Origin of the sequence: Butyricimonas hominis, from assembly GCF_014287455.1 — a bacterium.
GTDB classification, from domain to species: domain Bacteria; phylum Bacteroidota; class Bacteroidia; order Bacteroidales; family Marinifilaceae; genus Butyricimonas; species Butyricimonas muris.
This window is the reverse complement of the sequence record NZ_JACOOH010000005.1, coordinates 1-57,671: the sequence shown is the minus strand read 5'-3', so window position 1 is coordinate 57,671 and position 57,671 is coordinate 1. Positions and strand designations below refer to the sequence as shown.

Below are 57,671 nucleotides of genomic sequence, written 5' to 3'. Positions count from 1 at the left end.
TCGGATGGATGTTGTTCAAGGATATGTGGTTCTTCAAAATTTCGGCACTGACCACACTTTGTGATTTCAGTATCTCATTGTAGGCTTCCTCTGTCAGTCGTAAATATTCTCGTAAACGGTTATTTTCCCTTACGGATTTAATCTCGTTTTTCTTGCTGTTCCATTCTTCCGGTCGGCAATAAATTCCCGTACTGATGGCAGTCTGTTTGCCGTCAATGGTTATACGGCAGAGTATGGCGGTCGTACCGTCAGCCTTTACTTTGCTGCGGTTAATGTAGGGCAAAAGTGAAAATGTGCTTCGCATATCGTTTTCTGTATTAAAGGATTAAAGAACTAATTGAAAATCTTTGGTGGCTTCTATGAACTTGTCCATGTCCTCGAAAAGTTTTTTAGGGCTGACACGGGCATAGACCTGTGTTGTGGAAATATCGGAATGTCCCAGCATCCTGCTGATGGTTTCTATCGGCACACCAGCTTCAAGCGTAATCAGCGAGGCGAAGCTGTGCCTCGCCTGATGGTAGCACAAATCATCCTTGATGCCTGCCAGTGCCGCCAACGCTTTCATGTGTCGTCTGAGATTTGACCAATACAACAAAGGGAACAGGGTGTCCCTATCCTCACTATGATATTTTTCAATCAGCGCAATCGCTTCCGGTAACAGTTTCACACTGGCACGAAGTTCGTTTTTCTTTCTTCGATACTTCAACCACAAAGCACCGCCCTCATCAGTATATAGGTTCTCGTGGGTAATCGAGACAACATCCGCATAACAGACCCCGGTGTAGCACCCGAAGAGAAACATATCCCTTGCCAGTATATGGGATTTGCGGTAAGCGGGTATTTCCACATCACGGATTTTCTCAAACGATTCACGACTCAATGCCCGTGGTGTCGTTTCCGTCTTCTTTGGTAAGGTAAAATGCTGGAAGTGGATTCTGTCGGCATATCCCTCCTTATATGCCAGACGGCATATCTTCTTCAGGATGGCAAGATGATGGCGGACGGTATCAATCGCATAGCCTTTCTCTTCCGTGGCAAAAGACTGATAGTCGTGGATGAATTGTTCCGTCAGTTGTCCGAAAGCCAAATCCTTGACCTTGTACTTGCTCTCGATGAACTCCCCGAGCGTCAGACGCATATAGTGATAGCCGGGATAAGTCCCTTTCGCACGGTCTATGCCGATACGTGCCTTGATGTCGTCACAGACTGCATCTGTCATTTTCATGAGGGTCATCTGTGTTTCCATGCTTCCTTGAAAATGATTCTTCACATCGGTGGCATCAAAATCCACTTTACGGCTTACAAGGTTATCGAAGGCGTTGTTCACCGCCAACAGCAACTTCTCAATCTTGGCATTTGTTTCCACCGCTTCCTTGCTCTTGCCGTTCAGACGGCTTTCACGGGGATTCCACAGTTCCGGTGTGCAGGACAGCTTGCAACCGAACTGCGCCATTGTCCTGTTTACCGTGATGCGTCCCATAATGGGAGCTTTACCTGACTTGTCCGGTCCGCTCTTTTTGAGGTAAAGCAACACCTTGAATTTTTCTACTTTCATACGCTTATATTTTTTTAGTGCAAAGTTACTTGCCATATAAGCGCTCTTTGATACGCAAAACACTGTGTATGAGCGCAAACAAAACGGTGAGGTTTTCTTTTCATCGCTTTGTGTTACCTATTCCCGTTTCGGTAACTACCCGGCTAACGGTTTGGTAACTGAACAACCTCAATATTCCGTTGTCGTTTGCATTTTCCACATTTTGCAGAATACAGAAATACAGCTCATTTCAAACGACTTACGTTTAATCTTTACCTGTTCATTATTGCTTGCTTCGCCTTGTATATTCCACGGGTTCAGGCACACATACGCGACCCTTCAGCTTGCCGCAGGAACAGACCTTTATACCATTTCAAAGATGCTCACGCACAGCAATGTCGGCACGACACAGGTCTATGCCGATGTGGTGAACGACCTCAAGCGCAAGGCATCCGAACAGATTACACTCAAATGAAAACCGACACATATATAATATGAACAACATAACATTCGACCAACTGCCGCAGGCGGTCTCCATGCTGATTGAAAAGGTGGGACTGCTCACTGAACGTGTGGAGAAATTCCTGTGTGACGCACCCTCGCAGCATGGCGAGGCACACACCTTGCTTACTTTGAACGAGGTTGCAAAGCTACTCGGAAAATCCGCGTCAACCATCTATGCCATGACATCCGACAAACGTATTCCGTACCACAAGCGCGGTAACAAACTCTACTTCTTCGAGGATGAAGTCATCGCTTGGATCAAACAAGGAGGCACCTCGGGAGTAGCCAGCGAGAGCGAGATTGAAAGACGGCTTGAAGAACTGCGCAACGGCAAGAAGCGCAAGCCGGGAGCGTTGACGGACGGCAACAGCCGGATGTCCGCAGTAGCACCATAATGTCACAGACCATGAACAAGGAGATACAGAACATACACTACTGCACCATACTCTCAGCCGGACAATGGGATTTTCTTTTGGGAGGCAGGTTTTCCCCTCTCAGACAAAGGTGCCTCTACCGCCTGATGAACGGTGCTGTGCGGACAAGAACCGCTTATAAAATCAAGGGCATTGATATTGTGCTGGAGGTGGGACAGGTGGCAGCTTCCGATGTGGAGCTTGCGGAGTTTTTGGACTGCAACCGTAAGACGGTCGGCAAGCTAATCGACAGTTTCAACCGCCTCGGTATGCTGACCACCCGGACCAACAACCGCACTTCCGTTCATTCCCTGCATTTTCTCACTGGCTGGTATGTCGGAGGTGTCCTTGTCACCAATCCCCATTATGTCAGACCTTCGGCTAACGCTAAAGAACTGACGGGCGATGTGCGGACACCTGTTTCCGACACTCTGCCGTCAGGGGATGAACCGGGAGGCGCAGCCATTGACTGCCACACAAGAGGGAAGGAAACGGACACTCTGGCTACAGGTGCGGCATCCCTTTCTTCTTCCCTTCTTTTGTCAGGCAGTCCCAATCCGTCAGCCGATGTGCATGACGGAGGCTGCCACAATCCGCCGTCCGATATGTTCATGGCGTACACAACCGCTAATCGGCATATCACAGACAGCGGCGACATGGCATCCGGCAGCAACGGCGCAGGGAGCCACAGCGAGGCGCAGGACGGCACGGATGACGGCGAGGCTACTCCGGCATAGGCTCGGCAGGTCGGGAAGCGCAGGGCGCGTTTTTGAGCGGTAATCCGTTATCGTGGGGTGACTGACTGGGCTTGCCCAGATATAGCCCACTATAACTACACGCTTCGCTTCCGTAGTTGTGGGCTCTCCCGAGGGGCTGGGCTTTGCCCCGTCCCACTTATGGCTCTGCCCTAAGAACCCGGTCGGAGGCTGTCAGCCCCCAACTCCCCTGACCAAAGAGTGACCCTCTCTTTGGAAACTCCGCCCAGAGGTCTCGACCCCTGAGAACCCCGAGCAGGAAGTGACCCTCTCCCTGCACCCTCCGATTAAGGCTTCGCCCTAATGACCCTTTCCCTATTGTAAATCTGTAAACATCATCATGCCTATGGCACAGAAGACATCAATCAACATCAAGCCCTGCAACATCGGAAGCAGCGAGGCGCACAACAGGCGGACAGCGGAATACCTCGCCTATATCGGCAAGGAAAAGTTCTATGTCCGCACCGACCTCATGGCGGCAAACGAGACATGGGTGGCACCTGATTTCGGCGGCACTTCGCTGTCGGAACGCTACAATCAGATAGCCGCGATGGTAAAGGAAAAGACAGGTCGGGCGATGCAGACCAAAGATCGGGAGCGTGTGAACAAGAAGACCGGGAAGGTGACCGTCGTGCGCGGCAGTACTCCGCTCAAGGAGGGTGTAGTGGTAATCAAGGATGATACCACGCTGGAGCAGTTGCAGCATTTCTGCGAGGTGTGCAAGGAGCGGTGGGGAATCACAGCTTTGCAAATCTTCATCCACCGTGACGAGGGGCATTACGGCACTCCCGGAGATACCGCCACATGGAAGCCCAACCTTCACGCCCATATCGTATGGGACTGGATGAACCACGACATCGGGAAATCCTGCAAGCTGGACGAGAAAGCCATGAGCGACATGCAGACGCTCTTGGCTGAGTCTCTTGACATGGAAAGGGGCAGCTCAAAGGAGCAGACGGGAAAGGAGCATCTTGAACGCGCTGACTTCATTCTTGCCAAGCAGAAGCAGGAAGCCGAACAGGTAAAGGCGGAAAAGGAAGCAGCCGAAGCCGACAGGGATGCCGCGATCCGTGAAACGGACAATGCCAAATCCGAACATGAAAAACTCCAGATCGGGAACGAGGAGAAGCAGCGGCGCAGCGCGGAACTTGACAGCGAAATCGCCGAAAAGGAGGAACGCGCGAGAGAGGTTGACCGGGAGAACACGGACAGCATAAAGTCCGGCATCGCCAATCTTTTCGGCAAGGGCAAGTACGCAGCCATCGAGCAGGAGAACGAGAAGCTGAAAGCCGAGAACGAGCATATCAAAGAATCTTTCCCCGATGCCGTCAGGAAAGAGGTGGCGAAATGGACGAAGACATTGACCGAGGCGAAGCGTGCGGTCGAACTGGAGCGGGACAGTGCCATGGCAATCGCTGACACTTATGAATCCGAGAGGGACACGGCTCTGCGACAGCTTCAGGAGCAGAAGACCGGGGAGCAACACCGCATCAGCATGGCGGTGAGCCGGGCAACGGCGGAGAAGGACAAGACCATAAGACAGTTGCAAGGTGCGCTGAAATCGAGCCGGGATATTCTGAATATCATCGCCGACATTCTCTACAAGGCAAGCGAGGTGTTCAGGCGAGCCGTTGAAGCTATTATCCATTTCGCCACGGAGCGGCACAAGTCAATCTTCTCTCCCTCAGAAGCCGCCGACATCAAGAGCGTGATGCAGAGCTACGGAGAGACCACCGAGCAGCAGAAAGCGGTCGGCACATGGCTTTGTGACTATGCGGAACACCGACAGCCCTTTGATGAAATAAAACATCGCCATACACTCAATGAGGTTGGCGATGTTGCTGAAGGTCGGTATGATTGGAAGATTGAGAAAGGACGAGGAGGAATCAGTCTGTAATCCTGTTATAAATCTCCTTCGTTATATCAGGCATCTTTTTACAATCCATCGCTTAGTAAGATACGATGTAATCAACACGGGGATAATGAGGAGAGCCGCCCATCCTGTACAAATCATAATTATAAATTCGTTGTCTGTAATGTATTTGCCCTCATCCGCAGGTATGTTTCCCGGTCGCATATTTGCCGTAACAGGATTCCAGTCGAATAAGAATATTAATAACGGAACTATCAGTAGCAAGGCAGAAAAGAGATACAGATATCCAGCAAGTTTCAGCCAAGAGTTTCCTTTATACAGCACCCATGTTGGGATGCCGGATATAACAAAATATAGGCACAACGCAGGCAACAGCAATATCAGCACAGCCCCGTTGCACGATTCAAACTCGGTTCCATTGCATAAAAGTACGACTAACATTTGGCAAAACAATATGACGCCACAAATCAGCATCATTGCCTCAAACTTCCAAAATCGTTTATCGGTCAGTTTCATAGGCTATGTTCTTTAGCTGTTCTTCAGGATTCCAATTCGCAGGCTTTTTCTGTGGGTCAAACCATTTTGCTCCAGCTGCAATCCATTTATTGCGATATTCCTTTCGGGATTCAGGAGTATAATCCTCATTGCCCCATTCTACACCGCAACAAGGACAAATGTCGAATGTCGGTGTCTTTCCATCATCACCCCACGGATTGTAATTGCCAAGTGGATAGCCGCAAACAGGACAGAAATTATTTCCAGCATCTCTTTTATCAACTTCTTTCTGTGGAATAAGTCTGAACACAGCAGAAAGCGCGCTCACCATCATGGAGGGAACAAAAGATAAGACTGTCCAATACAATAAGATGAAAACTGATACTCCGGCTGCCGTAAATCCCGGAGACATACCGGACTGAACAATCTCGGCTCTCTGCTCGAAATACAACAAGTAATCAATCACGCAGACAACGACCAATATAATAGCAAAGGCTATAATACAACACACATAGATTAACAATCCAAGTTTCAAACAACTGCCTCGTTTAAATACCTTCCATGCTACAGCCTGTCCGATTAAGTAATTCGGTAGGCAAGTAATGAAGTAGAGCGTAAAAAAATCATCCAGTTCCATTGGCCCGGATTCAAAAAACCGAAGTAGGCCTACTGTTAGAAACGATGACAACAAAGCCATTGCCTCAAATATCCAAAATCGTTTATCGGTCAGTTTCATTCTATGATATAGGCTTCAGAAGTTAATACATCAACGATATGCTCTGTTGTCTTTATGGCATAGTGTTTCACATTGAGAGAAGAACCGTATAACATTCTCATGCCTGTTGCCATCACTTCATTCAAATATATAGAATTACTGACCTCGTATAATGGATGAGAAGTCACTCCGTCCATTACCTCAATAATTCTAAAATGTTCAAGAGTAACTCTATACGCAAATACATTCTTAAATCGGATTGTAACTGTCTTATTATTGTCAAATCGGTCAAGCGCAACAATAAGGTCGGAAGCATCATAGTCAATAGAATTAACTGAACACTCACAACCAATCACATTTATAGTATGATAAATTTCGTTTTTCATCGCTAACTTCTTTTCACTAATACAAACATCCCAAAGAGATACCACAATGGATGCTTTAGAATTTTATTCCAGATATGTTTATGACATTTTTTCATTATTGTTATATACAATTCGGCGACCAATCTTTACCGTATATTTCCACATCATAATAATATTCATTCCATTCTTCGTAGAAATCAATCACCAGCGAATTGGTTAAACTTAGGTCGTAAAACACAATCAGTCCGCTATGCTCATCCTCATATTGAAAATCGGCATTAAAGAAATCTATTCCATTCAAGACTACTCTGCCACATAGGTCGGAATGCTTGATTGCCATATAAACCGCATCGTCATATCTTCTCCCGATATGTAACAGAATCTGTTTCAATTCGGTTTTCTCCAAAAACGGAATCCGTTGGGATTTCCAAGCGACATTGCCCTGCTGAAACAATTCGCCGTTCTGTATAATTTCCGCAGATATTGTATCGGAGTCTTCCAAACTCAATATCTTGAAATTGTCACCGATAACAAGTTTGGACAGTTGTTCCTGATATTCGGGAAGATACTGCTTCCCTTTATTTTTTCTTAGTAGAAACTGTAATCTGTTTTCCATATAGGGTTCTCCGACTTTTTATTTTTTTGTTCTCTTCGTTCCAAAATCGTTTATCGGTCAGTTTCATATTTTCTCAATGATTAAATCTAATGAGCCATCTTCCAACGCATTGTATTCGTCCAAATGGATATGTGTGCCACAAGGCACTTCAGCCTGTGCCAAATTTAACAAATGATTTGCTAACGAAAGCAACCCCTCTCGATTAGCTGAGATAATGACCTCATTGTCATTTGTGGAAATTTTGATGGAATAACCATCGCTCCAGCAAAGCCGAAGTCCGGTGTTTACGTTATATTCAGGTACATCTATTTCCATATCGTTATATTATGATAATAAATCCAGTAGATTCTCCTTATACTTACTTCCTCCGGCTATATTGGTTACATGTTCAATACCCCATTTATTCTTTTCCGAAAAGATTGCAGACTGACTGTTTTGCTCCAATGCAAAAAGAAGGTCAAGATATGATTGCTGATCTGTGGCAATATAACTCATTATGCGCTCATCGTCAGCCCAGTCTATTTCTACTATTTCTCCGGTTTCTTTAAGAATGGCAAGAGGAAAAGCCTCCCGCCATCCAAAGTATATAAATCGGTCAGTTTCCCTCAAATCATCAGATTTGACAAAACTAAAAATCATAATTGTGAGCTTGGAAACATCATAATTATTAATCAGGTCTATGACGGCATCATTCGACTCTGTAATATGATGTCCTTTTTTATCGCCAATGTGCAACTCACCCAAATATATTTGAGCAAAGCCTTCAGGCATCATCGAAAGCTCACATTCGTTTGGAGTTATCGCTCTTATTGCGGTTACAAATTCTGCTGCTGTCATAAGATATTGTCAAAGATCACCACCACGGATTTTTATAGGTGGCACGGCTATCACCGCTTTCGGGTTCTACAACATCAAGGTCTTTCCACTGCAAGAAATCATCCCATTCCGGAGTAGAATATCTGGGATTGATAACAATTTCTCCGGCTCCTATATCAAAATCAAAGCGGAATGGCAGACGGTTATCTCCCCACATACAGCGTTTTACTGTCGCAGGATTCTTGTAGCTTTGCCATGTGCCGACATAGGAGCGGTTCATATATCCGTCGCCGTCCTGATCTGTGTTGTCTAACTTAATGACTTCCGGTGCATCATTCGTTACATATCCGTATGCTCCCATTATGCCGTGAAACACTCCGCTTCCATTTTGTGTAGAATCTTCCTTAAGCGAATAATCGGCGATAATTTTATAGTAGTCAGGAGAATCAGCGTCACGCTCAAAAACATGGTAGATTTTTTTGATTTTGACTTCTCCCGAAAAATCGCAGACATTCTTCTTCACCTTTGTTCGCCCCTTTACGGAGTATGTCACGTAATCAGTTTTTACCGCATCAGGATAGAAATAGACTTCTATCCGCTTGAAATCATTGCCAAGTATCCCGTTGACAGGAGCATCATAAGTGTAGTCACCCCAATAACTATATGTTTTTAGAAAGGTAGGCTCTAAACGCAGTTTACCATCAATGAATAGCTGAGTACAGTCCTCAAACAATTGCCCTTCAATCGGGGTCATATATGTTTCATATAAATCGCTATAATCAATTCGAGCAAGATCAAGCGCATTATTGTCTATCCAATAATACATTGCGCCAAGTGCGTCGCGCTCAATTTTAAGCGGACTTGTGTCTGTTTGCATAGAATTCCCCTGACTTTGCGCCCATAGGTTACAGGAGAGAGCAAAGCCAACACACAGAATCAATATCTTATAGAGTGTTGCCATACGCAAAGTTACAACGAATAATCGACATTCGATGTGACAAATGTCCCATCAGAGCATGAAAGTTCAAAACGAGATTATTGTCTGAGCCGCAAAATTAATACAATTCTCGCTAAAACCGTTACGTTACTATGCGTAAAGTGTTTGAAATAAGTGAAAAACTGAAATATTATCCTTTTATAGCTCGATTCTGCTATTGCATCCCCATTTCCCTGCCTTTCCCTTCTGTTTTGGCTGCTAAATAACGTAGTTTGTACCTCGCTTGTTTCTTGAATTGTATATAGCGTTGATTTTCAGCAGTGGTAAGCAATTCCTTGACAACTCCACATGAAACGCTATTCATGCTCATAAGCATAGAATGTGTCAAAAACACAGCCACTATTCATATTTGCAGAATTATACAAATCCATAAAGTGTTTCGTTTCAGTTTCATTGTGCCATTTTGTGCTTTTATCGTATTGGATTAAGAACTCAAGAACGGATATTGACAACTTCATATCCAGAAATTCTTTTGTAATTCTCTCATATGCATCTGTTTTAGAATTAGCCTTGACAAAGACATATACAAATCCACCTTTTACGGGATTCTCCTTATACTTGTATTCTATACTTGCCCAAAATACCTTCATATACTTTACTGAATTAGATTTTATATTGCTTATCAGTCAGTTTCCAGGACGCACGCCATGCCTTGACAACTCCATATAGCGTTAAATCCATTTCATGATGATTTCGAGAACTTCGTTGAGTTTGTTGCGCAATAGGCGTTAGATGTATTCGGCATAACAACAAACCGTAAATGCAACTACCAGATTATAGTATCATCCCATTCTTGAACATCACTTGAATATGTATAATCATAATTAATGTCCCCACCATATGGACTGCAAAATCGCAATTCAAAAGCTTTGTCATTCGCATCCAATAGAAACCACATACCCTTATATTCATAAAAATTATCACCAACTGGCTTCAATCCCAAGTCCGAAAGTGATTGGCACTGCATTTTATGGGTTTTATTGTATTCATCTATAAGCCTTACCACTTCATTACCAGCCTGCAATTTTTCATCGTGTAATTTACCCACGCCACTAAATTCAGAAAGACATATAACCCCGATTACCAATGTTACGGCATAGACCGCCCCTTCATATTTTACAATTTGCTTTTTTATCTTCTTGGCATAGCATTTGACAAATAATAAAGGTAACTGGGATATAGCAAGAAAAACCATTACACAAGCTACCGCAGCAAAGACACGATATAGCAAATAATTCTTCCAAGGGTGCAGATTGATGTTAAGAGCGGTAGCATCCGCATTTCCTCCCAGCCAGAAAAAGAGAGCTACAAATAAAAAGATTATCATAATCCCAAAAATCGCTCCTTTATATAGCCACAGACCATATTTTGGACATTTCACCATTAGCCCAAAAGAAAGAATTACTGCAAAAGCTAATATTAGCATTATCAATGTTACCATATCGCAAAGTTACACATTTTCGCTGACATACAGCGTATTCCCTTGAAATTTATTGTCTCTTTGCTTTCCACTCTAAATCATAAAAATATCTATCAACCGTTAAAATATAGTTAAATATTTCATCCAAAACACACTCCTTTTCTAATCCTTTCATTCCCTCATAGCAACTTTTTTCACTCCCTCTTTTCATTAACGGATAGTTGTACCGTTATTTTCTTATATAGCTGATTATCAGCAGTAAAAGTCATTGAAAATCAATTCCACATGAACTCGGTCGTGCGTCAGCTTCATGAACAGAACACCGATGTCGTTATGGTAGATACTGGTAACTCCTATGAAGGTCTATGCGAGTATCTGGGTGGTAAGTATATATCATACACAGAGGAAAAGCCTATCACGATGAATCCGTTCCGCATCAACCGGGAGGAGATGAACGTGGAGAAAACGGGCTTTCTGAAAAATCTTGTGCTGCTCATCTGGAAAGGGACGCAGGGAACGATTACCAAGACGGAAGACCGCCTGATAGAACACGTCATCACGGAATATTATGATGCCTACTTTAACGGTTTCGAGGGTTTCACGCCCCAGCAACGGGAGGACTTGCGCAAAAGCCTTGTCATCGACGACCGCAATCGCGGTGAACAAAAGGGCGAAAGCGAGCAGGAACGTGCCGCACGTATTGAGGACACCATCAACAAGATAGAAAGCAGGCGCATGAAACTGAAAGTAAAAGAGCTTTCGTTCAATTCTTTCTATGAATACTCCGTGCAACGCATTCCAGACATCTGTGATGAGAACCGCATTACGGGCATTGACATATCGACCTACCGCTACATGATGAAAGACTTTTACCGGGGCGGGAACCACGACAAGACACTGAACGAGAACATGGACAGTTCACTGTTCGATGAGACCTTCATCGTCTTTGAAATCGACAGTATAAAAGATGATCCTCTCCTTTTCCCTCTTGTTACGCTGATTATCATGGATGTATTCCTTCAGAAAATGCGTATCAAGAAGGGTCGCAAAGTCTTGGTCATCGAAGAGGCATGGAAAGCCATCGCCAGTCCGCTCATGGCGGAGTACATCAAGTTTATGTATAAGACAGCCCGTAAATTCTGGGCAAGTGTCGGCGTGGTAACGCAGGAGATACAGGATATTATCGGCAGCGAAATCGTAAAAGAGGCGATTATCAACAATTCGGACGTGGTGATGCTGCTTGATCAAAGCAAGTTCCGCGAAAGGTTCGACACCATCAAGGCAATCCTTGGCTTGACCGATGTGGACTGCAAGAAGATTTTTACAATCAACCGCCTTGAGAACAAGGAGGGACGCAGTTTCTTCCGGGAAGTTTTCATCCGTCGCGGCACGACCAGCGGCGTGTATGGCGTGGAAGAACCGCATGAGTGCTATATGACCTACACGACGGAACGGGCAGAGAAAGAGGCTCTGAAACTGTACAAGCAAGAGCTTGGATGTAGCCATCAGGAAGCTATCGAGGCGTATTGCCGCGATTGGGAAGCCAGTGGCATCGGCAAGTCGCTGCCGTTCGCTCAAAAAGTAAACGAGACCGGACATGTGCTCAATCTCTGTTCCGAGTGTGAATCCCAATAAATACGACTGATATGAAACGACTTCTCCTGATTTTGATAATCGTCTCGGTCTCACTCTGCCAGAGTGTACATGCACAGTATTACAGTGTAAACTACGACACACGCACCGTTGCGGCAATGGTAGCTGCTTTCGGCACGGAAGCCGTTGCTGAAGGATATTATCGGGAGCAGGTCGATGACATCCTGAAGCACTACACGGCGGCAGAGGTTGCCGCAGCCGGAATTTTCGCCTCCAAGTTTTTGGAGCATAAAGCCCTGACCGACCTCGGTATATGGAACAGCCGAACGGAAAACTATTATTACCGGCGCATCTACCGGATGGTCGCAGAGAAAATCATGCCTAAGATATGGGTCGTAGCGAAACAGATGCTTCACTCACCGCAGACGGCTATCTATTGGGGCAGCTACCTGATGAAGATCTGCGACGATACCAAAAGTCTGTGTATGCAATTCGAGAGCGTGGTGACAAACAGCACGCTGACCTTCTCGGACATCGCATTCCTCGAAATCAATCCGGATATCGCCCCCTTGCTGAAACTGTCGGAAGCCGGTAACATCGACTGGCAGCGGATAATGAACGACCTTGCCCATGTACCGAACCGTTTTACGCGCGAAAACCTGCAAAATGACCTTGACAACCTTTACAACATGGGGGTCGGTCTTGCGACTGCCGGCATCGCCAACATAGGTGACGCGCTATTGCCCCAAAGTGCCTTCCACGAACTGATGAACGGCAAACTCGGAGCCATCGTCTCCCTGTATGACCACTATGGTGGTTTGCTTGAGCAGGCGGAGAACGGCATCGGAGCCATGTTGCTCGATAAAATCGGAGGTACGGATAATGTCGCCGGACTGTTCGGCTTCGGGAACTATGACCTGGCCGGATGGATGAGCGACTACCTGAGCGAGGCCACAGGAAGCTATTACACACAGCGGTGGTATATCGCCCGGCGCGACCAAGGAAGCGTATCTCTGTGCGACTACTATCCTCCGACGGATGACAACAGCATCCTGAACGGAAGCGCATGGGTACGTTTCAACACGAGCGACCCGAATTTCTATCCCAATGCCTCGCAACGGGAACAGGTGCTTGCCAACTCGGAAAATCATGCCGGTTGGTCGAGAAACCGCGTGCTGCAGTTGAACAACCAAAACGATGGGTTCAGCTACAGTATCAACTATTGGATGAGTGCCTATATCATCAGCAAGAAAAACAAGCAGACCAAGAAAGCATACGCATACGAAATCCATGTGAGCAAGAGCTGGAACAAGGAAGAGGTCGTCTATGAAGATGTCTTCGATTCCTACTCTATGGACTTGAACACGTTTCGGGCGCAACTAAACGTGCGGCTTGCGGAGTTCAACGAGAATGAGGACGGCTATACCTATTATATATCCTCCGGTACGCGGAACTATTATCAGGCGACGGACGCTGCCAAACTGAAAGGATGCGAGAGCGTGACCATCAGCGTGACCTGTTCCGACGGAGTGACGCTCGGACAAGGCTCCACCCAGTACAAATGCCGCAAGTGCGGCAGTTCACTGAACGCTCACACCAAAGAGTGCGCCATGCAGACTTCGGTCACGGAAAACAACCTTGACCTCTCGGAGCTGGATGCGATGTTGAGTGAGGCGAATGCCAAAGTCTCCGCACTTGAAGCACAAATCAGGACTTTGGAGGACGAAAATACGGCTCTTCTGAAAAAAATCAGTACGGCAAGCATCGAGGATGCGGCGGTCTATCGCCAGCAATACAATGCGAACAAGACACAGATAGACGGCTTGAAAGGTGAGCTGGCGGAATGGAAGAAAAAACAATCCGACTACAGCCAGGCGAAAATAGAAGCCGCAGACGACAACAGCGTGGCGACGGATGATTATTACCGCATCCCGGCCATCATGCAAGACTGTAAGGCGGCATACAGCCTTACGTGGCAGGACGGCGGAGCATGGACCGGTTACTCGTATGTACGCAAAGCGACGATGCCGAATATAAACGGTATCATCACGTTCAGGGCAACAGTCTCGATAGCCCGTAAACCGAAATATTTTCTGGGGATCAAGATACACCGCGCCATCATACAGATACGGTGGGAGCTGACCTCGGAATATACCGACACACACGTCGCTGACGTACTGACCTTAGACCCGAATCTGTCCGATGCGGAGAAGAGCAAAATAGTGAACGACCGCATCGCGGAGATTGCACGTGAACACCCCTCGTGTAAGATAACGACAGAATATGCCCGTACCACACCTGCGGAGGAGACACCGACCGGAGATGTGTACCATCTGCTGTGGTCGAGTGACCGCCTCGAAATCGCAAGGGAGGTGGATTCACGTATCACGAAGATATATGCTGACCTTGTGTCCTTGGAGAAGATGATGCACTACAAACGGAGCATCCTCGATGTAATGAAGGATGTACTGCCCGGTCTGGATATGGATGCCGGACGCCGGCTGACACTTGTGGAAGAGTGCCATGACCGCTGGGTAGAGAACGCACGGACACTCCGAAACGGGGTTGAAAGAAAGGAGGATCGGCAATGAGACGGAATCTGATTATTACCCTCATGCTGTTTGTCCTGCTGCCCGGTATCGCTAAAGCGCAGTGGACTTTCGATGTGGTTTCCGTCGAAGCCTACATCAATGATCATAAGAAGCAACGCAGCCTGCTGCTTGCACGCAGCACTTTGGAGTACAGCAACAAACTGTTGCACGAGTACAGCCGGAAGGAAGTCGGAAACTATAAGGAACTGAACGTAGATCTCGACCGGTACACCCGTGCGTTCGACGTCATCGACGTGATGTACCAGTCGTTACGCACGGTGCTGAATGTAAAAAACACTTATACGGCAGTCAGCGACCGCATTGGTGATTACAAGGAATTACTGGATGACTTCAATGCGAAGATACTGAAACGAGGGCACATTGAATCCGCGGACACGCTGATTATTGCCATCAACGCAAGAGGGCTACGAGCGATTGCCGCAGAAGGAGAACAGCTATACAAGTCGGTCAGCGACCTCGTGCTGTATGCCACAGGTGCGGCAGCCTGTTCGACCAGTGACCTGCTGATGGTGCTGGAAGCGATCAACCGGTCGTTGGACAACATCGAGCGGCATCTGAACCGGGCGTATATCGAGACATGGCGGTACATACAGGTTCGTATCGGCTACTGGAAAGCAAAAGTATATCGCTCACGCACCAAGCAGGAGATTCTTGACGATGCCTTCGGGCGGTGGCGCGGAGCCGGAAGATTGGAACATTAACGATAAAAGGGAAAAGAATATGAACAGAAGATTTTTACTCATGGCGGTTGCTGTTGTTGCAACGTCGGCCGCACACGCGCAGTATGTGACGTACAACCACGATTCGTCAAAACAGAATCAGGTCACGGTCATGGAAACGGGCACAGGGACACTATCCCCCGACCTTTATTACTCCGTGCTTCACAACAAATACAAAAAGTCGGCGGCGGCCAAGAACAAACTCTCGTTCCGCACGCTCGCAGGTATCAATCTATACAATCAGACGGACGAAGCGGAATCCATCGACTCCGCTCTGGTCAAACGAGCGAAAATCGAGGCGTTGAATGTCGCAGACCGGCAAGTGGACATTGCATGGCTCGCCGAGGGCAGCAAAGTCAATGGAGAGATGGAGCGGTTCAAACGCAACATCGACCGAATCCTCCTGTCCGGCGGCACTCCGTCAGACAAAGAGCGGTGGACGGAATACTACCATGTATATCAGTCTGCCATCGACGCTACGAAAGATGCCTATATGCCCAATTCGCAACGCAAGAAGGAGTATCTGCGCATCTATGAGGATGTGGCGAGACAGAATGAAACGCTCGTGTTGTTCCTTGCCAAACGGCAGAATGCCGGTGTGACAAGTGCGCTGCTGAACGCAACGGACAACCGCACCCTGCATAAGGGCAGCATTGTCCATAATGCCATGAACCGGTGGCAGAAATCACGCCTTGCGGTACGAGGTGCGCAGTCGGACGGCAATGGGAACGGCGGAGGTGACAGCGACGGGGATGAGACGGTAAACAGAGGAAAATAAAAATACGGGTTATGGCAAACGGAGATATACTTTCGGATTTCGGCATCAACCTGTTGGAAGAGGAAATAGATGATGTCATTTTTCAGACCAATGAGTTCCTGACGGATGCGACCTTTACCGGCGCACAGGGGAGTTTTTGGTGGATTTTGCAGATGTGCATGGCTCTGGCGGCACTCTTCTCTATCGTTATGGCGGCAGGTATCGCCTACAAGATGATGGTGAAGCACGAACCGCTCGACGTGATGAAGCTGTTCAGACCGTTGGCCGTGTCGATTATCATCTGCTGGTGGTATCCGCCTGCGGACACGGGAATGGCAGGTAGTAGAAGCAACTGGTGCTTCCTCGATTTTCTGTCCTATATCCCGAACTGTATCGGATCGTACACGCACGACTTGTACGAGGCCGAAGCATCACAGATTTCGGACAGGTTCGAGGAGGTGCAGCAACTCATCCATGTACGGGACACGATGTACACGAACCTGCAGGCGCAGGCCGATGTCGCCCACACGGGAACTTCCGATCCCAACCTGATAGAGGCGACAATGGAACAGACCGGCGTGGACGAGGTAACAAACATGGAGAAAGACGCATCGAAACTTTGGTTCACATCGCTGACGGCAGGCGTTATCGTGGGGATAGACAAAATCATCATGCTGATTGCCCTTGTGGTGTTCCGTATCGGATGGTGGGCTACCATCTACTGCCAGCAAATCCTACTCGGTATGCTGACAATATTCGGCCCGATTCAATGGGCGTTCAGCATCTTGCCAAAATGGGAAGGTGCTTGGGCGAAGTGGCTGACACGCTACCTGACGGTGCATTTCTATGGAGCCATGCTCTACTTCGTCGGGTTTTATGTCTTGCTGCTCTTTGACATTGTGCTGTGCATCCAAATCGAGAACCTGACAGCAATCACAGCCAGCGAGCAGACAATGGCGGCTTATCTGCAAAACAGCTTCTTCTCCGCCGGTTATCTGATGGCGGCAAGCATCGTGGCTTTGAAGTGCCTGAACCTCGTGCCGGACTTGGCGGCATGGATGATTCCAGAAGGCGACACGGCATTCTCAACCCGAAACTTCGGTGAAGGTGTGGCACAGCAGGCCAAAATGACAGCTACCGGAGCGATGGGTGGAATAATGAGATAAATGATTGAATTTATAAATATTTGACAACTATGGTTATAAAGAACTTGGAAAACAAAATCAGGCTGGTGGGCATTATCTGCACCGCGTTCCTTGTGGGGTGCATCATCATCAGCGTATCAAGCATCTGGACGGCTCGCACGATGGTCACGGATGCGCAGAAAAAGGTGTACGTGCTGGACGGTAACGTGCCAATCCTCGTGAACCGCACGACAATGGACGAAACGCTTGACGTGGAAGCCAAGAGCCACGTGGAAATGTTTCATCATTTCTTTTTCACGTTGCCTCCGGACGACAAGTATATCCGGTACACGATGGAGAAAGCGATGTATCTGGTAGATGAAACAGGATTGGCACAATACAATACTCTCAAAGAAAAGGGATTCTATTCCAATATATTGGGTACGAGTTCTGTCTTTTCTATCTACTGTGACAGCATAGCTTTCAATAAAGAAAAGATGGAGTTCACCTACTACGGACGTCAGCGCATTGAGCGACGAAGCAACATTCTTATGCGCGAACTGGTCACGGCGGGACAGCTCAAGCGCGTGCCCCGGACAGAGAACAATCCGCACGGACTTCTCATCGTGAACTGGCGCACACTATTGAACAAGGATATCGAACAGAAGACAAAAGCCAATTATTAAACAGCAGTAATTATGAATATTAAGGGATTCAGGCGGATGCTGTTCGGTGAAAAGATGCCGGACAAGAACGATCCGCAATACAAAGACCGGTATGAACGGGAAGTGACAGCCGGGCGCAAGTTCGCCCGAGCGACACGCATCGACAAGGCGGCCGCCAAAGTACAAGGGTTTGCCAACACACACAGGACGCTATTCTTAGTCATCATCTTCGGGTTCGCCATCGGAGGTTTCATATGGAATATCTATCGTCTCACGATAGCATACCATTACAGCCACACGACGCGCACGGCAACAGAGATGCAGGATTCGGTGCTGCGGGAGCGGCACAAAAGGTTGCAAAGAATTGAAATGAGGGAAAATAAAGCGGATGAGCTGCAATAAAACAGTGCCTATGAATACACGGTTTGAAAAATCAGTCCATTCATCCGACGAATGGTACACACCTAAAGAGATATTGGAAGCATTGGGCAAGTTCGACCTTGATCCTTGCGCTCCTGTTCGTCCGCTGTGGCCGACGGCCGAGGTCATGTATAACCGAAACATGGACGGACTGTCGCGAAAATGGGAAGGGCGTGTATGGCTTAATCCTCCATATTCGCGCCCTCTTATCGAACTGTTTGTCCGAAAACTGGCGGAGCATGGTAACGGCATCGCACTATTGTTCAACCGATGCGACTCGAAGATGTTTCAAGATGTCATCTTCGAGAAAGCGGACGGAATGAAATTCCTGCGCCACCGTATCCGATTCTACCGTCCGGACGGGACACGAGGTGATTCTCCCGGCTGCGGAAGCATCCTAATCGCTTTCGGAAAGGACAATGCAGAGGTGCTGAAAAACTGCACCATTGAAGGCAAGTATGTACAAATCAATTAAAGACGCATGATGAAAATAACAGATAGAATCAATTTCAAGGAACCGAAGTATATGCTTCCGGCCATCCTGTACATTCCGCTATTGGTTGCATCGTATTTCATCTTCGACCTGTTCCATACCGAAACGGCGAAGATTCCAGACAAGACGCTCCAGACGACGGAGTTCCTGAACCCTGACCTGCCGGACGCCCAAATCAAGGGTGGAGACGGCATAGGCAGCAAGTACGAGAACATGGCGAAATCGTGGGGTAAGATACAGGATTACTCCGCAGTGGATAACATAGAACGAGACGAACCCGATGGCAACAAAGAAGAATATGAATCTCAATATACGCAGGACGACATCGCCCTGCTCGATGAACAACAACAGGAAAAAGCTGCGGCAGCGCAAGTTGCCGATGCCAAGACACGTGAGCAAGAAGCTCTCGCAGAGCTGGAAAAAGCCCTCGCCCAAGCGAGACTGAGAGGGCAGAATGAAGTAATGCCACCTTCTGAAACGGACAGTGCGGCATTTGTACAGATGCCTGCGGCGGCCATAGAGGTCAAGGGCAAAATAGAGGAAGAGAGCCGGTCGGTAAAAGCCCCGTCCGATAACGAGCCTCCCAACGAGGTCGTGCGAAAAGTAAAGACCGCTTCGGACTATTTCAACACGCTGGCGAAAGATGCCCATGAACCGAAACTCATCAAGGCCATTATCGACGAGGACATCAAAGCGGTGGACGGCTCGCGCGTGCGATTGCGCCTGCTTGACGATGTGGAGATCAACGAGTGCGTGGTCAAGCGCGGCTCATACCTGTACGCCACCATGAGCGGTTTCTCATCAGGGCGCGTGAAGGGGAATATCACCAGCATTCTCATTCACGACGAATTGGTAAAGGTCAGTCTGTCTCTGTATGACACAGACGGCATGGAGGGACTGTATGTGCCCAACAGCCAGTTCCGGGAAACGAGCAAGGATGTGGCGAGCGGTGCGGTTTCGAGCAATATGAACATGAATACCGGAAGCTACGGCAACAGCCTTACCCAATGGGGAATGCAGGCCGCCACGAATGCTTACCAGAAAACGAGCAACGCCATCGGCAAGGCCATCAAGAAAAACAAGGTGAAGCTGAAATACGGCACGTTTGTGTATTTGGTGAACGGTCAGGATAAACAGTAAAAAAACGAAAACCATGATAGAAACGGACAACATATACAATATGGATTGCCTTGAGGGAATGAAGTTCATTGCGGACAGCAGCGTTGATGCCGTTATAGCAGATTTGCCCTATGGTGTGCTGAACCGCAGAAACGAGTCGGCCGGATGGGACAAACAAATTTCGCTCGAACCGCTTTGGGAGCAGTACCGGCGCATTACTAAGCCGGGAAGCCCGATTATCCTCTTCGCACAGGGTATTTTCTCCGCACGGCTCATGCTGTCACAGCCCCGGATGTGGCGGTACAACCTCGTGTGGCACAAAGACCGTGTGACGGGTCATCTGAACGCCAACAGAATGCCTTTGCGTCAACATGAAGACATTTTAGTATTTTACCAAAAACAGCCAGTGTATCATCCGCAGATGAGTTACAAACCCGGACAAAGGAATCATCCTCGTGGAATGTTCAAAAGGATGACAAACCGCTGTTATGGTGCAATGAAGCCTACCCCCTCACATATCTCCGATTGGAAATATCCGACTTCGGTCATATCCATACCCAAAGAGCATCGGACGGGGGCGTTCTATCACCCGACACAGAAGCCCGTCGCACTGGTGGAGTACCTGATACGCACCTACACCAACGAGGGGGATGTGGTATTGGATAATTGTATCGGTTCGGGGACAACTGCCGTTGCCGCCATCCGCACGGAACGGCATTATATCGGATTCGAGATCGAGCCGGCGTATTGTGAGGTTGCCGGACATCGGATTCAGGAAGAATTGAAACGCAGAAACGGAACGAAAGAAGGGAATCGAGAAATAAATAACGGAAACCAATAAAATCAACAATATCAATGATATGAATATGAATGTGAACAAGAAAGGAATCGTGGCAGCATTTCTTATAGCGTCAGGAATGTTTGCTGCACATGACGCACAAGCCCAGCGCACCTATGAGGAGATGGAGCGGCTGACGGTCAATGAACAGGTAACGACCGTCATTACGGCATCGGAACCTGTCCGCATGGTGGATATTTCCACCGACAAGGTGGCAGGCGACCAGCCCATAGAGAACATCATCCGGCTGAAGCCCAAGGATACGGGATACGAGGACGGCGAAGTGCTGGCTATTGTAACCATTGTAACGGAGCGATACCGCACGCAGTACGCGCTCATTTATACCACACGAATGAAAGAGGCGGTGACAGATAAAGAAATCTTGTTGCATGAACGGGATGCTTATAACAACCCGGCTGTCTCGATGTCCACTGCAGAGATGGTTCTTTTCGCGAGGCGCGTGTGGAGTTCACCTGCGAAATTCCGTAATGTCGCCACCAAAGCTCACCGTATGGTGATGCGCCTGAATAATATCTATGCTGTTGGCGACTACTTCTTCATAGACTTCTCCATAGAGAACAAGACGAACATTCGGTTCGACATTGACGAGATACGGGTAAAGTTAGCGGACAAAAAACTCGCCAAAGCAACCAACGCACAGATCATTGAACTGACACCTGCCTTGGTATTGGAACATGGCAAGACGTTCCGGCATGGCTACCGCAATGTGATTGTGGTGAAGAAGATGACATTCCCGAACGACAAGCTGCTGACTATTGAAATGACGGAGCGGCAAATCAGCGGTCGCAATATCAGCCTGAACATAGACTATGAAGATGTGCTGTCCGCCGATTCGTTCAACACAACTTTATTGGAGGAGGAATGACGATGAAAAAGATGATGATACTGGTGCTTGCCTGCGTGTGCTTCGTTATAAATGCGAATGCCCAGCGCAACAGCGGTCGCCTCTCGTTTGGTGTGGGGCTGCTGTATGAGAACGGCATGGATATGACGCTCGCCTACGAGCACGAAATGAACTATCGCCATGCGTGGGAGTTTTTTGCCAATGGCTATATAAAATGGGCAGAATGCGGCTCGTGCGGCCATGTCTGCCCGGAATCTTTCTGGCGGAATTATCGCACCTACGGCTTAGGCGTGGCTTACAAGCCTTGTGTGGTGCGTGGACGCAACCATTACGGCAGTCTGCGTATCGGAGCTTCGGCAGGGAGCAATACGAAAAAGTTTCTTGCCGGTATCCATGTGGGTTATGAACATAACTATGTCCTGCGGTCGGGATGGACGCTGTATTGGCAGGTAAAGAGCGACATGATGATAAAGGGCGCGGATCTGCTGCGCACGGGTGTCGTGTTAGGAGTGAAACTACCGATAAAATAAGAAAAAACGGAAATATGATGATACGGAAGATACATACGATGATACTGGCAGTGACAGCGGGACTGTGCGCTGCCTGCGACGCCCATATCGACATGCCCGACACGGCTGTACGTCCGGGGCATATCCTCTGTGAGGACGGTACAACATTACCCTATGTGCAATATGAGCAATCTGGGAAACGAGCGATAGCGGTTGTCTTTGATACTGAAAAACGTGACGGTACGGAAGGGAACGGCTATGCGGTTTATCTGTGGGAGATTGCTCCTGCAGCATTTGCCGACAGTCTTGGCATCGAGCAGGGTACGTCGGCCGATATAGGAGCCTACGATGGGAATACGAACACCTTTGCACTATACGACACTCGCGAGACGGCTTCACCTATGGCGGAAGCGGTCTTCGATTTATGGCGGTACGGGCAGAGTGCATACGTCCCCTCGGTGGCGCAGATGCGTTTACTGTATGCCATCCGGGAAACGGTCAATCCCATTGTGACGAAATGCGGCGGTGATCCGCTGCCACAGAATACAGACGAAGACTGCTGGTACTGGACATCGACGGAGGTCAAGGGGCAACAGATTGCCAAAGCGTGGCTTTACTCATTGGGTAGTGGCGCAATGCAGGAAACACCGAAGACACAGGCGCACCGGGTGCGGCCGATTATCACACTGAACAAGTAGGAACGAAAAGCGTGAAAGGACAAAACAATGGAAGAAAGCAAAGAGCTACAAGGGTTCTACAAGATATTCCGTGCGGTCATCTATATCTCCGTGCTATTGGAGTTCTTCGAGTATGCCATCGATCCGGCCATACTTGACCACTGGGGCGGCATACTGATCGATATTCACGGGCGCATCAAACGGTGGATGATATACGACGACGGCAATCTTGTGTACAGCAAGGTCGCCACGTTCCTACTCATCTGCATCACCTGTATCGGAACACGCAACAAGAAACATTTGGAGTTTGATGCACGCAGGCAGGTGTTATACCCGTTGGTAAGCGGACTTTTCCTGATCGTGCTGTCCGTATGGCTGTTCCGTCATCCGATGGAAACAAGGTTTTATACCTTACCGCTCAATATCATTTTCTACATGGCTACCACGCTGGTAGGTGTGATATTGGTGCATATTGCACTGGATAATATCTCGAAGTTTATCAAGGAAGGGCTGGGCAAAGACCGCTTTAACTTCGAGAACGAGAGCTTCGAGCAATGCGAGGAGAAAGTTGAGAACGAATACAGCGTGAACATACCGATGCGGTACTATTATAAAGGCAAATTCCGCAAGGGATGGATTTCGATAAGCAACTGTTTCAGGGGCACATGGGTAGTCGGAACTCCGGGCAGCGGCAAGACGTTCAGCATCATAGAACCGTTCATCCGACAACATAGTGCCAAGGGCTTCGCGATGGTGGTCTATGATTATAAATTTCCGACACTTGCCACCAAGTTATACTATCATTATAAGAAGAACCAGAAACTCGGCAAAGTGCCCAAAGGGTGCAAGTTCAACATCATAAACTTTGTGGATGTAGAGTACAGCCGACGGGTGAATCCGATTCAGGCGAAGTATATCAACAACCTCGCTGCGGCGAGTGAAACAGCGGAAACGTTGTTGGAATCCCTACAAAAGGGCAAGAAAGAAGGTGGCGGCGGTAGCGACCAGTTTTTCCAGACTTCAGCGGTGAACTTCCTTGCTGCCTGCATCTATTTCTTCGTGAATTACGAACGTGAACCCTATGATGCCAACGGCAAGAAGCTGTATGCGGAGAAGCGGCAAGATCCGCAAACGAAATTCTGGAAGCCGACCGGAGTGGTGCGTGACCGTGAGGGTGGCAACATCGTGGAGCCTGCTTACTGGCTGGGTAAATACTCGGATATGCCGCATATCCTGTCGTTCCTCAATGAGAGTTACCAGACCATCTTCGAGGTGTTGGAGACAGACAATGAGGTTGCTCCTTTGCTCGGCCCGTTCCAAACCGCGTTGAAGAACAAAGCGATGGAGCAGTTGGAAGGTATGATAGGTACGCTGCGTGTATATACTTCGCGTTTGGCCACCAAAGAAAGCTACTGGGTCTTCCATCGTGACGGTGACGATTTCGACCTGAAAGTGAGCGACCCGAAGAATCCCAGCTATCTACTGATAGCCAACGATCCGGAAATGGAGAGTATCATCGGTGCGCTGAACGCTTTGATTCTAAATCGACTTGTTACCCGTGTGAATACGGGTCAGGGAAAGAACATTCCAGTAAGCATCATCGTAGATGAGTTGCCAACCTTGTATTTCCACAAAATTGACCGACTGATAGGTACGGCGCGAAGCAATAAAGTAAGCGTGACGCTGGGATTTCAGGAATTGCCGCAATTGGAAGCCGACTACGGAAAGGTCGGAATGCAAAAAATCATCACAACGGTGGGCAACGTGGTAAGCGGTTCGGCTCGTGCGAAAGAAACGTTGGAATGGCTGTCGAATGACATCTTCGGTAAGGTGGTACAAGTCAAAAAGGGTGTGACCATCGACCGGGATAAAACGAGTATCAACCTCAATGAAAACATGGATGCCCTTGTACCTGCCTCGAAGATTTCGGATATGGCGACGGGATGGATCTGCGGCCAGACGGCGCGAGACTTCACAAAGACGAAAACCGGCACGGGAGGTTCGATGAACATTCAGGAATCGGAGGAGTTCAAAACCACGAAGTTTTTCTGCAAAACCGACTTCGACATGAGGGAGATTAAAAGAGAGGAAGCCGGTTACGTACCGTTACCGAAGTTCTATACATTCAAGTCAAGGGATGAGCGAGAACGCATCCTGTACAAGAATTTTGTGCAAGTCGGGCTGGATGTCAAAGAAATGATAAAAGATGTGCTGAACAAACGCGGAGCGAAATAGCGGTCGAGGCTGAGATAAGATAAGAGAGTCAATAAAAATGTGAAACACCTGCAATACTCACGATATTATTGCAGGTATTTCTATATTTTCACCCTATCCTAAAACAGGCTTTCGGACAAAAAAAGTTCTTGTAAACGTTACAGTAGTATATAATATAAATGGATATTGCGGCTTGGACTATCTATGCGTACATGAAAACACTGTCCACATGAAGATGTGGGCAGTGTTCATTTGTTCACCTGTTTGCTTAGGCTCGTTTGCCACTTACCAATACGGCAAGCTGTTGATTACAGAAATTGTCGTATTCCTCTTTATCCGTACCGCTTTCGATGGCACGGTCGATAACATCGCCCAACTCGTCGAAGCAGACTTCCTCATTGACACACTCCGAGCTTGCGCCTTTCAGTAGATATACTTCGTAATAATCGGAACCGTTGAGCGCGATAATGACATATCCGGTATGAAGCCGTCCGTTCACTTCAAGCCGCAACGCCGGCAGGTCTTTGAATACGGTGGCAGCAAACTCCGTGACACCCCACGACATGAAAACGGGCATAGGTGTCATTGAAACTAATTGCATTTTGATGGTCTGTGCGATTTGCATTACATACTCTTTGTCCATAACTTTTAATTTTAGATGATTATTGATTTATTTAGTCGAACCATTCGGGATTGTCTTGCTTCAGTTCGGCAATCAGCTCCTCGTCCGGCAAATTGAGGGTGTTTTTGTCTGTGAAGAAAAATATCTCGTCGTAAAGCTGTTCGGCTTCCTTGCTGGCAAAACCTTCGTTCTCGTCCTCGAAACTACCCGGATGAAGGGCATCGAGCAGGAGGGTCGAACCGATCTGCAATTCTTCGCCCTCGTTGGATTCCACCACACGGCAGGTATATGTGATGCCGTTAAATTGTACTTCCTGTGTTTTCATACGCTGTTATCTTAAAGGGATATTTCGTCCGTTCTCATTGAGGTATTCCATGATGTGTTTCGCTTCCTCGTGCGATGCACGGTTGCGGTCGTCATATCGCCGTGTCTCGTCTGCCATGACCACGATACACTCTTTGATAAGCCGGTAAAGGCTCTGCTGCAGTGTGGGGTGCATATCAGGGATAGCGGCAGCAAACCGCTTGGGATTGAAACTGAAACTATTTACTGCCATTTCCCACTCTTTGGCGAGTTTGTACTCCTTGCTTTCTTTGATGTTGTCCATTGTCTTGAATTTTAATGATTTGTTTTTCTTCCCTTTGTTCGGCATCCCTTTGTCGGAGCCGTTCGGGTTTTACGATGCGTTCAAGAGACTGACGAAAAAGCCCTTTCCGACGCTTTTTCCGGAAAATTACGCTTACGCAGGAAGGAAGAATTTTTCGAGAAATGCACTTCAAAGCGGCGGAATCAGGCGCGGCAGTCCACCTTTGCATCCTAAAAACAGACCGGAAACGACACAGGCTGTCTGAATCCGGGGAAACGCTATAAAGGAGATAATAACAGAGATAGAACAGGGTGTCGGCTCGTGTACAACGAGCCGGAATAAGCAAGAATTTGATAGGTATAAAAGGATGTGGGCTGCCACTCACAGATGCCTTACTTTGCACAAAAAATAGAGGGCGGATTTCTCCGTCCTCCATTCATCAGCCAAGAGGCTGTCAAGCTGCAATTTCCTCGGTTTGCTGCTCGGTCTGCACTTCCGTTTCGGGCTGTCCGTCTTCGGTGGCGTTTGCTTCCTGCTTCGCCTTTTCCTGTACTGAAAGAACAGCAATCTTTTCTTCGATGCGTAGGTGTCGCTTCTCGTAAACCTCATTGTGTCCGTTTTGGATGTCTGCCAACTGGTCGGGCATGTGCTTCTTGGCAAAATCGAGCAAGAGGGATGCGGTGGCATTGCTGCCCGATGCGTTCTTGAAATTGGATATCAAGAAATCCCTGCGGATAATAGCTTTTTGCTTGGCGGTAAGATTGGCGATGATGTTCATCTTGTCCTCGTCCTTAAGGTAGTAGTAGGTTTCTTTTGTCTCTATACCCATAGCCTCGAAATGCTCTCTGCGAAGAAATGGGAGCATGAAGAAATAAATCATCCTGTCCTCGTCTGCGCCAAACTTGGTTTCCGTCATATCGACCTCCAAAATCTGCTTTTTGGTGTCCTCTACGGTCTTTTCTTGCGCGATCTCCTTGTTGCGCTTGTCCTGTTTCTCCAATTTTTCAATCGGGGAAACGACCGCATCTTTGGCTTCTCCTGCCACAGCCTGTACTTCGGCATTTTCTACATAACATAATGATATGTCGTTGTGTCCAATCGTCACATATAGCGTGATTTCTCCGGCTTCGCTCCTGCGGTTCACGTCCTCGCATTCCTCCTTGTATTCCGACAGCTCTTTTTCGTACTCCTTGTATGCTTCCGCATATTCCTCGTCGTTTTCGTAATCCTCCATGTCGGGAGCTTCGGGTTCTTCGGGATAGTCGGCAGGACGTACCGAAAGTTTCTCTACCTCAAAGCCTGATGCCACGAGTTGTTCGACCACTTTTTCATTGCAACCGTAAAAATCCCGACAAAGTAAAGCAAAGGGTCGCTGTTCCATGAGCTGTACGGCTTTTTCCGCAAGGTACGATGCGTTCATTTCCTCAAGGCATTTTCGGTTGGCGCAATTTCCGCAACTGCCCTCTTCACAGAACAACATCATGTTATTGGTATTGTGGGGACACGAAAGGCATACCGTCTTGTCGAAAAAATACCGCTTGAGGTCGGTGGTGTAGCTTCGTTCGATGTTTTTTGCCACCTCGGAGGCTTTCATCCCACGCCAACTATTATACAGCACACCCTCTTTCAGATGCTTCTCGTAGATGTCGTGCTGTATGTCTTCCCCATAACGGCAGATTTCGGTTGCTACGCTGATAGTCAGTTCGTCCTGTTCTAATAGTTGTGCAATTTCGGGTATCAAAGAAACGAATTTCAGCCGTGTACGGATATAACTCTCATTCTTGCCGAACTGCACCGCCAAAGATTGCACATCATGGCGACCGCTCTCGATGAGCTTTTGGTATGCGTTGGCTTCTTCAATGGGTGTCACATCTTTGCGTTGTAGGTTTTCGGTCACTGCCATTTCCTCGGCTGTCTCGTCCGAAATATCCAAGATGACAGCAGGTATTTCTTCCAAACCTGCGATTTGCGAAGCCCTGTATCTCCGCTCTCCGAAAACAATCTCGAAGCGGTTTTCCGCAATGGGACGTACCCCGATAGCCTGTAACACTCCTTGCTGACGAATGCTGTCTGCCAATTCCGCAAGGCTCTTTTCGTCAAAGTTCTTGCGAGGGTTGTAGTTGCTCGGCTGAATGTCTGCCAATGCTACCGATACGATGTTCTTCACTGCCGTTTGACTGATTGCTGTTTCCATAATGCGTTTAATTTTAATTGTTTATATTTGTTGATTTTGTTTTTATTTTCCCTTTTTTCGGTTCTTTTTCCTGCCTGAACCGTTTGGGATTTACAGATGCGGTACAGGGCTGCCGGACAAGCTGTTTCCGACGCTTTTTCCGGAAAATTACTCTTTCGCAGAAAGGAAGAATTTTACAGGAAATGCACTTCAAAGTGACGGAATCAAGCGCGGCAGCCTACCTTTGCGTCTGATAAAACCAACCGGCGATGGTAGGGAACGAAGCCGGATAAGCGATAAGAAAGATGAATAGAAGAGGAATATAGCCTGCAGTTACAAATGGCGTGGTAAAAAAGAAAAATCATCTACCTCCGGGCAGATGATCTATAAATGAAGTTCAGTCCGGAATATTACACCAAGCGGACAGATTACAGGTGTGTGCGGATATAAAAAAGAGAAAGCCTCCGGTTTTGAGATTAAGAGCGGTGGGAAGCTATTCAAATATATAAAAGGCTCCGGCGTAGGATTGCCGCATCCAACCGAACAGAGGGACACAGCAATCGCACCGGGTCATTTCCCATGCTTCTCCAGATACTCTTTCATTGCTTCGTTCACAATATCTCTGAGAGACATGTTTTTGTCTATGGCAAGGTATTTCATCCGGGTATGAATGCTCTTGTCTATGACAAAATTGCAATGCACTGCCGGTTCTTTTTTGGTAGTGGGTGCTTCCTGCCGTTTCTCACCGACAGTTTTCTTGGTGGGTGACAACAGACCGTCCAGCCCGCTTTTCATATCTCCAGTCAAATCTTTTTTAGCCATATCCGTTTACTTTAATTTCAGTACCTCTTGCGCCAGTGACATATAGTCTTTGGCTCCATTACTGTTCTTGTTATATTCAAAAATGTTTTTTCCCTTTATCGGGGCTTCGGCCAGTGCCACGTTGTCCCTTATGACAGTCTTGAACACTTTGTCGCAAAATGAATCGTTGATGATTTCTGACACGTTTTTGTTCAGCGTCTTGCGTTTGTCAAACTGTGTGATGACTATGCCGCCGATATTCAGATTCGGGTTCAACCGTTCCCTGACAATCTCGATTACGTTCGTAATCTTTGCCATGCCTCGCATGGCGAGAAACTGTGCCTGAACGGGAATAATCAGATAATCGGCTGCGGTAAGGGCGTTCAGCGTAAGCAGTCCCAAAGAGGGAGGACAGTCGATAAGGATATAGTCGAATTTCTGCGTGTCGAGCAGCCGGGCAATCAGTCCTTTCAGAATCAGTTCCCGTCCGGGTTCATTGATAAGTTCGGATTCCGCCGCCGAGAGGTCGAGGCAGGCCGGAACAATAGAAATGCCGTTTTCCGCTTTGACCAGCGGCAGAGGATATTCGCCTTTCATCGCCCCGTAAACGGTCTTTTCCTCCTCGATAGAGAGGCCGAAAGATTCCGTGAGGTTTGCCTGACCATCCATGTCGATAGCCAGCACGCGCTTTTTCTTCTGCTGCAAGGCGGCAGCCAGATTAATGGTGGTGGTCGTCTTCCCGACACCGCCCTTATGGTTAAGGATTGCAATTATTTTTGTCATTGTCTCACTCTTTAATTTATGATACAAAGATAATACTATTATTCGTAAATACTACGATTAGTATATACTATTTTACTACAATCAGTCATATTAGTAATGTAGTATATAAGTATTTACTACAATACTAAAATGATACATGACTAAATGCAGCATATACTACGATGAGTAAACGGCATGTTTCCTAATTTACTACATATAGTATATACTACACTTAGTATTGCCTTATTATCTGTGATATATGGGACAATATCAAAACGGCAAATCGTCCGTATCATCCTGCGGCATATCGGCAGGCGGCATAGGAACATCCTCCGCGTCACTTACCGGATTATCCGCATCGGGGTTATTGCTTTGGCTGTCCCGTTTACCGGTATTGATGAACTCCAACGCATCCGCTGCAATGGAGAACTGGATTTGGTAGTCCTCGTTCCTGTCCTTCCACAAAGAAGCCGACAGTGTTCCCTCAATGAGTACCAGCCGTCCTTTGGTAAGATATTCTGACAGCCGGATATGGCTCTCTTTTTTGCTTCTTACCCTTATCCATGTAGTGACGTTATTCCCGTGTGAATAATCATCAACGGCAATATCAAAAGCGATGAACGTGCCGTGTGTTCCAGTGATAACTTGGCAATCTTTGCCGATGCGACCGATAGTATGAACGTATAACATAATAGAAATTTGTTTGTGGCAGGTGGTTAGTCCTGCCGTTACCTTGAATCTCTGTTTTTATTTTTCCCTTTGCTCGATTCCTTTCTGGCGGAACTGCTTTGGGATTTTATGGATGCGGTACACGGCAGTCGGTACAGCTTCATCCGTCAGGCTTTTCCTGCCAATTACGCTTTCATCGAAAGGAAGAATTTGCAGGAAATACACTTCAAGCCGCCGGATCAAGCGCGACAGCCGACCTTTGCATCTGATAAAACCAAACCGGTACGACAGGGAGCGAAGTCGGGAAAGCGGTCATGGAGAAGCTATAAGGGGATGAACCGGAAAATTGTATAAAAGAGGAAAAAGAATACTATAAGGGCATAGTCGCACCGCGTACACCAGACGATACGAGTGTTCCGCCTATAAATGGATATTGCCGTCGGCAGACCGGAACGAAAATCCCCCTGTCCGGCAATCACTACCGAACAGAGGGAAAGGTTAAATATGAAATGAATTAGGCAGCCTTGGGTTCGTACTCGGCAGATGTTGTTTCAGGTAGAGAGTGCGAGCGTTCCGCTTCTTTGAGGCTTTCGTCAATCTTACGCTGCAACTCCTTACACTCCAGTTTGAGCTTTGCCAGTTCATCGGCCTTGCTCCACTTGCGACAAACGATGTCCCGTAATACGGGGATTTCGTTTTCAGCCCGTTCCACCGCTTTCTGCTGTTTCTCGATAAGTGAGGGCAATTTGCTTAGTGCACCTTGCGGATAACGTGACGCATCCACGAATCCAAGGGGCAATGCGCCGCTTAGTCCGCATTGGTATTTCAGTCCGCTTAATCCTGCGACAAAGAACGTGTTACGCTCAAATACTCCTGTGATGCTGTACTCGCTGCGCACCAACAAGTCAAGTCCTGCATACGTGCCGATAGTGGCGTATGCTCCGCTGCGGTAGGCCTTGGATAGGTGGTGCAGTTCGCGTCCGATTTCCTCTGCAGTTGCTTGTGGCAGGTTCAGAAGCATCGTTGCCTTTGTGCCTTCGTAAGAGGTGATGTATTCCAAATCCTTTATGAAACAGTCCTTTGTGCGCTTCGCTTTTTCAATATCTTCACGAGAGGCTGCAATCTTTCGCTCGGCACGGATGCGTTCTTTCTTGAAAATGGCCTGTTCTTTTTCAAGTTGCATAATCTTGTTATCGAGCTTTGCCTTGTTCAGCAGGTCGGTATTGCCTGACAGAATAGCCACGAACTCGGCGAAGTTCATGCCGTTGTCTTCGTCCATGCCGCCCTCGTCTATGCGGCGCACAGCAATAGTGCCGTTGTTGATTTGGGATATGAACATCTGCTTGTTTCTAAGCAAATTGAATTTGTAGGCGTCGAGTGTCTTTTCCGTGCCGTAAATCACCAAATCGACAACGTTACCGCCCCACAGCTTCACAGTATTGCCTTTGCGAACTGCTCGACCATTGCGCTGTTCCATGTCGGCCGGTCTATCGGGTAGGTCAGGGGCATTACTGCCCCTTTCCCCCCTCAGAACCGTACATGAGAGTTTCCCCTCATACGGCTCAAGCTTTTCTAAGCCTCTGTTTGTTTGCAGAGACCGGCTCCGATTACTTCTTGTTGACATTGTATTTACGGGATAATTTGAAACATTCATCGTGAACCAGTAGATTGCATTTCCTGCCGTTTTGAACGGTCGGCATTACATTCCACGCTTTATTCGTGTCTATCGGTTCACCACATATCGGACAGAGTCTGTTCTGCTTCTCCCAAAGGAAAAGCAGGGACTTCCGTCCTTTGAGAGTCACAAGCATTTTGGCTTTCATTCTCTGATTGAAGTATAATCTGCAATCATTATCAAACGGATTCATATCGCCTTTTATCTGTGTATATTTCAGAAAAGGAAATGAAGATGTCAATGTCAGCAGTGACAGTTGGTCATCTTTTCCGTCTGATTTCTTGAACTTGGCCGCGAAAGTCCAGCTGTTTCCTCGGATGTTATGCCAATAGCGGTCTTTAATCCACCGCTTCCCTTTCTTGGAATGGCGGCGTCTGGCCCATTGCCATAGTGAGAGAAATATCTGATGGTCGATTCTGTGAAATGAATCACGTGTCGCCCCATGCTGATAATACGCTCCCCATCCTCGGATTTTACGGTTCAGCAATCGGATTAATGACTCCTGCTTACAACCCTTGTTGCCTTTGATTACCTTACGGATATTTCCCATAAAGCGTTTCTCGGCTTTCCTGGTTGGCTTCGTCAATATTTCATTGCCGTATTTGCGGATGTTGAAACCTAAGAAATCAAAACCGTCCGTTATATTGGTTATGACTGTCTTTTCGTCCGAGAGTGTCAGACCTCTCTCGGACATAAATTCAGCCACCAACGGTTTGATTTCGTTTTCAAGGGTTTCTCGGTTCTCGCAGGTGATTATAAAATCATCGGCATAGCGGACAAGGTTCACCATAGGTGAGTATAATTTGCCGTTTACACGATGCCGCTTATATTTCTCTGCAAGAATCTTCTGCAAACCGTCAAGCGTCATATTGGCAAGTGTCGGGGAGATGATGCCGCCTTGCGGCGTACCCTCCTCGGTCGGGAACATCTGTTTGTTGAAGATATAGCCGCATTTCAGCCATTTGCGAAGCATCACCTTATCCATAGGGATGTTGGCGAGTAGCCATTCATGGCTGATATTGTCGAAGCAACCCTTTATATCACCCTCCAAAATCCATTCGGGAGAATATCCTTTGCAGAGTATGCTGAAGCATTGTTGCACCGCATCCATACAGCGTCTTTCCTTTCGGAAACCGTATGAACGTGTATCGGCTGTTGTTTCCGATACGGGTTCCAATGCCAGCAGGTAGAGTGCTTGCATGGCTCTGTCTTTCAGAGTCGGTATTCCCAACGGTCGCAGTTTGCCATTACTCTTCTTGATGTGGACTCTTCTCAGCGGCTTCGGCTGATAGCCTCGGCGTTTGAGTTCGTTAATAGCTTGTGTCTTTGCTTCGGGTTTATCCCATGTTTCCATGTCAACCCCGGGGGTGTCTCCACCTCCATTGGAAGTAACTCTCTTTACGGCTAAGGCTTTTGCGTAAAAAGAGTGGGTCAGCGTCCACTGCAAGGCTTTCACCTTGTTGTGTCTGCCTTCCTTCTGAGCCTTTACAATTCGAGCTTGAAGCTTCTTGACGGAGACTTCCGCCTTGACCCAGTCTATGCTGTCCCACTGCGTTTGTCTCTTATCAGCAGGCGCACACGATATATTATTCTCGTTCATTTGCTTTCCTCCTTTCAGAAGTTCTTGAAGTTAATCGTAAAGAATCACCATTTGGCAATGTCTTGTTCTTTACGCCTACAAGACATTGTCACAGAAGTCTGCCCACTTTCGTGGCAGGTTGATGTCGTCACCGCCAGCACGTGGCAGGTGGCTCAAACCCTATCCGCTCCATTACAGAACGGCTTTCGCTTTCTCTGTTATCTTATACCTGCACTCCATTCGGCTTCCATTGCTGTCAGCTTACCTGCCATTTTGACATGGCAGGAGAAATACAGGCTTACCGTGTTTCGTATAGATAACTAACGGATAGGTTAGGTTCTGTCTCATCCTCCGGCGGTGCTTGTGTCCGTGTAATCCTACCGTGGAGAGGATTAACCGACCGCATCCCATTTTGGGCAGAGTGTATATAGTATCTTCCACTCTTTTACGACATTACGAAGTTTACTAACAGTTCGCTTACGCTAACCATACTATCCAGCCTCGCCACTCTACGGTATGATACTGACCGTACTTGACTTCCCCTCACGGTTCAGTCTTGTCTTACGAAAGTGTACTTTGTCCCGACCGCTTAATACAACTATTAAGGTGCATCGGTGGTAGGCTACCGTTGACGGAACAGCGGGTTAAAGCTGATTCCCAACTCTTTGGGTAATCATTCTAACAATTATCTATACGACTTCACGTCGCACCCAGGGAATTTCCAAATGATGCACTGCAACTGCACGTTGTTGGGCGTTTACGCCTGTACCCAACATGGTAGTGCTTCCGAAAAGCACCCGTACTTTGCCGTTGTTCATGTCCTCAAATAGCCGTTTCCTTGCCCGTTCGGTCGTGACGCATTGGATAAACTGTATTTCTTCTGCCGGAATACCCAATCGCACCAGTTTCTCCTTGATGTCGCTATAGATGTTCCACTCGTTTGGCTTATATGTGCCAAGGTCGCTGAAAACGAACTGCGTACCCCGGTTGGCGTTTGAGCGCATATAATAATCATAGATTGTCCTTGCACAGATAGAAGCCTTGTTGTCGGCATCATCGCTGAATTTTTCACCCAACAAACGCATATCGAGAGCCATTTTTCGGGCGACGTTGGTTGCAATCAGCATCTTCGCTTTGTCGAGGTTGTCAGGTTCGGGTATGTCAAGCCCCAAATCCTCCCACTCACCGCTGTGCGCAAAGGAAACCAGCCGTCCAATCATTTCTTCCTGTTGGATAGTCGGCGCATGAGAGAGGAAACGCACATTTTTCTCCGGTACATCGAGGTTTATCATGTCGGCAGTGCGATAATCGGTAATCTCACGCAGGAACATAGCCAGTTCCGGCACTTTGATATAGGTACGGAAACGCTCTTTGCGCTTGATAGCACCTGTTACATTCAGCTCATAGTCAGCGGTCTTTTGCGTGAATATCGCCGCCCACGCATCAAAGCACGAAATCTGCTGACGCTGCAGTTCGTGTGGGCGTAAATATTTGAACATTACGTAAAGTTCGGTCAAAGCATTTACTACCACCGTACCAGAAAGGAATGTTGCGCCGAGGTCTCGTCCCGTACGGTGCTGAATGTCCCGAATAGCAAACAAAAGGTTCATCGCCCTTTGCGAGCCTCGTGTGTTGCCGATGCCCGCAACCCTTGTGTGGCGTGTCTGAAACATTAAGTTCTTGAAAATGTGACATTCATCGACAAATATGTGGTCTATACCCATCGAGTGAAAATCTATTGTTTCATCTTTCCTTTCATTGATTTTCATCCGAAGCTCCTGAAGTTTGGCCGAAAGGTTCTGCTTGCGCTTTTCCAGCCCCTCTTGCATCCTGCCGCTACGGTAACGCATGGTGGATTGCTCCAGCACCTCCAGATTGCGCTCGACATCGCAAAGCTCCTCTGTGAATATCTCTATCATCGTTTCCTCCGACTGCGGTATCTTGGCAAACTGGTCGTGTGTCAGAATAATACAGTCCCAATTATTGTTTTTTATCTTGGAAAACACCTCTTTGCGGTTTGCAGGGGTGAAATCCTCCTTGCCGGGATAGAGTATCTTTGCCGATGGATAAGCCTTGCGGAACGTGTCGGCAATTTCGTGAACGTTGGCTTTTAAGCCTATAATCAAGGGCTTTTGCACCAATCCGAGACGTTTCATTTCGTAGGCTGCGACACACATAATCATCGTCTTGCCTGTTCCGACTTCGTGCCAACAAACGCCGCCCCCGTTCTGCTTAATCATCCAAATCGCATCCTTTTGTGAGGGATAGAGGCTGTCGTATGGGAACTGCTCGAAAGAAAGTCCGGGGAAAGTCTGTGCCGAACCGTCATAGGACGGACGCACATAGCAATTGAAGCGTTCGTTATATACTCTTGCAATCTCGTTACGTACTTCTGACGGTTGGTTGTCGAGCCATTCATTGAAACGGGTTCTTATTTCCTGTATCTTGGCCGCCGCTTCCTGTATGGCTTCCTCGTCCGGCACACGCACTTTGTCACCGTTGCGCTCTATCTCTTTCGTTATTTCGGGTACGGTATCTTGCAAGGCGTGTACGAACAACTCCTCGCCGTTGTAGTTTCGCACGGAATAGGTGTTGTAGGCTACGGGAGAATACCCTTGCAGACGCACCAAATAGGTGTCGTTCACATCGAAGTACATCACACTGGTTTCCGTTCCGAAAAGTTCTGCTGCAAACTCGGCATACAAAACAGTGTCGATCCAACGCTCGCCCATATTGATGTCAAGTTCTTCAAACGGTATCGGTTCGGGTACGGCGGCTTCCAATGCTTTAATGGCGGCTTCCGTCCACTCCTTTCTTTTGTCTGAGAGGTCGGGCAGACGGGAAACAACCTCTTTGCATTTGTCGATGACATTTCCTGCAAGGAAACGACCTTTGTGTTCCCATGCGTCACGGACGGGATTATAGAAAATCTCGTCTTTGAGGTCTCCGATAATCTCTTCCTCGTCCTTTCCGGTGGTCTGCATCAGATAATCCATATCCACACAGCCGTAAAAGTTCAGACAGCTTGCCAACGCTTCTGTAGGGGTCAGTTTCTTGTCGGTGTCTATCTTCTTGAACGCTACGGGTTCACGCATGATGTCGGCTTTGAATATATCTTTGCCTACCTGCATTTCAATCGTGAACACCTCCACGCCGAGGCTGTCGAGCATGATAAATTCTTTGTTATCGTTCGCATGGAAATAGCCCCACTTGGTTACGAAAGCGTCATAAAGCGTGTTCAACCGTTCACGCAAATACGGCTGTTCCTTTTGTTCCTCCCGTTCTTTGGCTGACAGTTCAAAGTATGCCTTACGGATAGGGAAATAGTCGTTTGCCCTGTCCGTGTTCACCTTGCCCTCGTCCACCGGCACGAAATCGACAGCCATTTCTTCATAATGGCTTGACTTGCGGAAGCGGATAACTCCGACCTGCCCCTCGAATGCCACCATTGCGCCCTCTTTCATCCATGCTTCCTGCTTGTCCGTGTAGGCACGTCTGCCTCTGTTCGCTGTCTCAATGGCTGTGCTACCGAAAAGCGACATCTGTGCCGGAACTTCGCCGCATCCGTCCCCCATGAAAAGCCCCTTACGGAAATAACGGTCAAAATCATGCTTGAGCAATGCGGAAAGGTATTGCGACATGGCATTTTCATCGCCGAGCCACTGATACTTGCGTACATACTTGCCGTACTGGTTCATCACGATGCGGCTTCCGGTCGCCAATGCGGTTTTAGGCAGGGTGAAAATCCGATTGGTATTCTCTGTCATTGTTCCTGCCGCTTCGACCTTTTCCTTATAGGTTTGTAGAAACGACCGCTCACGGAGCGACAATGCCGCTTTGTGCGTATGCTTTTGGAACACAAGTAAGTCACTGCCTACCTCGATGCCGCCTGTCTGCATGAAAAGTGTGTCGGGAAGACGGATTGCACTAATCAGGTCGGCATTGTTCACAAGATACTCACGCACGAACTTGTTGCCTGCTGTGTCTGCGATGCCCCTTGATGTGATAAAAGCCAGCAGGCCGCCCTCGTTGAGCAATTCCATAGCCTTGACGAAAAAGTAGTTGTGTATGGTTTTGGTGGCCTGTTCGTATGCACCGCCTTTCTTCCACAGCTCCGCATCGAAGACACGGAAATTCCCGAACGGGATATTGGAGGCTATGACATCGAACTTTGTATGCTCGAACCCCATTTCTCCGATTGTCTCAAATCCTCCCGCACTTGTTACCGTATCATCTTGTAATAACGAAAGTATCAGCCCCGAAATATGGTCTTTCTCAATGGCATAGTCATACGTGTCTGGCATGGCTACGGGCAGGAAACCGCCAATTCCTGCGGACGGTTCGAGAAACGAGCGCATTTGCAGACCGTTTTGTCGGAACGTGGTGTGTATCTGCCTTGCCACCGCATCGACAATGAATTTCGGTGTGTAAAAAGCGGTCAGGACAGATGCCTTGATGCTCTCGGTGACGGCTTGCCGCATCGGTTCCGAGAAATAGGGATATGCGTCTATAAGTTCCTGCAACCTACGGATTGGTTCGTCCATGTTGCCGCCTATGGGTCGGTCTGTGCCGATGTTCAACACTTCCTTGATGCCACCGAAACCCGAATATCGGGACAATACGGCTTTTTCCTCTTGTGTAGCCTTTCTGCCCTGCACCTTGATTTTCATTGCGGTTTCTATGGCTTCCACGTTGGCTACCAGTGATTTTAATTTGTCGTAACTCATATTTAACCTTGTTTTTTATTTCCCTTTGTTCGGCCTGTTTGCGACCGTCGGGATGATTTTTTCTGCATTCAGAAGGTGGCAGGAACAATCGGACAAGGCTGATCCGTAAAAATACGCTCGACAGCGGAGAGGAAGATTTTTGCGGTTCACTCGCGGCGGAACACCGGCATTGGCAAGATTGGGACGGGCAGATTACCTTCGCGGAAAAATTCAATCCCCGGCAGGTTGCACGGCAGCAGAAAATAGGTAAATGGAAATGGTTAGAAAAGGATCGAGAATAGGTAAAACAGTAAAGCGGACAGCCCGGACGGACTTCCCGGCGGACTGTCTTGGAACTGCGGATGACAATATTCATATCGTCCTCCGCAACTTCAAGTCTGTCCGCGTCCGTCCTTTTGCAAAAGTGGCTTTCCGCACTTTATGTAACGTGTTACACAAAATGCGGAAAGTCTCTTGAGGCAAACTGGCCGCACGATGCCGGATGGCAGACTATAAAAGGAAGAAAGACTTGATCAATAAAAGGGAGAAAGTAATACATAGAAAAGGAAACTGTCAGCAGACAGCAATGACAATCCGTACCAAGCCTTTGCCTGACACGGATTGCTTTCGATGCTATGATTGTCAGTCTATGTCGTAACCGATCATATATTCGTCATTGATAAGCAGGTAGTAATAACCGTTGCCGCAATTTCTGTATTCCTTGCTGAAGCCTGCTGCCATGTCGCCATTATCTCGTGGCTCGCACCACAGCGTACCGTCATAGCCACAGAAGTCAAAGCGGCATGTGGAAAAACTTTTTTTGTTCTTCATTGCCTGTCTGAAGAGGTACATTTCTGTCGTTCCGCAATATTTTTCGATTGTGGCAAGCCCGATACACTTGCCGTCGATGCGTGTACCGGTCGTGATGTGGTTCTCGTAAAGGGACTTATCCAAATCCGCATCGGCGATTGTGCGAAGCCAGTCGTTTGTATGCGTGGCAAGCCGTGCAAGTTTCTGGTACTTCAGAATCAGTTTCCTGTCCGTATTCGCTTCCTGGTCATGGGACGGATAATATATTTTCTCAATGCTTGTCCAATCGGTGAAAACATGACCTCTTTTTCGTTTTCTCGGTGCAATAATGCCAATGATATTTTCGTCTCGGTTGATAAACAAACGCCTACGTTGTCCACCAATCCGTACATACAAGGAGGTGGGATTTTGTTCATTGCGGAGATAGGCTTCCGCCGGATGGATAGTAACTGTTTCCATATCTACAAATTATTAAGTCTGTTTATGTTCAGAGTTTCGGAATTATGCCGGTTCTGACTTGTTTGCCGTCACGGTACAATGAGATTTCTCCGGGCATGAAGCCCATTTCTCCAAGAGCGATGTCTCGGATATAGTCACGGTACTTTTCGCCTGAGAAGTTTTTGCCGCACAAGTTGTTGAAAAACATAGGCATTGAAAAGCCGTCCGTGCTTGACAACACCGTTCTGCCATTCTGTTTAATTTCTTCTTTCATCTTCTTTACTTATCGTTAAACTTTGTTTTTCTTTCCCTGCTTTCGAGTTGCAGGGCTGTACTCTCTATTTTTGAGGCAACAAAAGGAAGAAGCTACGGCATCATAAGCCAAACCCGGATAGAAAACTGACCGTGCAACAGTCTGTTTTCGTTATCCGAATGGCAATGTGGTTTGGCGATTATGCGCTTCGTCCTACATTCGCCGACGAAAATGGAGGGCAGCTCCGACGAGGTGAAGGGAGAAATGGGAGTAAAACAGGAAATAGAAACAAAATCATCAATTTTGTTTGGGCGATTCGGTAAAACGTTGTACTTTTGCAGTGGAGAATGTCGTAAAAAAGTGTGTTTTTTACGACAAAACAGCAATAAAAATGACCGCTCAAAGCATTGATAAAAAGATAATTGCCGTTATAAATAGGAAAAAGCACGGTGCTATACTGTTTGCAAGTGATTTCGCGGATATGGGAGAGCAGAAGACCATCAACAAGGTTTTTGAGCGTATCACGTTGTCCGGAAAGATAATCCGTCTTGCAAGAGGTATTTATTGTAAGCCGAAAGTCGATACCGAGTTCGGCTTCGGAATCGTGTATCCCAGTGTGGATGATGTCGCACAAGCCATTGCCCAAAGGGATAAGTGTCGTATTGTGCCTACTGGGGACGCTGCATTGAACAAGCTCGGCCTCTCTACACAAGTGCCGATGAATGCGGTCTATTTCACCGATGGTACATCCCGAAGAATAAAAATATATAACGGTAGAGGTATTCTCTTCAAGCGTGTCGTACCCAAGAAGCTCAATTTCAAATCAGAACTTATCATGCTGATTACATTCGCCCTCCAGAGGCTGGGACAAGGCAACGTGAGTGAGGAACAACTCAACCGCATCAAACAATTACTATCCAATGAACCCCAAGAGCTGATTGCCGAGGACTTGAAACTTGTTCCGGGATGGATTCGCTCTATAATATTGAAGGCACTATGAATAAATTTCTGCAACTTCCGGCGGATACGCGCCGTACCATCTACGAACAAGTCAGTCTGCGGTTGGGCATTGATGACCCCAAGGCGATAGAAAAGGATATTTGGGTAACAGGGATTCTACAAGCGGTCTATACATTACCATATGCGGATAAGCTGGTTTTCAAAGGCGGATCATCTTTGAGCAAGGTGTGGAATTTGATTTCCAGGTTCTCGGAGGACATCGACCTTGCCATTGACCGAAGCGTTTTCGGCTTGGAAGGTGACTTGACCAAAAAGCAACTGAAGAAACTGCGTAAGGCATCATCGCTGTTTGTCAAGGAGGTCTTTGCTATGGATTTGCAGGAAATCGTCAATGAGAAAGGTCTGGCTGACCATTGCACGATAACGCCAGATCCGGACGGCGAAGGGGATGCAACCTATCCGGAACCACGCAAAGTGCATATCGCTTACGAATCGGTCTTTGGGAATACCGGCCCCGATTATTTGCAATCTGAGGTATTGCTGGAAATTGGTGCACGGTCGTTGTTCGAGCCTACTACCAAGGCAAAAGTAAAGTCTTTGGTAAGTAAAAATTCCACGATAGACACTTCAGTTGCGGATGTGGATATCATCTCGGCCGTACCGGAAAAGACCTTTTTGGAAAAAGCATTCCTGCTTCACGAGTTGTTTACTACCAACGGTTGCCGCCATGCCAATCGCAAGTCGCGCCATCTTTACGATCTGATGAAAATGATGGACGAGCCTTTTGCACAAAAAGCCGTCAGCGATGACGAGTTATGGAGCACCATACACCATCACAGGGAGCTGTTCACTTCCATCAAGGATGTGGACTATACGCCCGACATACGCAAACGTATCGTCCTGTTGCCTCCTGAAGAAGTGCTGAAAGTATGGCAAGATGACTATAAGGCCATGCAGGAGTCTATGATATACGGCGAGCATTTTACATTCGAGCAACTGATCTCAAAAATAGAGGAGTTGCAGACCAGATTCCGTTCAATTTGATTTTTGGGTTTGCAGTAATGCCGACACGCACTCCTGCTGCGTGGCCTTGATAAAGTCTAACAAGAGCATGGGATTGATGCTTTCGCCATTGAGTTTGCAAGTGATATGCAGATGTTCGCCCGTACTGCGACCTGTCGAGCCGGTGATTCCGACCACATCACGAGGATGAACCACCGCGCCTTTGACAGCAAGCACCCGTGAGAGGTGGCAATAGCTAATGAGGTAATTTCCGTGCTGCAAGGTCACGTATTTGCCGGAAGTTTTATCCTGTCCGACTTTCACGACCACACCGTCCAACATAACCAATACCTTTTCGCTTCGGGCATGGAGGTCGATGCCTCCGTGAAACTTCCTCTTTCCGGTAAACGGGTCTTTGCGATAGCCATAAGGGGAAGTAATTCGGATGCGACGCAGCGGATAAGACACGCTGAGATAACGGTCAATCCATATCTTCTTGCGGACATCGGCAGTTTCAGCCACCCCTAAAACTTCCGATGCCATTTCCTGTACGGGAACCGTGCTTCCGGGCATTGGCTCCGGCTTTTTCATATCCTCATGCAGGGCTTCCACTTTGTATCGTTGGGGTGTCGTGGCAATCGTGCAGAATTGCGCGTGAACGGGTATCGTACAGAACGAGACACCCGATATTATCATCAGTAAAATCTTTCTCATACGGCAAAATTACCACGTCCACTTTATAGCGGAAATAAATTACCTCTCTTTGTCTTGTTGTTTTGTGTTTTTTACGTCAATTAGTACGATTATATCATCGAAATCGTACTAATATCATAAAAATACTATATTCTAATCATTTATATAGTTGTGCTTTTTGCTTATCAAAATAAGGTGACACTATCTTTGTAGAAGTATAATTTTACAATATGAATATAGTATGAAAAAAGTACAATTTGAGTTTGAAGAATTACCCTTCCCGGCACTGGAACGATTCGGTCTTACCCGTGAGATGATCGAGGATTTGCCGATGCACGTATTGGACGATATTTGCAACGGACGACATTCCCCCGTACTTCCCGTGCGTATCACTGATGAAAAGGGTGAGCGAATCGAGAGCCGGAGCCGCTTCGCCATTATCCGCATGGACAACGGTCAGGCGGATGTGGTCTTCTATCCGGCACTGAAATCCTCGCCGTTGGAACGTTACGACGAAGCGCAGCAGAAACAGTTGCTCGCAGGTAAAGCGATTATCGCCGATGTGGAGATGGCGGACGGACGAAGCAGCAAGGCTTTCGTACAGATCGACACCGGGACGAAACAGGTGATGTATGTCCCCATGCCCATTATCGCACGCAACCTGAAGGTGCTGGCCGAAGTTATGCACCTCGGTGCGGTGGAGATAAACGGGATGCAGCATGGCGAACCGCTGACGGTTGTCGTGGACGATGAACCTGCCACTGTGGGAATCGACCTGCACGCCAAGACCGGCATCCGTTTCTGTTCGGGTGATGCGCAGCAATGGCGCAACCAGCCCAAGCGCGAGTGGGACAAGTACACCTTCGGTTGTTACGGCTGCTGGGTAATGGATAACGACGGGAATCTGGACTATGTTTCGGAAGAGGACTACACCGAAGAGATGTGGAACGAGCAGAAGAAAAGCGGTGAACGTAACCGTGCGGCAGCACTCCACAAGTAGAACCATCAATTCATAAGCTATGTCACAAAACGAATATTATCCCGAAGAGGTGCTCATCGAGAAGATGCAGAGCGGTGAGTACGGCTGGCTCGATTACGTCAATCATTTTTCCGCCGAATGGCAGGAAGAATATGTCGGCTATTGCCGGCAAAACAATCTGACTGTCTGCAACGATTCCGCCGCCGCGTTCGTCCGCCACAAGGATGAACAATTGGAGGCGGCAATGGAAAGCGGCGACGCATAATAACAACAATCATCCTATCAGACTATGGCGATACGAACGAATACCAATCCCCGGCAGATGGATTTGCAGCCCGAAATGCGCACTATGCTGATGCGCAACGGGCTGCAAGCCCATATTGCGTTTGACGGAGGGGGCTACCGGCTGATCGTGCAGGGGCATGATTCTCCGTTGCTGGTCTATCCGATTACCGAACGTCAGATGTTGGCTCTGACAGACTGGGGAACGAACACGGCCAACAAGAAAGCCTACAACGTGCTTACGAGCATCGTTGCCAAGGACTTTTACCTGCCTAAGAACTTCGTACATGCCCGCAATGCCAACGGGCGTGTGGCGATGGGGCTGCACGGTTACCGCATCGGCATCGGCGAATACGGGCACATGGGACGGCTGGGTATGCCCCCGCCGTTTCTCGGCTGGACACCTCGCAATCAGTGGGGTTTCCACCTGCGCAGGGTCGGTGGCCAGCTTTTCTTTCCGGGGCCATCCATCGTCCCCGAACGACCGGACGGTCGCATGAAGCCCGGCGAACTGCAATCGGGCGGCTACGGATTCTACTACAAAGGAGGACAACAGACGCAGCCTTTGCAACAACGAGACGTACTGCAGGACTTGCAGGCGGTCATCACGCCGATGGTCAGCCGACCACGCAGTCAGGAACCGGCACGGCCTTACAAGGAACTGATTACCTCTCCGGTCTATTTTTCCAACGAGAAATGGCAGGAGTGCCTTGCTTCTCACGGTCTTATCGTCGATACCGAGGCACGGACGCTTACCGTACAATCCGAAAAGGCTTCAGCCGACATGGTGTACGACCTGACGGATGATGAGATTGTCGTGCTGACCTCCAATTCCATCGAGGAGCAGCCCATCGAGAAACGGCTGGAAATTCTGAACAACGTTATTGGAGCCGATTTTGCCGAAAAGGTAACAATGGGGCATCTCGACAGCGAGCATCGCATATCCGTAGCCCTGCATCCTGAAGTACAGCGGGATTTGGAACACCGGCAACGACAGGAACAAGAATTATTCATGCCGCAGGAAACAGTCGTACAGCACGAGGATATGCAGAACGGAATCGGTGCGGCTGTGGACGGGCGTGACCTGCAGCTGCTAAATGATGGTAAAGGCTGGTATCGGGAAGAGAAACACGGTCGGGAGGTCGAAGTCGGCGAGATAGCCGTACAACCGGCAGAGACAGAGGGAAAATATAAAATGACCGCCGTTATAGACGGACAAGTTATCAGCCACGAGATAACTCAACGGGACTACAACAAATTTCTCGCGGTGGACGACTATCATCGAATGAAACTCTTTTCCAAGATTTTCAACGAGGTGGACATGAAGACACGCCCGGAAGCGCAGAGAGGCATCGGCACGAAAATCTTTGCCGCCCTGACCGCAGGTGCGGTGGTCGCAGCGGATGTTGCACACGGCTTCCACCATCATCACCATGCGTCGGAGTTCTATGGTGAACGTTTCGGCGGCCCTCCACGCCCTTACTTCAAGCCCGGTGTCGATACGCCGAGGGATGTGGCCATCCGATGCTTCGAGGCAGAGATGAACCGGGAAGTCAATGACATGAGAATGGGGAGGTAGAATATGAGAGAGGGCGAACTGACTTATAACGATTTTTTAAGCAGGCTGAACATTCAGGATGTGCTTATAGATGCCGGTTACCACCTGAACCGCCGAGACGGTTTGCGCTATCCCTCGTATGTCCGGTTAGACAGCGACGGACGGCGCATCCGCAACGACAAGTTCATCGTGACGCAGCAGGGCAAGTGCTGTTTCAAACCGCAACAGCAGAAATCATATAATATCATTTCCTTTATCAAGGAACATCCGCATTTCTTTGCGGAATACCATGCAGGCATTTCTCCGGACAGGCTTGTGAATCTCGTATGCAACCGGTTGCTGAACCATCCCATAGCGGAACGGGAAACACGGATTGTCCGTCCCCAAAAGGACATCAAGCCATTCAATATAGAGGACTATGACATCCATAAGTTCAATCCGCAGGATCGGGCGACGCAAAAGAAGTTCTATCCTTTCTTCAAGCATCGGGGCATCGACCTTTACACGCAATATGCCTTTCATCGGGATTTCTGTTTGGCAACGAAGCATCGCGCAGACGGCACGCAGTACACCAACCTGTCGTTTCACATGACACTTCCGCAGGGTGACGGGACGGTTGTTGGCTTTGAGGAACGCGGACGGCAGCGCATGGACGGCAGCGGCAGCTACAAAGGCAAAGCCGAGGGGAGCAATTCGAGCCAAGGTCTGTGGATCGCCAGCCCTGCTCGGACACCTCTTTCGGCAGCCAAGCATATCTACTGGTTCGAGAGCGCCTACGACGCAATGGCTTATTACCAACTTCATCAGGCCCAGAACAAGGATTTGCGCAAAGCGGTATTCGTATCTACAGGTGGCAACCCGACGGTCGAACAGATGCGCGGTGTGCTTTCTGCCACTCTTCCTGCCCGGCAGCACATCTGCTTCGATACCGACCTTGCGGGAATGGATTTTACCAAAAACCTGATGGATGAAAAATGTCGGGTGGTTCGTTCCATTATCGAGGAAACACCCGAACGCAAGCCCTATCTTGATACTGTCCCGAATGACAAGGACTTGGACAGTGGCGACATCGAACAATTACCCAAGGAATTGCAGTCGAGTTATGGAAAGTACGAATCCGCTTGGGAAGAAGCCATGTCCATGCGTTCGAGCGGTCTCTGCCATCCGGACGATATACAGGATCAGGTGGATGTAATGAACAAGCATTACAAGGAGTTCCGTGATGGACTACGGGAGTTTCTCGGTCTGGACAAAGCAAAGGATATATCCTGTGTCCGCGAACAACCGACCTATCCAAACAAGGACTGGAATGAGCAACTGCTGTCTGAACAGAAACAGGAAGAATCGGTCGATGAAACGCTGACACGAGAGCAACAATCAGAGGAAGAACAACAAACACGTTTTCACCGATGATGCCCAACCAGCCCATACGCTTTCAGAGTATCGTGCTGCAACCGCACCGGATACAATTCGTCATTGACGAACTGCCAGCCATTATCGTGTGTGCCGCAGGATGGATTTACGGAGGAATGGAGGGACGACCTTTCACCGCTTTTGCCGTATGGGTCGCCGTTTTGCTCTCCCTTGTGCTGCTGTACCGGCTCATCTATCTGCGTCGGACACGCTATTATATAGGCAGCGAGCAGATTATCAGTAAACACGGAGTATTGTCCCGAAAGACGGACTATATGGAGCAATACCGCATCGTGGATTTTGTGGAACACCAGAGCTTCATGCAACAGCTTTGCGGATTGAAGACGGTACGCATCTTCTCAACGGACAGGAACACGACCCGGCTTGATTTGGTCGGTATCAGGCGCAATCTTGATGTTGTGAGGCTCATCCGCGAACGGGTCGAATACAATAAACGAAAAAAGGGAATTTATGAGATTACGAATCACTAATCAGCATATCATAGCCGTGCTTGTGGCGTTGCTTGCCGGTTTGCTACCACAAGCGGCAAAGGCACAGATCGCGGCGTCCAATCCGTTGGAATGGATGGCGTTGGCAGAGGGCAACGAGGTGATAAACGGCCAAATTGAGAAGCAGATAAAGGGTCAGACGCAGACGGCATTGCTGCAGAACAGCATCGCCGCCGAGTTTAACCGCATCCACAAATGGGAGAAGCAGTACAACAGCTATCTCAAGACGGCCAGCGGTTATGCGTCGTCACTGAAAGCCTGCACTCACCTATATAATGACGGCGTGAGAATCTTCATTACGCTGGGAAAACTGGGCAAAGCCATCCGGAATAATCCGCAAGGCATCATCGCCGGCATGAGTATGAACAACCTGTATATCGAAACGGCGACGGAACTGGTTTCGGTCTTCACGCTCCTGAATGAAGCGGTAGCCAAGGGTGGCAATGAAAATATGCTCACGGGCGCAGAACGCAGCAAGACACTGTGGGCATTGAACGACAAGTTTTCCGCTTTCAACCGGAAATTGCACCTGCTCTATCTGAGCATACGGTATTATACTCTTAATGATTTATGGAATAATGTGACGGCCGGGATGCTCGACCGCAATAACGGGGAAGCGGCACGCATGGCCATGTCTCGTTGGCGCAGGGCAGCCGCCCTTGTACGATAAAATGAAACCGAAGATGAAACGGACAATTTGGATAGGTATTCTATTGCTGTGCATCGGTATCAGCAAGGTGCAGGCGCAGAACGACCCCGTGCTTGCCGGTATGATTCTGCTCTATACCGATAAGGCTGAAAAAGAGCTGAAAAATCAGGAAAAGGTCATGCTGATGCAGACCACCGGCCATCTATGGACGAAAGAGGAAGTGAAAGCCACGACCGACCTGCAACGGGAGTTCAACAATTATCTGGACTCCTTCCGCTCGATTGTCTGCTATGCAGCGCAGATTTACGGGTTCTACCATGAAATATCAAAGCTGACGGACAACATGGGCGACTTTACCAGGCAGGTAAGCCGAAACAGTCCCAATGCGTTGGCAGTTGCTCTCTCGACGCAACGGAATCGAATTTACCGGGAACTGATTATGAATAGTGTGGAAATCGTGAATGACATCCGTATGGCGTGCCTGTCGGATAACAAGATGACGGAAAAGGAGCGCATGGAAATCGTCTTCGGCATCCGTCCGAAACTCAAGATGATGAACAAGAAACTGCAACGGCTCACTAAGGCGGTGAAATATACCACGATGGGCGATATATGGCGGGAGATTGACGAAGGTTCCCGCCCCGTCACCGACAAACGGGACATCGTGGAAGCGGCCAAAAGACGCTGGCGGCAGATAGGAAGAAATGTAAGGCCTTAAAAAAAGAGAGATATGGGATTCTGGAACACAGTATTGAAATACGGCGGCAAGGCCGCAAAAGGTGTCGGTACGGCAACAACAGCAACCGGCAAGAGTGTGGGCAAGGCAATACTGACCCCCTCGCAGACATTACGTGGCGCAGGTCAGGCCGTCAAGACCGCAACCATCGGTGGAGCGGTCGGTTATGTGGGTTGGGAAAAGCTGACCTCCGACAAAAGCGTTGTCCGTATCGTGAGTGATGCCGTTGTCGGCGAATCCGTCACTGACGCTATCGCAGGCACGGCAGACAATGTGCGTGAGATTAAAGACAAAGCCGGGGAAGCGGTCAGTGCGGTAAGCGGTGCGGTGGCCGGTATCGACAACAAACTGGACGGTGTATCGAATTTTCTGCGCGGAGCTTCCGGCGGCGGTCTCTCCGATATGTTCGGCAACTTCTTCCGCAACCTCGGCAGCGGCAACGTGTCTGGACTGAGTATTGCGGGGTTAATCGCCGCCGCATTCCTCATATTCGGACGCTTCGGATGGTTAGGCAAGATTGCAGGCGCGTTCCTCGGCATGATGCTTATCGGCAATAATGCTGGTATCTTTCGCACATCGGTTCCGGAGAGCGTAGCGAGAGGGCAATCACCGTCCGTTCCGGTCGAGGAACAAAACCATAGCGGAGGGATGAGAAGATAGTATAACGAACCAACGATAATAAAGAATGAAATATACAGAAGAAATGATCCTGCACTCCGAGAGCGGCTACTGTATGCCTTTCGAGGAACCGCAGGGAAAGGACGTGGAGCTGTCGCTCGGTTACGGCGAGCAGACGGATTCCGCTACGGGAGAGAAATTCTTTCATCACGGCATCGACTTCAACGTGCGGTGCTATATGCTTTCGGCCATAGCAAGCGGTATCGTGTCGGGCGTGGGCAACGACCCTGTACACGGCATCTGCCAGACCATCCGTTATGGAGCGTATGAAGTGACATACGGGCACTTGTCGAACATCTTTGCCCAATTCGGGCAGCGGGTCAAGGCTGGACAGACCGTAGCCCTGAGCGGTGAGAAGTTGCATCTTGAAGTCCGCTTCAAAGACGAGGAGCTGAACCCGTTGGAGTTCCTGACCATGCTGTACGGGAATATCCGGGCAATGCGTCAGGCGGGAGGATACGATACGGATTCTTCATTCGATTCGGGCATGGCATTCCAGACTGATTATGAAAAGGATAAGAGGGAAATAGAAGAACTGATGCTACGTTTCTTGCCGTATTACATGGAGGATTTGCGACGTGGAGCATACAAACTGCCCGAACATACGGAACAATCACTCCGCCATATCTTCACGATGGGCGCGATGAAGGAGTATTTCTACGAGAATATACCGAGTATGGCCAATCCGCTCGGACTGGGACATAAAGCCATGCCTCTCGCTTGCAAGGTGCAGAACCTGCTCATCGGGGACTTCCTGAATTATCTCGCCTTGCGGCATGAGGTTTACCTCCCCTCAATGGGCGGTGACGTAAAAAAAAACTTTATGACGAAGCCGTAACGTTCGGCGGTCTCATTGACCCGTTGGCGGAACTGGATATCGACATACAGAGTTTCGATATACCGAGGATTGTTTCGGTATATCCCGACCGGGCAGGTGTGCGGTGGTGGACGAAAGCATGGTTCAATAACCGTGAAGAGGGTGAAACCTCTGTAGAGATAGAACGGGAACAGGCTATACGCTTCATACATGACAACATCGAAAAGGACGAATGGCTGGAAGAGTTCTTCCCACGCCAGATGGAGGTTTATCACAACGCCATCGAGCAGACGAAAGAACAACTGTTGAAACAAATAAATATATAAGGATACTATATGGATGGAATCAAGCATAGCCGGCAATTTGCGGAGATAGAACGCCTTGTGAGCGACTATTTCCAGTGCCACCTCGCACCCGTCATGTCGAAGACACAGGCTTATCTCACGAAGAAACAAGGCGAGGAAATGAAGGAGTATTCCACCTCTTTGGGCGGCATACTGAGCATGATGGCGTCTTCGGCACAGCCGATGAGCGACCCTTATCAGGTACTCAAAGTTACGGGCGAATGGAACTCGAAAACAACAGAAGATTACATTGTAATGTGCAAGGAGAAGATCTCCAAGGCTACCGATATACAGCAGGATCTTGCATATCTGGCCGGGAAATGGCGCGATTCCGTCGTGCAGGAGGTGGGGCGGGCACGGTACGAGGCCTTGTCCGAACAGCTCGGCGGTGACCTTGCCTACGCATACATGGACTACCGTGTGGAACAACTGATGATTGACAAACTGGTCAAGGAGCGTATGCCCAAGTCCTCGGCCGACTACATCATACGAAAGGCGGCGCAGTCGAGCCTTCTCGGACTGTCGCAAACGTTGAGCCGTTCGCCGCTTGCCGAAGAGATTGAAGCTCGTGGAGAAGCGGCCTACCGCCCCAGCAAACTGGAAAAAGGAGCCGGACACGTACTGGGCGCATCGGCGGATGCTGTTATGATGGGCGGTGTGGGTTCGTGGGCATCACTCGCCAAGTTCATTGGTGCGGACGTGGCAATATCGGCAGTTGCCTCGCGTTTCGAGCCGAAGAAACATGAAACGCTCTCTGTAGAGCAGTGCATCAGCAAGGGAGTGTTCGGCAGCGAACGAAATGTATTTGATGGTTTCCGTAAGGAAGCGGCAACAATACAGACCGGAAAGAGCGAGCTTATAACAGCGACCAATGACCAATTAAAGAAAAAAATACCTGTTTTGAACTTTGATTTTTCAGGATGGATGCACTCATGGAACGACAATCCTTTCGGGATAAACGGGTTTCGTGAATTTAAGATAAGCGGATTCAATGAAAAGGAACAAGGGAAAGATACACACCACAAGAACGTGCCTCTGGTTGTCGCACCGGGACAGGAAGAAGCCTACTTGAACGATTTAGCGAAAATGAACGGTACGGCGGCCAAGCTCAAGTCGGAGCAGATGCAACCGGAAGCGGAACAGAAGGAAAAGGTGGAAACTGAGGAACCACAGCCCGTTATTTCTCCAGAAAAAAACATACCGGGAAAACAGACGGATCAGGCCAACACGAACGGATGGAGTGGATTGCTCGGTACGTTGGGACTGGATGGTATGAGCGATATCACGGGTAACCTCGGATATGTCATGGCTATGTTACCGGACATTTTGTTGGGGGCATTTACTGGAAAGACACAATCGTTGCGTTTTGGGGATAACCTGTTACCGATAGCGAGTATCGTGGCGGGTATGTTCGTGCGTAATCCATTGCTGAAAATGCTCCTTGTTGGTCTGGGCGGCATGAATTTGCTGAACAAAGCAGGACACGAGGCTTTACAAGGGAGAGTAGAGGGAAAACTACAGGCGGTTGCCGGAAACGATGTACAGTACCGACGCTATGCGGATGAGCCGTTGAATCCACGCATCATAAATCCGATTCTTCAAGGGAGCACGCTTATCGCCACAATAGACCGTGTTCCATATACTATCCAACTTACACCGACCGTTGCAGATGCCTACCGTAACGGGGCTTTACCATTGAATACGTTGGCCAACGCCGTGCTTGCCAAAAGTGACCAGCTTCGCCGGATTGCATCGCAGAATTACGATGACGGACAGCAGGAAACCATCGTGCGCACGCGAGGCATCCAATAATTTCACGAACAATAAACGCATAATTATATGAAAGAAAAGTCATCAATCGAAAAGAAAGCCGAGGAGAAGCAAATCGACTTGCTGTCCAAGGCTTTGAGTGAGGCATCGAACGCCGGAGGGCACTGGCTGAACGCTTCGGGTAAGAAATTTCCGCGCCTCTATCCGCAGGGGGTATCCGCCAGCCCGTTCAATGCACTGTTCATGGCGTTGCATTCGGACAGATACGGTTGCAAAACCAACCTGTTCACGCTCTACACTGATGCCAAGGCGCGAGGCACGGCGGTAAGGGAGCATGAGCAGGGTGTCCCGTTCCTTTTCTACAACTGGAACAAATACGTCAATCGGAACAATCCGGAAGAGACCATCGACCGTACTGCCTATCTTCAATTAAGTGAAAAGCAGAAAGCGCAGTTCAAGGGTATCCATAACCGGGAGATCCGCACGCTTTTCAATATCGACCAAACGACACAGCCATACGTGGACAAGGAAGGTTACGAGGAAGCGGTGGCACAGGACGGTACTGCCCAAGAAAGAGGCTACACCGAAGCTGACAACCGCCGGCTACGCAGCCTGTTCAATGATTTTCTGCAGAAAATGCGGGACAATCTCGTTCCCGTGCGCTCGGACGGCAGCGGCGTCCCTCATTACGAGACGGACAAAGATGCGGTCTATATGCCGCGCCAAAAGGATTTCGTGCATTACCACGACTATGTGCAGGAAGCGTTGCGGCAGATCGTGAGTGCTACGGGACACCAGCAACGGCTTGCACGGGAAGGCATGGTGATGAAAAACGGCACGGCTCCATCGGAGGATGCGGTGAAATACGAACGGCTTGTCGTGGAAGTGGCTTCCGGAATCAAAATGTTAGAGCTGGGACTGCCTGCCCGCCTGTCCGATGAAAGCCTTAAGACGGTAGACTACTGGTGTCGGGAGTTCAAGGAGAATCCATGCCTGATGGATGCGCTCGAAAGCGATGTGAACAATGCGCTCGAAGCCATCCGCAAGGCGGAACGTGGCGAGAAAATCGAGTATGCTACGATGCGTAACAGACGGCAGACATCGACCATGCAGGAGCAGATGCCCAAGCACTATTTCGTGGCGAACGAAATAAGTCGCCATCCCGACAAAGAGGCAAAAAGTATCGTCCTCGTCATCGACCGGCAGAATAAATCTGCGGATGTCATCCTGCCAGCCGGAGCTTCCACAGAGACGAACAACGAGATTCCTGGCATGAACAAAGGACGTATCGAACGGGCTTTGCAGAAAGAGGGAATCGAGCAGGTGCATTTTTATAATAACAATGGTGCATTGGGGTACAGACCAGATGACGGTTACTTTGCAGAGAAATTGGTAACATTGGCCCGGTTAAAGAACCGCACGTTGGAAATGCTCTCCACGCTGGATGTGTCATCAGCCGTCAAACGGGCGAACGAGGTCGGTTTCGATGCCGTGCAAATGATTCAGGATGACAAGAACCGCTGGGCACTTTATATCAAGCCCGAAAACAAGAACGGGTACAGCGTATATCCCGACAAGGAGGACGTGAACCGTTTTTTCTCCACGCTCAAGCAGGCGATGGATAACCTCGACAAGGTGCGCATGGAACTGGCATACAAGTATTACGCTTTGGCAGAGGTCAAACCCGACCTGAAAGTGGATTTGTTCGGCAGCCCGACACCGGAAATTGACCTGAACCGGATTCAACGTGTGTCCGTCTTCAAAACCAAGCAGGACGGTATTCAGTGTGTGGCAACCATAGACGGACAGAAGCTGCAGCCCCGCAGCGTTACTCCGCAGCAATGGCAGCGGATGTGGGTGGCGGAAGACAAAAACGAATATAAACGCCATCTGGCTGCCACGCTGTTTGCTGACGTACTGCAAAGGGGGCAGTCAGTCAGAGAACAGAAACAGGAAGAAAATGTACAACACCAGAATGAGACGGTGGTGGAAAATCATACGGAGGAGACGAAAAACGAAGAAAAGGTTTCCGTACAGCGTCAGTTCTGGGACAAGCTCAAGGCACAACACCCCGATGCCCTGCAACTGATCCGCACAGGTGATGTGTACCGGCTCTATAATGAGGATGCCGTAAAGGGTGCGGAGGTATTGGGTATCGCGATAAAAGAAAATCCGGAACGTGGCTTCTCGTCTTCCGCAGAGTTCCCGAAGGAAGAACTTGACAGCCATCTGCCCAAACTCGTGCGTGCCGGCCAGCGTGTCGCTATCTGTGAACAAGCTGCAGAACAACAAGACATCGAGCAGGAAACACATCGGGGGATTCGTAGATAAGGAGAAATAGTATGAGCAGAAATCAGGAATATGCACAGCAGTATGCGGAGTATGCAATGGAACAGATGCGCAGGTACGGAATACCCGCTTCGGTGACATTGGCGCAAGGAATTTTGGAGAGCAGCAACGGAAGGAGTCGGCTGGCACAGAACGAGAACAACCACTTCGGTATTAAGGCCACGCCTTCATGGATTGCCGAAGGCGGCAGATACAGTCTGTATTCGGACGACAAACCCGACGAAAAATTTTGCAGCTATGACAGCGTGGGCGATTCATACGAACACCACTCCCGTTTTTTGAAGGAGAACAGCCGCTATGCCGGTTGCTTCAAGCTGTCCCCGGACGATTATAAGGGCTGGGCACAAAGCATCGAGAAGGCCGGTTACGCCACTGGTGGCAGGTACGCCGAGAATCTGCAAAAAATCATCGAACAGAACGGCTTGCAGCAGTATGACCGGTTGGTCATGCAGGAGATGGCAGCTCAAGGCAGAAAGTTCGGTGTAGAGAACAATCCGCTCCGTGCATCCGGAGAGGTGACGAATGCAAACAGCTACTCGTTCCCTGTCGAACGCAAAGAGTTCCTTTTCGTGACCTCACCTTTCGGTATGCGGCAAGACCCGATGGACGGTACAAAACAGCAGATGCACAAGGGTGTCGATATACGGTGTAATGGCGACACAGTACTGGCAACGGAGAATGGCGGCAAAGTTATAGCCGTCAATCACAATAAGAACACGCCCGGCGGTAAGTCGCTGACGGTGGAATATGCCCGTGCCGATGGCAGCAAGGTACAATGTACCTATATGCACCTACGCGAGGTTTCCGTAAAAGTCGGCGATTTGGTTCAAGCCGGTGGGCGGCTCGGCATATCTGGCAACACAGGGACACGGACAACGGGTGAGCATCTGCACTTCGGTGTGGCGAACATTTATGCTGACGGGACACGCCGTGACATAGACCCAGCAGCGTATCTGGCGGAAATCGCCCAAAAGGGACAGCTCAAACAACAAATGCTGCACAACGGCAATGACCTGCTTGCCAAATATAAGGGAACTGAAGAGTTGTCGGCCGACAAGAATCTTTCACCTGACGGATGGATGAAGAAACTGCTCTCCTCGGAGGACAGCGGCGTGGGCTTGTCGGGATGCAACGACCCGATTGTGGAAATGGCTATGACCGCTTTCGCCTCCCTGATGCTTCTGGCAACACAGATTGACAATCGGAACGAGGAAGAGCAGAAAGCGGCAATATCGGTGGCTATGGACTCCCGGAACATCGACTTGAAGCCGTTGTTACCGAACATGAAAAACTGTGACCTGACCATCGGCGAAAACGGCAAAGCCATTCTACGGGTGGACAATGGAGAACTGCGTGTCTCACGTGAGCTGACTGCCGCCGAACTGAGCCGGTTGTCGGCCACGTTGAACAATCACGCTCTTCCGGAGGAGACCAGACGGATGCGTATTGCCGGTATGCTGAACACGATTATCCTGTCGGAGGCGGCCTCACAGAATTTCGAGCAAGGGATGTCCCAACAACAGGGTCAGACGGAGAACCTGAGAAGATAAAGGCGTGGCGATATGATAAAATGCGTGATGATACAGCTATGCAAATGTCTGGCAGGGATTTCCATTCTTGCCCAGCACGTCCTGTTCTGCTATCATCTGTTCGGATGGATAGCGACGCTTGTTATCGTGGGCGTGCAACTGGTTATCGCCGGATGGATAGTCTGGGCGATGATACGCGCTCCCGATTAGTCCCATGCTTCCATAGTTCAACATCAATAAACCCCATGTCTCACTTGTCGGATGATCCATGTATCATTAAAGACAGAAAACAGATGATTAAATGTAATGTTACGGTATGCGGCATTATCAGCCGCGATGCGTCGATGCGCACGAACAAGGATGGAAAGGCATTTCTGACCTTTCCGCTCAAGGTCACGGTTCCGGGAACGGGCGGCCAGAATATGAATATCGAGGTGGATGTCCGCAAGGACGGCAGTCAGGAAGAGACCGCCGGCTATCGGAACGGCTCGCATGTCGAAGTGAAGGGTACGATGTATCTCAAACGCCGGAGTGAGAAACTCTATTTCAACCTTTTCGCCAATGAGGTGTGCAATGCTTCGGCGGATGACGCGGATGGTATCAAGGGCGAACTGGTATTTCGTGGTAAGGTGGGTCAGAACATCGAGGAAAAAAAGGATAAGAAAGAACATCCCTACACGGTGTTCTCGGCATTCAGTGCGGAGAAGGTCGAGAACGGCTTCGAGTACCAGTGGGTGCGCTTCTTCTGTTTCGGTTACGAACGTGAGGAGTGGTTGCAGTCCGGTGTGAAGGTGGACGCCAAAGGGGAAATGAACCTGTCGGCACACAACGGTAAAATCAACCTGTCTTGCAAAGTAGAAGAACTTACGCAGCATGTGTCGGATTCGTCTAACCACAATCAGTAACACTTATGGCTGGGTACAGAAAAAAGAATGCCGACGGGCCTAACAGCGAGGATAAGGCTCTTGACCTGTTCGCGGAAATGATGATCGAGAAAATCGAGAGCATCCGTAAGGACTGGAAAAAGCCTTGGTTCACCGAGGGCGCGTTGCAATGGCCGAAAAATCTTTCAGGGCGCGAGTATAACGGCATGAACGCTTTTATGCGTGCGTCCAGAATGGTCGCATAGTAAATATCTCTGTGGCAAGAGATTAGAATAGGATACAATATGTTCTACTCCCAACTGAATAAGCCCCGAGCGAAAGCAAAAGGTGAAAACAG

58 protein-coding genes and 6 pseudogenes (1 of these 64 running past the window's edge) are annotated in these 57,671 nt (G+C 48.7%); 39 read left to right on the top strand and 25 right to left on the bottom strand.

The genetic code is table 11. The features are described from left to right. On the bottom strand, positions 1-304 hold the beginning of the coding sequence (locus H8S64_RS11685; RefSeq protein WP_119993626.1) for a site-specific integrase. It extends 908 nt beyond the left edge of the window; 304 of the gene's 1,212 nt are visible here — the first part of the coding sequence; its start codon is at positions 302-304; the stop codon falls past the left edge of the window. Between the two features lie 21 nt (positions 305-325). Further along, the gene (locus H8S64_RS11680) at positions 326-1,555 is read right to left on the bottom strand and encodes a site-specific integrase (protein WP_118161441.1); all 1,230 of its coding nucleotides are present in this window, start codon (positions 1,553-1,555) and stop codon (positions 326-328) included. 286 nt (positions 1,556-1,841) lie between these two features. Between H8S64_RS11680 and H8S64_RS22565 the strand changes: the two are divergent. From H8S64_RS22565 to H8S64_RS11660, 4 genes and pseudogenes are all read left to right on the top strand, one after another. Then, positions 1,842-2,009: pseudogene (locus H8S64_RS22565) on the top strand (tyrosine-type recombinase/integrase); the annotation flags it as partial. A 19-nt stretch (positions 2,010-2,028) separates the two neighbouring features. Then, positions 2,029-2,433 (top strand): helix-turn-helix domain-containing protein, encoded by a 405-nt coding sequence (locus H8S64_RS11670; RefSeq protein ID WP_186976223.1) that lies wholly within the window; start codon positions 2,029-2,031, stop codon positions 2,431-2,433. 11 nt (positions 2,434-2,444) lie between these two features. Further along, positions 2,445-3,188: a hypothetical protein gene (locus tag H8S64_RS11665; protein ID WP_186976222.1), complete on the top strand. Its 744-nt coding sequence runs from the start codon at positions 2,445-2,447 to the stop codon at positions 3,186-3,188. 364 nt (positions 3,189-3,552) lie between these two features. Further along, the gene (locus tag H8S64_RS11660) at positions 3,553-5,103 is read left to right on the top strand and encodes a mobilization protein (protein ID WP_186976221.1); all 1,551 of its coding nucleotides are present in this window, start codon (positions 3,553-3,555) and stop codon (positions 5,101-5,103) included. Positions 5,104-5,124: 21 nt separating this feature from the next. Here H8S64_RS11660 and H8S64_RS11655 read toward each other — a convergent pair whose 3' ends face one another. From H8S64_RS11655 to H8S64_RS11610, 10 genes are all read right to left on the bottom strand, one after another. After that, positions 5,125-5,595 carry a hypothetical protein gene (locus tag H8S64_RS11655; protein WP_186976220.1) on the bottom strand — a complete coding sequence of 157 codons (471 nt, stop codon included), beginning with the start codon at positions 5,593-5,595 and terminating at the stop codon, positions 5,125-5,127. Continuing rightward, positions 5,579-6,310 carry a hypothetical protein gene (locus H8S64_RS22400; protein ID WP_222621178.1) on the bottom strand — a complete coding sequence of 244 codons (732 nt, stop codon included), beginning with the start codon at positions 6,308-6,310 and terminating at the stop codon, positions 5,579-5,581. The genes H8S64_RS11655 and H8S64_RS22400 overlap by 17 nt, the downstream gene beginning before the upstream one ends. After that, positions 6,307-6,675 carry a hypothetical protein gene (locus H8S64_RS11645; protein ID WP_186976219.1) on the bottom strand — a complete coding sequence of 123 codons (369 nt, stop codon included), beginning with the start codon at positions 6,673-6,675 and terminating at the stop codon, positions 6,307-6,309. The genes H8S64_RS22400 and H8S64_RS11645 overlap by 4 nt, the downstream gene beginning before the upstream one ends. A gap of 100 nt (positions 6,676-6,775) precedes the next feature. Then, the gene (locus H8S64_RS11640) at positions 6,776-7,270 is read right to left on the bottom strand and encodes a hypothetical protein (RefSeq protein WP_135993795.1); all 495 of its coding nucleotides are present in this window, start codon (positions 7,268-7,270) and stop codon (positions 6,776-6,778) included. A 63-nt stretch (positions 7,271-7,333) separates the two neighbouring features. After that, entirely contained in the window at positions 7,334-7,585 is a 252-nt protein-coding gene (locus tag H8S64_RS11635; protein WP_186976218.1) for an Imm32 family immunity protein, read from the bottom strand. Positions 7,586-7,594: 9 nt separating this feature from the next. Beyond that, entirely contained in the window at positions 7,595-8,107 is a 513-nt protein-coding gene (locus tag H8S64_RS11630) for a hypothetical protein (protein WP_186976217.1), read from the bottom strand. A gap of 16 nt (positions 8,108-8,123) precedes the next feature. Next, positions 8,124-9,047 (bottom strand): hypothetical protein, encoded by a 924-nt coding sequence (locus H8S64_RS11625; RefSeq protein ID WP_186976216.1) that lies wholly within the window; start codon positions 9,045-9,047, stop codon positions 8,124-8,126. A 190-nt stretch (positions 9,048-9,237) separates the two neighbouring features. Continuing rightward, a complete protein-coding gene (locus H8S64_RS11620; RefSeq protein ID WP_186976215.1) occupies positions 9,238-9,393 on the bottom strand; it encodes a hypothetical protein in 156 nt (51 codons plus the stop codon). Then, positions 9,380-9,673, bottom strand: coding sequence for a hypothetical protein (locus H8S64_RS11615; protein WP_129662236.1), 294 nt, complete (start codon positions 9,671-9,673; stop codon positions 9,380-9,382). The genes H8S64_RS11620 and H8S64_RS11615 overlap by 14 nt, the downstream gene beginning before the upstream one ends. A 176-nt stretch (positions 9,674-9,849) precedes the next feature. Then, positions 9,850-10,524 (bottom strand): hypothetical protein, encoded by a 675-nt coding sequence (locus H8S64_RS11610; protein ID WP_186976214.1) that lies wholly within the window; start codon positions 10,522-10,524, stop codon positions 9,850-9,852. Positions 10,525-10,782: 258 nt separating this feature from the next. Here H8S64_RS11610 and H8S64_RS11605 point away from each other — a divergent pair. From H8S64_RS11605 to H8S64_RS11540, 14 genes and pseudogenes are all read left to right on the top strand, one after another. After that, a pseudogene (locus H8S64_RS11605) lies at positions 10,783-12,138 on the top strand (TraG/VirB4 family ATPase); the annotation flags it as partial. An 11-nt stretch (positions 12,139-12,149) separates the two neighbouring features. Further along, positions 12,150-14,687, top strand: coding sequence for a GumC domain-containing protein (locus H8S64_RS11600; RefSeq protein WP_186976212.1), 2,538 nt, complete (start codon positions 12,150-12,152; stop codon positions 14,685-14,687). Next, positions 14,684-15,409, top strand: coding sequence for a hypothetical protein (locus H8S64_RS11595; protein WP_186976211.1), 726 nt, complete (start codon positions 14,684-14,686; stop codon positions 15,407-15,409). Before H8S64_RS11600 ends, H8S64_RS11595 begins: the two co-directional genes overlap by 4 nt. 19 nt (positions 15,410-15,428) lie before the next feature. Continuing rightward, entirely contained in the window at positions 15,429-16,205 is a 777-nt protein-coding gene (locus tag H8S64_RS11590; protein WP_186976210.1) for a DUF5045 domain-containing protein, read from the top strand. Between the two features lie 11 nt (positions 16,206-16,216). Beyond that, positions 16,217-17,350: a hypothetical protein gene (locus H8S64_RS11585; RefSeq protein ID WP_117703421.1), complete on the top strand. Its 1,134-nt coding sequence runs from the start codon at positions 16,217-16,219 to the stop codon at positions 17,348-17,350. Between the two features lie 29 nt (positions 17,351-17,379). After that, the gene (gene traK, locus H8S64_RS11580) at positions 17,380-17,994 is read left to right on the top strand and encodes a conjugative transposon protein TraK (protein ID WP_117703420.1); all 615 of its coding nucleotides are present in this window, start codon (positions 17,380-17,382) and stop codon (positions 17,992-17,994) included. A 12-nt stretch (positions 17,995-18,006) separates the two neighbouring features. Then, a complete protein-coding gene (locus H8S64_RS11575; RefSeq protein WP_186976209.1) occupies positions 18,007-18,375 on the top strand; it encodes a hypothetical protein in 369 nt (122 codons plus the stop codon). 10 nt (positions 18,376-18,385) lie between these two features. Continuing rightward, on the top strand, positions 18,386-18,868 hold the full coding sequence (locus tag H8S64_RS11570) for a DNA N-6-adenine-methyltransferase (protein WP_186976208.1): 483 nt from the start codon (positions 18,386-18,388) through the stop codon (positions 18,866-18,868). 6 nt (positions 18,869-18,874) lie between these two features. Next, on the top strand, positions 18,875-20,026 hold the full coding sequence (traM, locus tag H8S64_RS11565; RefSeq protein ID WP_186976207.1) for a conjugative transposon protein TraM: 1,152 nt from the start codon (positions 18,875-18,877) through the stop codon (positions 20,024-20,026). Between the two features lie 13 nt (positions 20,027-20,039). Then, on the top strand, positions 20,040-20,846 hold the full coding sequence (locus H8S64_RS11560; protein ID WP_186976206.1) for a DNA-methyltransferase: 807 nt from the start codon (positions 20,040-20,042) through the stop codon (positions 20,844-20,846). A 31-nt stretch (positions 20,847-20,877) separates the two neighbouring features. Next, the gene (gene traN / locus H8S64_RS11555; protein ID WP_186976626.1) at positions 20,878-21,729 is read left to right on the top strand and encodes a conjugative transposon protein TraN; all 852 of its coding nucleotides are present in this window, start codon (positions 20,878-20,880) and stop codon (positions 21,727-21,729) included. Then, positions 21,726-22,238 (top strand): hypothetical protein, encoded by a 513-nt coding sequence (locus H8S64_RS11550; protein WP_186976205.1) that lies wholly within the window; start codon positions 21,726-21,728, stop codon positions 22,236-22,238. The genes traN and H8S64_RS11550 overlap by 4 nt, the downstream gene beginning before the upstream one ends. A gap of 17 nt (positions 22,239-22,255) precedes the next feature. Continuing rightward, entirely contained in the window at positions 22,256-22,915 is a 660-nt protein-coding gene (locus H8S64_RS11545; RefSeq protein WP_186976624.1) for an Lcl C-terminal domain-containing protein, read from the top strand. A gap of 27 nt (positions 22,916-22,942) precedes the next feature. Next, positions 22,943-25,129: a type IV secretory system conjugative DNA transfer family protein gene (locus H8S64_RS11540; protein ID WP_186976204.1), complete on the top strand. Its 2,187-nt coding sequence runs from the start codon at positions 22,943-22,945 to the stop codon at positions 25,127-25,129. A 247-nt stretch (positions 25,130-25,376) separates the two neighbouring features. Here the strand turns inward: H8S64_RS11540 and H8S64_RS11535 are convergent, their stop codons facing one another. The 7 genes from H8S64_RS11535 to H8S64_RS11505 form a co-directional block, all read right to left on the bottom strand. After that, positions 25,377-25,751 carry a hypothetical protein gene (locus H8S64_RS11535; RefSeq protein ID WP_186976203.1) on the bottom strand — a complete coding sequence of 125 codons (375 nt, stop codon included), beginning with the start codon at positions 25,749-25,751 and terminating at the stop codon, positions 25,377-25,379. Between the two features lie 31 nt (positions 25,752-25,782). Then, entirely contained in the window at positions 25,783-26,055 is a 273-nt protein-coding gene (locus tag H8S64_RS11530; RefSeq protein ID WP_186976202.1) for a hypothetical protein, read from the bottom strand. A gap of 6 nt (positions 26,056-26,061) precedes the next feature. After that, on the bottom strand, positions 26,062-26,337 hold the full coding sequence (locus tag H8S64_RS11525; RefSeq protein WP_117703412.1) for a hypothetical protein: 276 nt from the start codon (positions 26,335-26,337) through the stop codon (positions 26,062-26,064). A 433-nt stretch (positions 26,338-26,770) separates the two neighbouring features. Further along, entirely contained in the window at positions 26,771-28,510 is a 1,740-nt protein-coding gene (locus H8S64_RS11520) for a ParB/RepB/Spo0J family partition protein (RefSeq protein ID WP_186976201.1), read from the bottom strand. A 549-nt stretch (positions 28,511-29,059) separates the two neighbouring features. After that, positions 29,060-29,311, bottom strand: coding sequence for an RH3 domain-containing protein (locus H8S64_RS11515; RefSeq protein WP_117703408.1), 252 nt, complete (start codon positions 29,309-29,311; stop codon positions 29,060-29,062). A 6-nt stretch (positions 29,312-29,317) separates the two neighbouring features. After that, positions 29,318-30,073 carry a ParA family protein gene (locus tag H8S64_RS11510; protein ID WP_117703407.1) on the bottom strand — a complete coding sequence of 252 codons (756 nt, stop codon included), beginning with the start codon at positions 30,071-30,073 and terminating at the stop codon, positions 29,318-29,320. 249 nt (positions 30,074-30,322) lie between these two features. After that, complete coding sequence (locus H8S64_RS11505; protein WP_186976200.1) at positions 30,323-30,742, bottom strand: single-stranded DNA-binding protein; 420 nt, start codon at positions 30,740-30,742, stop codon at positions 30,323-30,325. A gap of 69 nt (positions 30,743-30,811) precedes the next feature. On the opposite strand from H8S64_RS11505, the gene H8S64_RS11500 reads away from it, so the two are divergent. Further along, a complete protein-coding gene (locus H8S64_RS11500; protein WP_249938221.1) occupies positions 30,812-31,075 on the top strand; it encodes a hypothetical protein in 264 nt (87 codons plus the stop codon). Positions 31,076-31,235: 160 nt separating this feature from the next. Here H8S64_RS11500 and H8S64_RS11495 read toward each other — a convergent pair. From H8S64_RS11495 to H8S64_RS11485, 3 genes and pseudogenes are all read right to left on the bottom strand, one after another. Beyond that, positions 31,236-32,222: pseudogene (locus tag H8S64_RS11495) on the bottom strand (DNA methylase); the annotation flags it as partial. Positions 32,223-32,328: 106 nt separating this feature from the next. Further along, the gene (gene ltrA, locus H8S64_RS11490) at positions 32,329-33,996 is read right to left on the bottom strand and encodes a group II intron reverse transcriptase/maturase (RefSeq protein ID WP_186976198.1); all 1,668 of its coding nucleotides are present in this window, start codon (positions 33,994-33,996) and stop codon (positions 32,329-32,331) included. A 668-nt stretch (positions 33,997-34,664) separates the two neighbouring features. Further along, entirely contained in the window at positions 34,665-38,702 is a 4,038-nt protein-coding gene (locus H8S64_RS11485) for a helicase-like domain-containing protein (protein ID WP_186976197.1), read from the bottom strand. A gap of 250 nt (positions 38,703-38,952) precedes the next feature. Here H8S64_RS11485 and H8S64_RS11480 point away from each other — a divergent pair, with 250 nt between their 5' ends. Then, a complete protein-coding gene (locus tag H8S64_RS11480; protein WP_186976196.1) occupies positions 38,953-39,159 on the top strand; it encodes a hypothetical protein in 207 nt (68 codons plus the stop codon). Positions 39,160-39,323: 164 nt separating this feature from the next. Here H8S64_RS11480 and H8S64_RS11475 read toward each other — a convergent pair whose 3' ends face one another. Both H8S64_RS11475 and H8S64_RS11470 read right to left on the bottom strand, forming a co-directional pair. Continuing rightward, complete coding sequence (locus H8S64_RS11475; RefSeq protein ID WP_186976195.1) at positions 39,324-39,950, bottom strand: hypothetical protein; 627 nt, start codon at positions 39,948-39,950, stop codon at positions 39,324-39,326. 28 nt (positions 39,951-39,978) lie between these two features. Further along, positions 39,979-40,203: a DUF7688 family protein gene (locus H8S64_RS11470; protein WP_117703402.1), complete on the bottom strand. Its 225-nt coding sequence runs from the start codon at positions 40,201-40,203 to the stop codon at positions 39,979-39,981. A gap of 370 nt (positions 40,204-40,573) precedes the next feature. Between H8S64_RS11470 and H8S64_RS11465 the strand changes: the two genes are divergently transcribed. Beyond that, a complete protein-coding gene (locus H8S64_RS11465; protein WP_186976194.1) occupies positions 40,574-41,182 on the top strand; it encodes a DUF6088 family protein in 609 nt (202 codons plus the stop codon). Then, positions 41,179-42,186: a nucleotidyl transferase AbiEii/AbiGii toxin family protein gene (locus tag H8S64_RS11460; RefSeq protein ID WP_186976193.1), complete on the top strand. Its 1,008-nt coding sequence runs from the start codon at positions 41,179-41,181 to the stop codon at positions 42,184-42,186. Before H8S64_RS11465 ends, H8S64_RS11460 begins: the two co-directional genes overlap by 4 nt. Here the strand turns inward: H8S64_RS11460 and H8S64_RS11455 are convergent. Continuing rightward, entirely contained in the window at positions 42,178-42,858 is a 681-nt protein-coding gene (locus H8S64_RS11455; protein WP_186976192.1) for a M23 family metallopeptidase, read from the bottom strand. The genes H8S64_RS11460 and H8S64_RS11455 overlap by 9 nt on opposite strands. Positions 42,859-43,078: 220 nt before the next feature. On the opposite strand from H8S64_RS11455, the gene H8S64_RS11450 reads away from it, so the two are divergent. From H8S64_RS11450 to H8S64_RS11375, 17 genes and pseudogenes are all read left to right on the top strand, one after another. Further along, positions 43,079-43,837 carry a DUF4099 domain-containing protein gene (locus H8S64_RS11450; RefSeq protein ID WP_186976191.1) on the top strand — a complete coding sequence of 253 codons (759 nt, stop codon included), beginning with the start codon at positions 43,079-43,081 and terminating at the stop codon, positions 43,835-43,837. Between the two features lie 19 nt (positions 43,838-43,856). Then, on the top strand, positions 43,857-44,081 hold the full coding sequence (locus H8S64_RS11445; RefSeq protein ID WP_117703399.1) for a hypothetical protein: 225 nt from the start codon (positions 43,857-43,859) through the stop codon (positions 44,079-44,081). 24 nt (positions 44,082-44,105) lie between these two features. Then, positions 44,106-45,677 (top strand): hypothetical protein, encoded by a 1,572-nt coding sequence (locus tag H8S64_RS11440; RefSeq protein WP_186976190.1) that lies wholly within the window; start codon positions 44,106-44,108, stop codon positions 45,675-45,677. 3 nt (positions 45,678-45,680) lie between these two features. After that, on the top strand, positions 45,681-47,069 hold the full coding sequence (locus H8S64_RS11435; protein WP_117703397.1) for a toprim domain-containing protein: 1,389 nt from the start codon (positions 45,681-45,683) through the stop codon (positions 47,067-47,069). Further along, positions 47,066-47,560: a PH domain-containing protein gene (locus H8S64_RS11430; RefSeq protein WP_186976189.1), complete on the top strand. Its 495-nt coding sequence runs from the start codon at positions 47,066-47,068 to the stop codon at positions 47,558-47,560. The genes H8S64_RS11435 and H8S64_RS11430 overlap by 4 nt, the downstream gene beginning before the upstream one ends. Beyond that, positions 47,541-48,248 carry a hypothetical protein gene (locus H8S64_RS11425; protein ID WP_186976188.1) on the top strand — a complete coding sequence of 236 codons (708 nt, stop codon included), beginning with the start codon at positions 47,541-47,543 and terminating at the stop codon, positions 48,246-48,248. The genes H8S64_RS11430 and H8S64_RS11425 overlap by 20 nt, the downstream gene beginning before the upstream one ends. 13 nt (positions 48,249-48,261) lie before the next feature. Continuing rightward, positions 48,262-48,945 (top strand): hypothetical protein, encoded by a 684-nt coding sequence (locus tag H8S64_RS11420; protein WP_186976187.1) that lies wholly within the window; start codon positions 48,262-48,264, stop codon positions 48,943-48,945. A gap of 12 nt (positions 48,946-48,957) precedes the next feature. Beyond that, positions 48,958-49,623 carry a hypothetical protein gene (locus tag H8S64_RS11415; protein ID WP_186976186.1) on the top strand — a complete coding sequence of 222 codons (666 nt, stop codon included), beginning with the start codon at positions 48,958-48,960 and terminating at the stop codon, positions 49,621-49,623. A 25-nt stretch (positions 49,624-49,648) separates the two neighbouring features. Continuing rightward, a complete protein-coding gene (locus H8S64_RS11410; RefSeq protein WP_186976185.1) occupies positions 49,649-50,479 on the top strand; it encodes a M23 family metallopeptidase in 831 nt (276 codons plus the stop codon). A 23-nt stretch (positions 50,480-50,502) separates the two neighbouring features. Next, entirely contained in the window at positions 50,503-50,784 is a 282-nt protein-coding gene (locus H8S64_RS11405) for a hypothetical protein (protein ID WP_186976184.1), read from the top strand. Positions 50,785-50,793: 9 nt separating this feature from the next. Beyond that, positions 50,794-51,712 (top strand): annotated as a pseudogene (locus H8S64_RS22915) (hypothetical protein); the annotation flags it as partial. Between the two features lie 236 nt (positions 51,713-51,948). Next, positions 51,949-52,614: pseudogene (locus H8S64_RS22910) on the top strand (hypothetical protein); the annotation flags it as partial. Positions 52,615-52,641: 27 nt separating this feature from the next. After that, a complete protein-coding gene (locus H8S64_RS11395; RefSeq protein ID WP_186976182.1) occupies positions 52,642-54,903 on the top strand; it encodes a MutS N-terminal domain-containing protein in 2,262 nt (753 codons plus the stop codon). An 11-nt stretch (positions 54,904-54,914) separates the two neighbouring features. Continuing rightward, the gene (locus H8S64_RS11390) at positions 54,915-56,471 is read left to right on the top strand and encodes a glucosaminidase domain-containing protein (protein ID WP_186976181.1); all 1,557 of its coding nucleotides are present in this window, start codon (positions 54,915-54,917) and stop codon (positions 56,469-56,471) included. A 12-nt stretch (positions 56,472-56,483) separates the two neighbouring features. Then, positions 56,484-56,660 (top strand): hypothetical protein, encoded by a 177-nt coding sequence (locus H8S64_RS11385; RefSeq protein ID WP_186976180.1) that lies wholly within the window; start codon positions 56,484-56,486, stop codon positions 56,658-56,660. 83 nt (positions 56,661-56,743) lie between these two features. Further along, positions 56,744-57,355, top strand: coding sequence for a hypothetical protein (locus tag H8S64_RS11380; protein ID WP_186976179.1), 612 nt, complete (start codon positions 56,744-56,746; stop codon positions 57,353-57,355). Positions 57,356-57,360: 5 nt separating this feature from the next. Beyond that, a pseudogene (locus H8S64_RS11375) lies at positions 57,361-57,555 on the top strand (ArdC family protein); the annotation flags it as partial. Positions 57,556-57,671: the final 116 nt, after the last annotated feature.

Bases quoted from the DNA above. Each gene is read 5' to 3' on its own strand.
- H8S64_RS11385 (WP_186976180.1), top strand. From the start codon at position 56,484: ATGATAAAATGCGTGATGATACAGCTATGCAAATGTCTGGCAGGGATT.
- H8S64_RS11560 (WP_186976206.1), top strand. From the start codon at position 20,040: ATGATAGAAACGGACAACATATACAATATGGATTGCCTTGAGGGAATG.
- H8S64_RS11395 (WP_186976182.1), top strand. From the start codon at position 52,642: ATGAAAGAAAAGTCATCAATCGAAAAGAAAGCCGAGGAGAAGCAAATC.
- H8S64_RS11530 (WP_186976202.1), bottom strand. From the start codon at position 26,055: ATGAAAACACAGGAAGTACAATTTAACGGCATCACATATACCTGCCGT.
- H8S64_RS11610 (WP_186976214.1), bottom strand. From the start codon at position 10,524: ATGGTAACATTGATAATGCTAATATTAGCTTTTGCAGTAATTCTTTCT.
- H8S64_RS11475 (WP_186976195.1), bottom strand. From the start codon at position 39,950: ATGGAAACAGTTACTATCCATCCGGCGGAAGCCTATCTCCGCAATGAA.
- traM (WP_186976207.1), top strand. From the start codon at position 18,875: ATGATGAAAATAACAGATAGAATCAATTTCAAGGAACCGAAGTATATG.
- H8S64_RS11615 (WP_129662236.1), bottom strand. From the start codon at position 9,673: ATGAAGGTATTTTGGGCAAGTATAGAATACAAGTATAAGGAGAATCCC.
- H8S64_RS11510 (WP_117703407.1), bottom strand. From the start codon at position 30,073: ATGACAAAAATAATTGCAATCCTTAACCATAAGGGCGGTGTCGGGAAG.
- H8S64_RS11540 (WP_186976204.1), top strand. From the start codon at position 22,943: ATGGAAGAAAGCAAAGAGCTACAAGGGTTCTACAAGATATTCCGTGCG.
- H8S64_RS11535 (WP_186976203.1), bottom strand. From the start codon at position 25,751: ATGGACAAAGAGTATGTAATGCAAATCGCACAGACCATCAAAATGCAA.
- H8S64_RS11575 (WP_186976209.1), top strand. From the start codon at position 18,007: ATGAATATTAAGGGATTCAGGCGGATGCTGTTCGGTGAAAAGATGCCG.
- H8S64_RS11550 (WP_186976205.1), top strand. From the start codon at position 21,726: ATGACGATGAAAAAGATGATGATACTGGTGCTTGCCTGCGTGTGCTTC.
- traK (WP_117703420.1), top strand. From the start codon at position 17,380: ATGGTTATAAAGAACTTGGAAAACAAAATCAGGCTGGTGGGCATTATC.
- H8S64_RS11460 (WP_186976193.1), top strand. From the start codon at position 41,179: ATGAATAAATTTCTGCAACTTCCGGCGGATACGCGCCGTACCATCTAC.
- H8S64_RS11520 (WP_186976201.1), bottom strand. From the start codon at position 28,510: ATGGAAACAGCAATCAGTCAAACGGCAGTGAAGAACATCGTATCGGTA.
- H8S64_RS11645 (WP_186976219.1), bottom strand. From the start codon at position 6,675: ATGAAAAACGAAATTTATCATACTATAAATGTGATTGGTTGTGAGTGT.
- H8S64_RS11595 (WP_186976211.1), top strand. From the start codon at position 14,684: ATGAGACGGAATCTGATTATTACCCTCATGCTGTTTGTCCTGCTGCCC.
- H8S64_RS11380 (WP_186976179.1), top strand. From the start codon at position 56,744: ATGATTAAATGTAATGTTACGGTATGCGGCATTATCAGCCGCGATGCG.
- H8S64_RS11435 (WP_117703397.1), top strand. From the start codon at position 45,681: ATGAGAGAGGGCGAACTGACTTATAACGATTTTTTAAGCAGGCTGAAC.
- H8S64_RS11390 (WP_186976181.1), top strand. From the start codon at position 54,915: ATGAGCAGAAATCAGGAATATGCACAGCAGTATGCGGAGTATGCAATG.
- H8S64_RS11640 (WP_135993795.1), bottom strand. From the start codon at position 7,270: ATGGAAAACAGATTACAGTTTCTACTAAGAAAAAATAAAGGGAAGCAG.
- H8S64_RS11470 (WP_117703402.1), bottom strand. From the start codon at position 40,203: ATGAAAGAAGAAATTAAACAGAATGGCAGAACGGTGTTGTCAAGCACG.
- H8S64_RS11480 (WP_186976196.1), top strand. From the start codon at position 38,953: ATGGAAATGGTTAGAAAAGGATCGAGAATAGGTAAAACAGTAAAGCGG.
- H8S64_RS11670 (WP_186976223.1), top strand. From the start codon at position 2,029: ATGAACAACATAACATTCGACCAACTGCCGCAGGCGGTCTCCATGCTG.
- H8S64_RS11455 (WP_186976192.1), bottom strand. From the start codon at position 42,858: ATGAGAAAGATTTTACTGATGATAATATCGGGTGTCTCGTTCTGTACG.
- ltrA (WP_186976198.1), bottom strand. From the start codon at position 33,996: ATGAACGAGAATAATATATCGTGTGCGCCTGCTGATAAGAGACAAACG.
- H8S64_RS11620 (WP_186976215.1), bottom strand. From the start codon at position 9,393: ATGAGCATGAATAGCGTTTCATGTGGAGTTGTCAAGGAATTGCTTACC.
- H8S64_RS11420 (WP_186976187.1), top strand. From the start codon at position 48,262: ATGAAACGGACAATTTGGATAGGTATTCTATTGCTGTGCATCGGTATC.
- H8S64_RS11585 (WP_117703421.1), top strand. From the start codon at position 16,217: ATGGCAAACGGAGATATACTTTCGGATTTCGGCATCAACCTGTTGGAA.
- H8S64_RS11625 (WP_186976216.1), bottom strand. From the start codon at position 9,047: ATGGCAACACTCTATAAGATATTGATTCTGTGTGTTGGCTTTGCTCTC.
- H8S64_RS22400 (WP_222621178.1), bottom strand. From the start codon at position 6,310: ATGAAACTGACCGATAAACGATTTTGGATATTTGAGGCAATGGCTTTG.
- H8S64_RS11415 (WP_186976186.1), top strand. From the start codon at position 48,958: ATGGGATTCTGGAACACAGTATTGAAATACGGCGGCAAGGCCGCAAAA.
- H8S64_RS11465 (WP_186976194.1), top strand. From the start codon at position 40,574: ATGACCGCTCAAAGCATTGATAAAAAGATAATTGCCGTTATAAATAGG.
- H8S64_RS11665 (WP_186976222.1), top strand. From the start codon at position 2,445: ATGAACAAGGAGATACAGAACATACACTACTGCACCATACTCTCAGCC.
- H8S64_RS11450 (WP_186976191.1), top strand. From the start codon at position 43,079: ATGAAAAAAGTACAATTTGAGTTTGAAGAATTACCCTTCCCGGCACTG.
- H8S64_RS11655 (WP_186976220.1), bottom strand. From the start codon at position 5,595: ATGAAACTGACCGATAAACGATTTTGGAAGTTTGAGGCAATGATGCTG.
- H8S64_RS11515 (WP_117703408.1), bottom strand. From the start codon at position 29,311: ATGGCTAAAAAAGATTTGACTGGAGATATGAAAAGCGGGCTGGACGGT.
- H8S64_RS11590 (WP_186976210.1), top strand. From the start codon at position 15,429: ATGAACAGAAGATTTTTACTCATGGCGGTTGCTGTTGTTGCAACGTCG.
- H8S64_RS11425 (WP_186976188.1), top strand. From the start codon at position 47,541: ATGAGATTACGAATCACTAATCAGCATATCATAGCCGTGCTTGTGGCG.
- H8S64_RS11680 (WP_118161441.1), bottom strand. From the start codon at position 1,555: ATGAAAGTAGAAAAATTCAAGGTGTTGCTTTACCTCAAAAAGAGCGGA.
- H8S64_RS11525 (WP_117703412.1), bottom strand. From the start codon at position 26,337: ATGGACAACATCAAAGAAAGCAAGGAGTACAAACTCGCCAAAGAGTGG.
- H8S64_RS11410 (WP_186976185.1), top strand. From the start codon at position 49,649: ATGAAATATACAGAAGAAATGATCCTGCACTCCGAGAGCGGCTACTGT.
- H8S64_RS11570 (WP_186976208.1), top strand. From the start codon at position 18,386: ATGAATACACGGTTTGAAAAATCAGTCCATTCATCCGACGAATGGTAC.
- H8S64_RS11660 (WP_186976221.1), top strand. From the start codon at position 3,553: ATGGCACAGAAGACATCAATCAACATCAAGCCCTGCAACATCGGAAGC.
- H8S64_RS11630 (WP_186976217.1), bottom strand. From the start codon at position 8,107: ATGACAGCAGCAGAATTTGTAACCGCAATAAGAGCGATAACTCCAAAC.
- H8S64_RS11545 (WP_186976624.1), top strand. From the start codon at position 22,256: ATGATACGGAAGATACATACGATGATACTGGCAGTGACAGCGGGACTG.
- H8S64_RS11505 (WP_186976200.1), bottom strand. From the start codon at position 30,742: ATGTTATACGTTCATACTATCGGTCGCATCGGCAAAGATTGCCAAGTT.
- H8S64_RS11445 (WP_117703399.1), top strand. From the start codon at position 43,857: ATGTCACAAAACGAATATTATCCCGAAGAGGTGCTCATCGAGAAGATG.
- H8S64_RS11430 (WP_186976189.1), top strand. From the start codon at position 47,066: ATGATGCCCAACCAGCCCATACGCTTTCAGAGTATCGTGCTGCAACCG.
- H8S64_RS11600 (WP_186976212.1), top strand. From the start codon at position 12,150: ATGAAACGACTTCTCCTGATTTTGATAATCGTCTCGGTCTCACTCTGC.
- H8S64_RS11635 (WP_186976218.1), bottom strand. From the start codon at position 7,585: ATGGAAATAGATGTACCTGAATATAACGTAAACACCGGACTTCGGCTT.
- H8S64_RS11440 (WP_186976190.1), top strand. From the start codon at position 44,106: ATGGCGATACGAACGAATACCAATCCCCGGCAGATGGATTTGCAGCCC.
- H8S64_RS11485 (WP_186976197.1), bottom strand. From the start codon at position 38,702: ATGAGTTACGACAAATTAAAATCACTGGTAGCCAACGTGGAAGCCATA.